The sequence below is a fragment of the Terriglobales bacterium genome, from assembly GCA_035691485.1.
GTDB lineage: Bacteria > Acidobacteriota > Terriglobia > Terriglobales > Acidobacteriaceae > JAIQGF01.
Map to the genome: position 1 here is coordinate 1 of DASSIZ010000079.1, position 48798 is coordinate 48798.

Below are 48798 nucleotides of genomic sequence, written 5' to 3' on the forward strand. Positions count from 1 at the left end.
GCGAATCCACTTGCGGCAAAGGCTTGCCAGTCTTGGCATTTGTCGTCATTCCCTGGAGCAAAGGCTGGACACAATCCACCAGCAGCCCGTTTCCGCTCTTAGCGCCACCCTGCACGTACCCAGCACTCCGGCAGGCGGTCCTGATCTGTGCGCAAGGATTTTGCGCTGCCACCGATGCCGACAACACGACGAAACAAACCGCAAGGAACATCCAGAGAGCAATGAAGCGCCGTTTGCGTGCGGTCATCTGCTGAACCTCCACTCACCTGTCATCCCCAGTGCGTGCCTGGGCTTATTTTGCGGGGAAGTCGCCATCCGCCTTGGCGGTGGCGAAGCTCTGCGGATATTCCACATCCTGGCTTCGCCGGAACGCCGGATGCTTACCTGCAGCCGTGCGCGCGGCTGGGCACGAGAAACTGCCGGCCTGTGGCACGGGGAAATTATTGTGTTGTCGGAGAACCCGGGTCGCTCACCCACGTCTTGCAGACAGGCGCGAGTCCACCTGAGCAAAGACGTGCACCCTAAGTGAGCACAAACAGCGGATGCATTCTACTTCCATGAGGGGGATTAGACAATCGGTGGCATCGCCCTTCCCGCGCAAAAGTTGGGAAACTAGCTGTCTTTCCGGTAGAGGAGATCGCGCATGGCGCGACGCCTGGCGTCGTTGGCTTCGCGCTCAGACCGGCGGTGGTCGGCGTCCATCTGCGGTTTGGGTGCCGCCTCGGCAGTTTCAGGGGTGCTGCAGTTGGGGCAGCGGTTGGCGAAACCAGGCTTGCCCGGCTTCAACTCAAACTCCTCCGAACAGATAGCGCAGACCTTGATGGGATACGGCATTCAACTATTGTAGCGATTGCCGGCGTTCTCGTGGAGCGACGATTCCTGCGAATAATTCAGTTTCTCAGGAAATTTCTTCGAACTTCTCTTTCGGGTGGTGACACACCGGGCATCGCTCGAACGCGAGCTTCTCGACCGTATAGCCGCAGTTTGCGCAGACATAGTATGCAGTCTTGCTCTTCATCTGGTCGAGATGGGTGAGTGCTTCGGTGTAAAGACGCGCGTGCTCGGTTTCTGCTTCCAGGGCATAGGAAAACGTGCGCACGGCGGCTGTGTTGTTTTGCCCTTCGGCTTCCCGAATGAAGTCGGGATACATCAGGTCGCGCTCATACTCCTCGCCGGCAATGGCGACGTTCAGGTTCTCAGCCGTGGACCTGACCACGGGCGTTTCGATGTGCGTCTGCGGCGTCCCGCCCATCTGCTTGATGACGGCCGCGTGATTCGCGGCATGGATCTGCTCGGCACGCGAGGCGGCGCGAAACAGGCTGGCAGCTCGATGAAATCCTTCCTCATCGGCCTTCTGCGCAAATGCGGCATAGCGAGCGCAGGCGTTGGATTCGCCGTTATAAGCGGCTTGCAGGTTCTTGAGAGTGATCGTCGTAGAAGGCTTGGCAGCGACTGTAGTCATGTCCGTGCTCCTCCATCTGCATTGCACAGCTGTCAAAAGAGTGAACCGGCCGGACGTCGGATGCCCAACTCACTTCACAACAAGGCCGGTTTAACCTGAGCGGCCCAGGAGCCAAAAGGCCCGCTCGTGGCCAAGCCTGTCCAAAACGTCCGGTCACATTTCATGGTAGGAGCCTGCCGGGTCATGATCGCCGGAAAAGTGTCGCGGCAGGCTAAAAAGGTTTTCCCGTACCGGGACTATGGTTGAGGTTGAATCTGTGTGGACCGCACGCCAGCGCGAACGCGCCGCCGGGCGCGTCGCCGGGATCCTTCGGCTCGGGCATTCGCCCTCGCTCAGGATGACAGGGGTTTGCGGTTCATCTTGGCAGCAACGTACTGAGGTACTGTTTTTTTCTGTCCCGGCGAGGGGCGCCGGGCCTACCCGAAAATGTCGGAGCGGCCTAGTGCCAGAAGGGATCGCCGATGCCGGTCGGCTTGAGGGCGGAGGAAGTCGCTTCCGCGGTGCTGTCAGGTTCTCCGGCCTGGGCGTCATGGCGCGGCGGCGGCGGAAAATCCTGGCCCGCGCAGCCGCAGGGATTCAAGGATGAATATTCAGAATGGCAATTTGGGCAAACCATTAGAAATCTCCTGTACGGCACACACGCCTTACCACGCCTTACATTGACAAGGGTAGGGAAACAACGCCGGCAAAGGAAATTCAAAATTTTGTTAGCGGCGATTAAGAAAAGAAATGAGCTGTAAGGGCAACGCGGACAAGAGCCGGGGACGAAATCAGGCGACGCGGGGTTCGGAATGCAAGCTGAGGAACGCTTCAACCGAGTAGCGGATTTGGGTATCGAGGTTTTCGCTGAGATCGATGAGGTCGGACATCAGGTAGCTGATGTTGGCCTCCAGCAGGTGACGTTGGATGGCGGTGAGAAGAGCGCGGCGGAGGAAACGGCTCTCCTTGAGCACCATGGGCAAGGTATAGCCCTGCCGGCGGCGCTGGTGGCCGTGCTGAGTGGCGGCGGCAAGGGCGGCGTCGCTGACAACGCCGCGATGCTCCTCCAGCATTTCAATCACCTCGGCCAGCATCACGGGAATATGGTCGGCGCGCTCCCGGTCATTCAGCGGAATGGAGTTGATCTCGGAGTCGCCATTGCACATGGTCAGCCAGTCCTCCATCACCTCCTTTTGATATTGATGGAGCAGAGTGGCTAGCCGGAGCAGCGGACGCTGGAAGCGAGGCTGTTGGCTGCGCAGCCGCTCCTGGATATTCGAAAGCAGGGCCGGAATATTGGCCGGCTTAACAATGTAATCGTCGACCTGGTTGCGGATGGCCTCAAGCGCGGTTTCAAAGGCTGGGTAGCCGGTGATGATGATAGTGACCGCGTCAGGCTGGGTGCGGCGCATGGCGCTGACCACGGTAAAACCGTCGCCGGGCTGGCCGATGTTGAGATCGGCGAGAAGCACGTCGAATTCTTCCTTCTGTATGCACTCCAGGGCCTCCGGAACGGTGGCGCAGGAGGTGACGTCAAAGCCATGCATGCGCAAGATGGAGGGCATGGTGATGCGGATACTCTCCTCATCGTCAACGAACAGGAGACGGGTTGGGCGGGAGGAGTCCAAGGTCAGAAGTAAAACTCAGATGTAAGAAGTCAAAAATTGAGAAGCTGTTGCCAGCGCAGGTGACCTGTATCGGGGTCACGAAAGTGTAGCGGCGGAATTTATCCCGCCGAATGCTGCGCCACTGTCGATCGATAGCGCCGGCGGATTGAATTCACAGCTACACTTCCCCAAAGCAGCCGTGTCAGAACCAGCGCGGCAACGCCAAGCGCCCCGCCCCTACTGGTTGACCGGGATCTTGATGATCTTTTTCTGGATGGCGTAAGTCACCAGCTGCGCTTTGTTATGAATGTCGAGCTTGCGCATGAGGTTGAACTTGTGCGCTTCCACGGTCTTGACGCTGAGGCCCAGGAGCACTGCGATTTCCTTGACCGAATTGCCTTCGGCGAGCAGCTTCAGGATTTCGCGCTCCCGCGGGGTCAGGGTGGAGATGCGCGGACGCATCTTGGCATCGCGCACGCGGGCGCGAAAGTCCTCGACCAGCTTGCCCAATACCTGGGAACTGAGATACTTGCCGCCCTTATAAACGTCGCGCACGGCGCTGACCAGTTGCTGCGCAGGCGTGTCCTTGAGAACGTAGCCGGCGGCGCCGACTTCCAGGCACTGCACGAGATAATCCTCGTCCTCATACATGGTGAGGAACAGGACCTTGGTTTCAGGGCGATTCTTGCGGACCTGGCGCGCCGCCTCGAAAGACGAGAGGCCGGGCATGCCAATATCCATCAGCACGATGTCGGGGCGAAGCTCGCGGGCCTTCTCCACGGCATCGCCGGCGTCGGGCGATTCGCCCACGATTTCAAAATCGGATTCCCCCTCCAGCAGGCGGCGTACGCCTTGGCGGAAAAGGGTGTGGTCGTCCACCAGTAAACATTTGATCTTGGCCATTGCCAGCTACACTCCCCAGTGACCTTGGATGCGCAAAACCTTAGTCCCGAAAAATTGATGCCGTAAGAAAACGGTACTTTTTGTTATGCGAACTTGAAGCTTTGCTTTCAGCGTGTTGCGCCGTGCTTAAATTGAGACTCGTTCCCGCCCCAACCTAAAGAAGGCTTAAGCGCTGGCACCTATCACACGCCGGTCAGGCTGACTCCTGGCGGCTGTCGCCGGCCACGGCGGTCAAAGCCCGGGTGTTGCGCGTCTGCAATTCTGAAGGCCCCTCCGGCTGGCGCTGGGGCGCCGGCAGGGTGACTTCAATCCTGGTTCCCACGCCTTTGGTGGAGGTCACCTTCACCGAGCCGCCAAGCATGCTGATGCGCTCGCGCATGCCGGCCAGTCCGAAGCTGCGCCCGGTGAAACCGGAGGGCTTGGACATGCCTTGGCCGTCATCCTCGATGTAAAGCCGGATCAGCGCATTTTCGCGGGTCATCTGGATGTTGGCTGCCTTGGCCTGGGCGTGCTTGGCCACGTTGTGCAGCGCCTCCTGAACAACGCGATACAAGGCGGCTTCGACTTCGGGCGCCAGCCGGCCAACGTCATCGGAGACAGCGACCCGGGCCTTCACCCCGGTAGTCTTAGCCAAATCCTTGGCTTCCTTGCGAATGGCGGCGATCAACCCCAGCTCCTGCAGGACTAGCGGCGAGAGACGGCCGATGATGCGGCGGATGCCTTCAATTGTGCGGTCCACGACGCCGAGGGTTTCGCGAATCTTGCCGCGGGCGCGCGCACCGGCGCTGGATTCCAGCATGCCGAGGTAAAGGCGGATGACCATGAGGGCTTGGCCGGTTTCGTCGTGCAGCTCACGGCTAATTCGCTTGCGCTCCTCTTCCTGCACGCGCAGCAGGTGGGCGGAGAGCTCGGCGATGCGGGCTTCGCGTTCGCGAAGCGCTTCCGTAATGCGGGCGCGCTCGATGGCCAGCGCGGAGCGGTCGGCGATGGCGCGCAGCATCTCCAGTTCGGTTGGCAGCCACTGGTAGGGCTTGCCGAAGCCGATGCTGAGCACGCCGATGACTTCGCCGCTGGTCTTCAGCGGCACGCCCCAGAGGGCCTTGGCGCGGGTGCGCAGCGCCGGGTTCAGCAAGCCGTCGGAAGTATCAAGATCGGCGAGAATTGCCGGCTCGCCGGTAAGGGCGATCATGCCGGTAAAGCCGCGGCCAAGAGGAATGCTGATGTCGTCGGCCACCAGGCCATCGAGGCCGACACTGGCCTGCAGGCGAAGCTCGTTGTTCTCGTCGCGCAACATCAGTACGCCGACATTGGCGCGAAAGGTGTCACGGGTAATGCGCAATATCTGGTCGAGCAGCGCGGGCACGCTCTGGGCGTTAAGTTCGGCATCCAGGACCGAGAGCAGCGCAGCGGATTCACCCCGCTGCGCGTCAAAATATGCACCGGAGACGGCAATGAAAGTGGCGGAGCCGAACATTTCCAGCGCGGCGGTGGTTTCCATCAGTTCGCCGGGGATGAGCTGCTGCACGTGCGGCTCGCAAAGGGACTGGTAGATCTCCAGCGACCGCGCCACCGTGCGGGTGTCCACCTTGAGCTTGCTCAGACGAGTGCCGTAGTAAGTAAGGTTTTCAAAAAAGCTGCTGAAGTCTTCCTGGCAGAAAAGGGCGAAACCGGTGCCGAGATTCAGCCGCTCCAGCGCCGCCATGGCGCGGCCGTCGAGTTGGAACTCCTCGAACATTTGAGCGCGCCAGGCCGCCGTGATCGCGGCAAAGACCGGCTTCAACACGCCCGCGAGTTCCACGATGCGAGCACGATACTTGTGCCCGAGCGGCAGCATGGGTGACACGACCAGAAACTCCTTAGTTCGAAGACGTTGGTGGGGTAAGGGGTGGCTACCTGGCGCCGATAACTACCTAGTAACCCGCAAACAACTGAATTGCTCGCATTTTATCCCGTTTTCGCGGGAATTAGTATCTAAGGTGTGGAAAAAAGTTATTAATTTGTAACTAGGTGATTTGCATAGGTTTAGATTGGCCGTACACCGAAAATCCACAGTACCTGCGTACCTCAGGATCGGAGCTCGCGAAGACCACATAAGCCATCTTTCACAGTGAGCTGGTGGCTTAAATCGTAGCTGGTTTACCGAGTTACTGAGTTCCTGAACGCAAGTATGGTTTAATCCTCTGTTTCCATGTTTCGTTTTTTCACCGCCGGAGAATCGCACGGGGAAGCGCTGGTGGCGTTGGTGTCGGGCGTACCGGCCGGAGTTGCCGTTGAGCAGCCGTTCCTGGATCGGGAGCTGTGGCGACGGCAGCAGGGTTACGGGCGCGGCGGGCGCATGAAGATCGAGCGCGACACGGCGCGCCTTGTCGCGGGCGTCCGGCATGGAAAAACGATCGGCTCGCCGATCGCAATTCTGCTCGAGAACAAGGATTGGAAGAACTGGCAGGAGTCGCTGCCGGTGGGCGAGGGAGACCCGGCGAAACATAAGAAGGTCAGCTCTCCGCGTCCGGGACACGCCGACCTGGCAGGCGCGCTGAAGTATAACTTCCCGGAGGCGCGGTACGTGCTGGAACGCTCGTCGGCGCGCGAGACGGCGGCGCGGGTGGCGGCGGGGGCCGTGGCAAAATTATTTTTGCGCGAACTCGGCATTGAAGTCTGGAGCCACGTGATAGCGGTGGGAAAGGTGGCGGTGGAGCGCGAAGTGAAGTGGGAGGAAATTGCCGCACTGAGCCGTCGCGAAGAAGTTCTGCTGAACTGCGCCGATGCCGGCGTCGAGCAAAAGATGAAAGCAGAAGTGGACAAGGCAACCGATGCGCGCGACACCGTGGGCGGAGTGTTCGAAGCGCGCGCGCACAACGTCCCGCCGGGCCTGGGCACGTATGCGAACTGGGACGAGCGCCTGGACGGGCTGCTGGCGCAGGCGGTGATGTCGTTGCAGGCGGTCAAGGCGGTGGAGATCGGCAGTGGGATCACGGCGGCCGGCGCCATGGGCTCGATGGTGCACGACGAAATCGGCTACGCGAAGCAAGGCGGCGAATTCACCAGCTTCACGCGCCAGGCGAACCGTGCCGGAGGCCTGGAAGGCGGCGTGTCCAACGGCGAGGAGATCATCGTGCGCGGGTACCTGAAGCCGATCTCGACGTTGAGGCGCCCGCTGGGGTCGGTGGATTTCCAAACCCGCGAGCCGGTCAAGGCGGCCTACGAGCGCTCCGACGTGTGCGTGGTCCCGGCGGCGGGCGTGGGGGCGGAAGCGATGATCGCGCTCACCCTGGCGCGCTGCGCGCTGGAGAAGTTCGGGGGAGATAGCATGGGGGAGACAAAGCGCAATTTTGAGGGATATGTGGAGCAGTTGAGGAGATTTTAGGAATGTCATGCTGGCGAACGAATCATCTATGCGGCTGTGAAGAAACATGGATCCTTCGCCGGACTGACCCCTCCTCAGGATGACAGCACGCAAATATGATCTATCCCATCGTGAAATATGGCGACCCGGTGCTGGAGAAGCCGGCGGCAGAGGTCACGCAGTTCGACGCGGAACTGCAGAAGCTGCTCGATGACATGTTCGAGTCGATGTACGCCGCGCACGGAGTGGGTCTGGCGGCGCCGCAGATCGGCATCGGCAAGCGCATCGCCGTGATTGACGTCACCTTCCAGGAAGATCCGGCCGCCAAGCTGGTGCTGGTGAATCCGGAGATCATTCACACCGAGGGACGCCACCGGCAGCAGGAGGGGTGTCTCAGCCTGCCGGAATTTCGCGAAGACGTAACCCGGCCGCGCGTGGCCACGGTGCGGGCGCAGGACGCGAAGGGAAACTGGTTCGAAAAAACCGGGGAAGACCTGCTGGCGCGCGCGCTCATGCACGAGACCGATCACCTCGACGGCAAGCTGTACATCAGCCACATCTCGGCGCTGAAACGAGACCTGATCAAGCGGAAGATCAGAAAGCTAATCAAGCAGCGAGAATGGTAGGGACTGCCGAATTGAGTAATCCTGTAATTGGGTAATTGAGTAAAGTGAGGGCGCTGGCTGGAGCACTTTTCCCAATTACCCGATTACGCAATTACTCGATTTCCCCATGGATCTGATTTTCTGTGGCACGCCGCAATTCGCCGTCCCCACGCTGCAGGCCTTGGTGGATGCCGGGCACCATGTGCGCCTGGTGGTGACGCAACCGGACCGTCCCAGCGGACGCGGCATGGCGGTGAGCGCTCCGCCGGTGAAGCAATTGGCGCAGATGCTGGAGCTGGAGGTCGCGCAGCCGGAAAAGATCAAGAACAACCTGGAATTCCGCGCGCTTCTGGAAAAGCTCCGGCCGGAGGCGATTGTGGTGGTCGGGTACGGGCGGATTATTCCGCAGTGGATGATCGATTTGCCGCCGCTGGGCAACATCAACCTGCACGGCTCGCTGCTGCCAAAATATCGCGGCGCCGCGCCGGTGCAGTGGGCGATCGCGATGGGGGAACCCGTCACCGGTGTGACCACGATGCGGATTGACGCGGGCCTCGACACCGGAGACATGCTGTTGCAGCGCGAAACGCCGATCGCCCCCGAAGACACAGCGCTCACGGTGGGGCCGCGGCTGGCCGCCATCGGCGCGCCCCTGATGGTCGAAACACTGGAAGGATTGAAATTAGGATCCATTGCGCCGCGGGAGCAGGACAATGCAATGGCGACGCTGGCGCCGATTCTCAAGAAAGAAGATGGCCTGATCGATTTCCGCCGCCGCGCGCGCGAGATCTGGAACCGGCTGCGCGGGTTTCAGCCGTGGCCCGGTGCGTACACCTCCTTTCGCGGCAAGAACCTGAACGTTTGGCAAGCGCGGGAGGATCAGGAGTCAGCGGGCGCGCCCGGCGAGATCAGGGTTGAAGGCGACCGTTTGCTCGTCGGGTGCGGCGGGGGCACGGCGCTTGAACTTGTGACCGTACAGCCGGAAGGGAAGAAGCGCATGTCGGCGCGGGACTTTGTGCATGGATATCATCCGAAATCCGGAGAACCCCTGGGAACTGATGTACCCAGAGACACAGAGGCACAGAGCCAGCCATAAGCAAGTTCTTCGCTGCGCTCAGCATGACATTCGTTCCGCTTTGTTCCATCTGCTTATTCACCCGTGCCTTGTTGCCCCCGTGGTAGATTTTTCCGCCGACAATGCCCTCTCCCGCGCGCGAAGCCGCGTTCGACATCCTGTTCCGCGTGGAGCAGAAGGACGCGTACGCTTCCGAGTTGCTGCACTCCGAGCGTCTCGACGCGCTCTCGCCACAGGACCGTGCGCTCTGCACTGAGCTGGTGATGGGCACGCTGCGGTGGCGCTCGCGGCTTGACCTCGGCCTTGGGGCGGTTTCGTCGCAGCCGCTGGACAAACTCGATCCCGAAGTGCTGACCGCGCTGCGGCTGGGCACGTACCAGATCGCGTTTCTGCGCTTACCGGTTCGCGCGGCGGTCAACGAAAGCGTGGAACTGGTGAAGCGCGCGCGGCGGCGCTACTCGGTGCCGTTCGCCAATGCCGTGCTGCGCAAGCTCGCTGCTAAGCCCGAGCTGATGGAGCCGATCCTCTCTCCAGGACCAAAAACAGTGCTTGACCTTGCCGGGCTCTACGCGCATCCGCTTTGGCTGGCGGAACGCTGGGCGGAGCGTTACGGCATCGAGGTCGCCGAAAAAATCTGCGCCTTCGATCAGCAGCCGCCGGAAACCTCGCTGCGCTTGCGCGATCCCGCCGCTGAACAGGAACTGCTTCAAGAGGGCATCGAATTACAGCCGGGCGCCCTGCTCACTTCCGCACGCCGCGTCAGCAAAGGGGCCATCACCCAGACGCGCGCTTTTCGCGAAGGACGCATCGCGATCCAGGACGAGGCTTCGCAACTGGTGGCGCTGCTGGTTGGCGGCGGTGAGCGGCTGCTGGACTGTTGCGCCGCTCCGGGAGGCAAGACCGCAATCATGGCGGAGCGGAATCCGGAAGCGGAGATCATCGCCGCCGACGTTCATCCGCATCGCGCTGCGTTGCTGATGGAACGCATGAGGCAATGGCCGAACGTGACGGTCATGGCGGCCAACGCCACCGAACTCGGCGTTTGCGGCCTTTTCGACGGAGTGCTCGCTGACGTTCCATGCTCCGGCACCGGCACCCTGGCACGGAACCCGGAAATCAAGTGGCGGCTGACGTCCGACGATCTGTCGGACTTGCACGGCCGCCAGGCGGCAATTTTGGGCGCGACCCTGCAGCACGTGCGTGGCGGGGGAATCATGTTGTATTCCACCTGCTCGCTGGAGCCGGAAGAAAATGTGCAGGTGGTGGAGGAAGTATTGCAGTCGCGTCCGGACTTTCGAATCGTGGACTGCCGCGGCGAACTGGAGCGGTTGAACGATTCCGGCGAACTCGCGTGGGGGGACCTTGATTCACTGCTGGACGGGCCCTACTTGAGAACGATTCCCGGAGTGCAGCCCGGCGACGGATTCTTCGGGGCAATTCTCGCGAAAGAGTAATACAGGAGCTGGGGCCAGGAGGTAGTGAGCTGGGTTAGGACTTGGGACAGCAATTATTTTTGGACTTCTAATTGCACCGCGCTGCCCGCTAAGACTTTCTGCCCCGCAGTTGGTGACTGCTTGCTGACGATGTCCGTGGCGGAAGCTATCGTAGCCGGATCCTCGGGCGCGATGTGAACGCTGCCGACGTGCAGGCCCGCCTCGGTGATGGCGCGAGTGGCGTCGGAAAGATGACGCCCGACCAGGTTCGGCATGACAAACGCCTGCGGCTCCGCTTGCGCCGCAAACAGCAAGTTGACCTTCGGCGACGCGACTCCCTTTGCCGCGGGCGGCGGAGCTTGCGCGATCACCTGGTCCTCGCCCCCGGGAATGTGAGCAATTGCCACCGTGCCCGGTTCCAAGCCGCGCCGCCGCAGGTTGATTTCAGCCGCGCGGCCGCTCTGGCCGACAACGTCGGGAATCTCTACGTGCTGCGGCCCCAGGCTTTCCGCCAGCCGCACCCGCCAACCACGGCGAACTTTTTCCCCCGCGTAGGGTTCCTGCGACAGGATGTGTCCGATAGGGATGTCGGGGCTGTAAAAGCGGCTTTCGAATTCGACCAGCAACCCGTTCTGCGCGGCGAGCCGGTCCGCCTGCGGCGGCGTCAGGCCGACAAATTTCGGCACCACCACCTCGCGCCCGTGAATGGCGATGCGCATCGCCGTCAGCCCTGACACCAGGGCGACCATGATCAACACCAGCCCGAGGAGGAGGAATCGGAAGAATCCGCGCATGATTGAGTGTCACGATTGTAACGCGGGCTGGAACGTCACAAGAGTGACTTGCGGCAGTGTACTTGAGTACTGCAGTCAGTGCGCTTCTCCGTCGCCGGGACGGAAGTCGGGGGTGTCCACCTTGGCGGCGGCATTGTGCGACCGGGCGGGAGGAGCAGGAAAGTCCTCTTTTTCGCGGCCCTTGAGTGCCACCTTCATGAAGTCGATCCAGATGGGCAGGGCGGCGAGCGCGCCGGTTTCTTTCTTGCCCAGTGATTTTTTCTCGTCGTAACCGACCCAAACGCCGCAAGTGATCGAAGGCGAGAAGCCGACGAACCACGCATCGGTGAAATCGTTGGTGGTGCCGGTCTTGCCCGCCAGCGGGTGGTTCAGCTTGCTGGCCTGGAACGCGGTGCCGTGCAGCACTACCTCCCGCAGCAAGGAGGTCATGATGCGCGCCGTGCGCGGGCTGATGACGTCCTTTACCTCGGGATAACTTTCCTCCAGGACGCGTCCGTCGTAATCGGTAACTTTGCGGGTATATCGTGGCACGACACGAACGCCGTCGTTGGGAAAGGTGGAGAAACCCGAGGTCTGCTCCATCAGGGTAAGATCGGCGGATCCGAGCGCCAACGGCAGCACCGGCGGCAGCGGCGAAACGATGCCGAACTTGCGCGCATACTCGATCACCTTGTTGATGCCGACCCGCGCCGCCGTCTTCAATGCCGGAATATTGCGCGACTGCGCGACCGCGCGCCGCAGCGTGATGTTGCCTTCGAATTTTCCGTCGTAATTGTGCGGCGAGTAGGGGCCGGAGGCGCTGGAAAACGTAACCGGGGCGTCGAGAATGATGTCGTCGGGAGTGGCGCCGCCATCGATGGCAGCGGTGTAGACATAGGGCTTGAAGGAGGACCCCACCTGGCGCATGGCCTGGGTGGCGCGGTTGAATTTTGATTCGTCATAATCGCGGCCGCCGACCATGGCCTTGATGTCGCCGGTGGCATTGTCAATCGCCAGCAGAGCGCCTTGCGCGCCGGAATCCTGTTCCAGGGAAACCTTCGCCGTGTCGGAGTCGATGACGGAGGCGATTTTCACGTAAGCAATGTCGCCGCGCGAGAGAATTTCATCGGGATTCTTGTGCCCGGTCCATGCCATGTCGGCGGGGGCGATAGTGGCCAGGTAGCGCCCGAATTTCACCGTCGCCGACCCGGTCGTGACCCGCGTCACCAATGCGTGCACGTAACTGCCGGGCGCGATGGGTTCATCCCAATCGGGGTGCTGGTATTTGTCGAGATCGAGACCGGCGGCGACCATGTTGGGCAGGTGCCCCTTCCATCCGTGACGGCGCTCGTAGGCAGCAAGACCGTCCAGCAAACCGCGATTCGCCGCCTCCTGCAACTCCTTATTCAGCGTGGTGTAAACGCGCAGGCCGCGCTGGTGGACCTCGTCGGTCCCGTATTTTTTCTCCAGGTAGCGGCGGACTTCCTCCGCGAAGTAAGGCGCCAGCGAGTTGGGATCGCTCTGCGGGTGCAACTGGATGGGCATGGACTTGGCGTGTGCGGCCTGCGCGGCGGTGATCTTGCCGTCTTCCAGCATGGCGTTGATCACCAGGTTGCGGCGGCGGGCCGAGCGCTCGGGATTATTCAGCGGAGAATAGTAGTTCGGCGCCTTGGGCAAGCCGGCGAGCAGTGCGGCTTCTTCCAGCGTCAGGTCCTTGGCATGCTTGCTGAAGTAAAACAGCGATCCGGCCTCGAAGCCGTAGGCCCCGTGGCCAAGAAAAATCTGGTTGGCGTACAGGGTAAAGATCTGCGGCTTGGTGAAGCGCCGCTCGATCTGGATGGCGAGCATGATTTCCTGGATCTTGCGATGGAACTTGCGCTCGGGCGAGAGAAACAGGTTGCGCGAGAGCTGCATGGTGAGCGTGGATCCGCCCTGCGCTTTTTGCCCGAGCACGATGTCTTTGTACGCGGCGCCGATAATGCGCCAGAAGTTCACGCCCCAGTGCTTTTCGAAGTCCTTGTCCTCGACGGAAATAATGGCGTCGCGCAGGACCTTGGGGTAATCATCGTAGCCGGCCACCACGCGGCGCTGCAGCGCGAAGGACCCGACCACGCGCCCCTGGTCGTCGTAAAGTTCGGTGATGGTGGAAGGGTGATAGCGCTGCAGCTCGCTGACCTCGGGCAGGTCGGTGGAATACACCAGCAAAAGGCCGCCGAAGGCGCCAATGAGCGCGGACGCCACCACCAGCAGGGCGAACACGACTCGTCCGACCAACTTGGTTCCCGCCACCTCAACCGGCGGCAGCTCGGCGTAGATCGATTTCATGGAAGTTCCGACAGGGGCGCGAGGCCCAGAATAGCACGGCGCCGAGGCGGTTGATGAGGCTAGGTAACCGGCATGAAAACAGGCTCCGAAAGCGTTTTCAAGAGCCTGGTAACTTGGGCGGCGGCATCGGCGCCATATGCGCCGCGAAAGATCAGCCGTTCATTGAAGAAGAGGGGACACAGGGTGAGCTCGGCCCCTTGCAACTCTGCCATCCGCTGCAAAAGCTTGAGGGGAGTCGAGCGGTAGTCCGCCCCACGAATCTTCAAGGAGCGATCTCTTCCGAGGTTGATTCGGCCTGCCGCACCGCCTCGCCGAATGAAAAGGTGACCGCCGACTCCGGCAACGAAGTGAGCTGGTGAACCACGGGTCGCGGAGGATCGGCGATGGGAGTCGGCTTAACGGCGCGCGCCAAGCCCATTCTCCACGTTGCTTCCAGGAAACCGCCGCGCTGCGGCAGGGCTTCGCAAGCGGTCGCCATCAATTGACGCAGGGTTTGTTCGTAGCGTTTCGGCGCCTCGTCGAGCATGACCGGTTGCACGGAGGGAATCGCGGACAGGTACTCGGGCTTTCCCACCAGGAAGGCCACCAGTTGATGCGGACTTTCCGTCCTGATCTCGCCGCACAGTTCCTCGGCGGCGCCGTTTTCGTGGCGCAGGTCGAACAGAACCAGGTCGTAAGTGTTCGGGTGCCACAGCATGCGCGCATCCCCGATGTGGTTGGCGCAAATCACGTCCATCCCATGTTTGCGCAGGACGTTGGCGCGCAGGTTGTTCTTGGGACTGTGGGTTACGACTAGCAGTACGCGCTTCTGGGTGGCGGAAAGACTCGAGGCTCGCACCGGGGGTGGACGCTTCATGACTGCTCCTGTTGTTCGGATAACCGAATTCGCGTGTGGACAGCGAAGCTTTCGGAGTGAAAGCCGCTTAATGGCGAAGGCGCAAGGATGGAGTCTGGTGTCTTCGACTTAAGTGCTACTGCCAGTATACCCGGAAAGCGCCGGGCAGGTGATTCGGTCCGGCAATTTAGGCAAATGACAAGCCCGGCCGGGGGCGGCCGGGCTACATAAATCAGGGACTTAAAGCCGCGTATTCTTTTGCCGCTATTTTCCCGCGGTCGCTACCTTGGCGTCGCGATTTTTCAGCACTTCGATGGCGCGCTTCAGTTGTTCGTCGTTTTGCAGAGTGCGCTGCGGTTTCTTCGGCTCTTCGCCGGCGGTGGGATTGTCTTCGTCGTCGGGCAGGACGAAGTCATCGCTGTTGTCGGCGACCATGATGTTGGGAGTCACCGCCGAATCCTGGATGGCCTTGCCGGTCGGTGAATAGTATTTGGCCACGCTCAGGATGAGGGCCGAGCCATCCGGTATCTCGATCAGTTTCTGAACCGAGCCCACCCCGAAGGTCTTGTCGCCGAGCACGTCGCCACGAGCGTTTTCCAGGATGGCAGCGGCCGTAACCTCGGCCGGACCAGCGGTGCCGCGATTGACCAGGACCACCAGCGGCAGCCCGGTGACGACCTTATTCAAATCGGCGTTGAAGACCTCTTTCGGATAGCGCTGTCCCTGGAGGTAGGTGATGATCCCGTGATTCAGGAACAGGTTCGCGGTCGCGATGCCTTCCTGCATGTCGCCTTCGGAGCAATCGCGGAGGTCAAGAATGACTTTCTTGGCGCCCTTTTTCTGGTCTTCCTTCAGCTTGGCGGCGATGTCCTGCGCCTTGCCCTTGTTGAAGGCATCCACCTTGATGTAGATGATGCCGTCTTCGAAACTCTTCTCGCTGACGTCGGGAATCTTCACCGTGTTGCGCGTGATGGTGACCTTCTGCGGTTCGGCGCGGCGCGCGCGCACCACCGCGACATTCACGTTCGAACCGGGATCGCCGGCGAGCAGCGACTGGATTTCCGCCAGCGACATCTCGCGCGTCGTACGGCTTTCGATGGCCTCAAAGATGTCGCCATTCTCGATCCCCGCCTTGTCGGCAGGACCGCCCGGGATCACGGAAATCACCGCGGCGTAACCGAAGCGCTTGGAGATGGTGGCCCCGATCTGCCCCTTGGCGTCGCTCTTGCGCGTGCGGTACTGCTTGTACTCGGCCGCGGTCAGGTAGCTGGAGTTGGGATCGAGCGATTCCAGCAGGCCATGCAGGGCCCCGTCGGTCACCTGCGGGATGTTCGGTTCCTCGACGTACTCGCTGCGAATCCGGGACAACACTTCGCTATAAACGCCAAGCTGACGGTAGGCTCCGTCATTGGAGGCGGCGCGGACACCGAGTCCCCCCGCAATGGTGAACAGAACGACGGCAATGGAGACGCCGAGGATTACCGCTTTGAGTTTCTTGGACATGAAGATCCGACACCTGCTGGCTGAAGTTCCATCAATATTGAGGGGAGACGGTTGCCAATGCCCCTCATTATACCCGTGTTTTGATGCGGCAACCCTGGGGCGCGAACCCTACTATTAATCTCCGGTACACGACCCGGCGGAGGAAGCATACCGACACCGCGCAAGGCGCTGCGTTCCAGGCCTCACGTTGGGATGCAGGGCGTTTTCCCGGGATGAGTCCTTGCGCCTTTTCGGCGCGGCCCATAGAATCGTAAGCGGCCCACCGCGCCGGCCCCGGCGCGGTTTCCTATGTGGCGGTGTAGCTCAGGTGGCTAGAGCGAGGGTCTCATAATCCCTAGGTCGTTGGTTCGAGTCCAACCGCCGCCACCAATTCCAAGGACTGCGGCAATCTGCGAACTGCTCAACAAACAACGGAGCAGAACTCCCAATCACCGGTGACTGTAAAACTCGCGGCGTAGCGGAGGGGTTGGTCCTGCACGCATTGGTGTCCGGCGCGAGCCTCCGGGCGGAGACCCGCGACGGATCCAAGATCTACAAGATCTACAAAGATCTAGAAGATGTGTTCGGCGCGATCGCCTCTGAACACTATGCGCGAAAGCACTCGCGTGTTGTTGGCACTGGTCTTGTACTCAACTTCGGTCCGGCTTGCCGCGGCTTTCAGCGGCGTGAGCGAGCACTTTACCGTCGCTGCCACGGACTTGTTGCCAACCTTGGTGAATACCATCAGGTGATCGTTGCCCTTCATCTGGTGCACGACCGTGTAATCGCCTGCCGGCACCAGGGTCTGGCCGATCATGACCGGGTCGTAAAACGTGACCTCGCGCTTATCGGAGATGCCAAATTGATTCGCCGCCATCGCCGCGGCGCTGATGATGAGAATTACCGCAACCACTAAGAATGCCGTTTTGCGCATGAATGAATGCCTGCCTTCTGGTCTCGAGAGCTTAACCTGCATACGGACCGAATTCAGACTAGCCCAGCGCCTGAGGGGGCGCAGTGATGCGGGTCACAACCGTCATTGCGAGCGGAAAAGATGCGGCGGCAACGCCAGCCGGTCACTGGCTCTACCGCCGCAACGGAGAGAGGTGACTTATGCGCTTCCAGGCAGTGCTCTTACGTTCGGCGCTGCTCTGGCTTGGGACCAAAACGGCAGGTTCGATAAAACTGCTCTTCTCGCATTTTGCTGCACCTGCCACGTAATGAGATGGTAATTAGCCCTGCCGGCAAAACGCCAACATGCGCCAGGGTCAATGCCGGCGTCAGGGAGGGTAATTCAGCGGTTCATTCACGCCAAATAAATGAGTCCTCGCCAGATGCGGGGAATCTAGATATACTGTAGCGGCTGGTGGATTTGAATTGATCTAAGTACGTTGCTGCCGAAGCTCTGCTGAAGCACTTCCTGTCTTAGTCCCGATTTTACTTCACCGCACAATTCAACACAGAAGAGAGCAACACGAAAATGGAACAAGGAACAGTAAAGTGGTTCAACGACGCCAAAGGTTTCGGTTTTATCAGCCGCCAGAACGGTGAGGACGTATTCGTCCACCACACCGCCATTCAGGCACAGGGATTCCGCAGCCTCCAAGAAGGGCAAGCGGTTCAATTCGATGTCAAGAAAGGCCCCAAGGGCTGGCAGGCTGAGAACGTTCAGGTTCTGTAGTACGGCGGTCGCAGAACCATTTTCGGGGTGGCTATGGCCACCCCGATTTTGTTTGCGCGCTAACAAAGAATCCCAGCGCGACCCAAGATGGAGTCTGGAATCGCTTGTGCCTGCGGCGGAGTCCTCCCGCTCCATCAGCACGACGGGAAAACAATTCAGGACGGCCATGATGACGAACGCCAGAGCGCCGCGCCGTCGCTGGCTGGCCCTGCCCAGTGGTGCTAAAATGTGTTCATGGCGAACACAAAAAGCGCAACCCTCAGTATCCGTCTGAAGCCGGAAATGAAGGAACGGCTGGCGAAGCTTGCCAAAGCTTCCGGCCGAAGCTCGAATTTTCTGATTTCTGACGCCGTGGAATCCTATGTCACTGACCAGGAGCGGCTGCTGGCGGAGGTGCGCCAGGGCGACCGGCAGGTCAACTCCGGACATTACATCCGGCATGAGGACATGAAGGCATGGCTGCTCTCCTGGGGAACGGACCATGAACTGCCACCGCCGAAATGCGTCTGCGGAAAGGCGCATGACGACGAGGCGCTGTGCCGGTAGAGATCGTCTGGTCGCCACTGGCGCGGACACGGCTGCGGGAAATTCAAACATTCATCGCCAGGGACAAGCCTGAAGCTGCCGCGAGATTGGCAACGAGAATTGTGGCGGTCGTCGAAACGCTCCGACAGCATCCGCATTTAGGGCGGACGGGCACCGAACCTTCAAGCCGGGAATTGTTAATCGGGGGAACTCCCTACCTTGTGCTCTACCGAGTGGTGGGCACTCGGGTGACCATTACTACAATCTGGCACGGCGCGCAGCGCGGCAAGCCGTGATTCGTTCGAACTGGGCGGCGCATCGTACAATGAGACGGTTCTATGGCAACCACGCTGGTTCAGATCGAGGTCGGGCCGCGACGGCCTCAGCCCAAGCCGGAGTGGCTTAAAGCGCGCGCGCCCATGGGCGAGAACTACCACTCGCTGAAGAAGCTGGCGCGTGGCTTGAGTCTGCACACGGTATGCGAGTCGGCGCAGTGCCCCAACATTGGCGAGTGCTGGAACCACCACACCGCCACCTTCATGCTGCTGGGCGATATCTGCACCCGGCGCTGCGGCTTTTGCGCTGTTCCCAAGGGACATCCCGCGCCGATCGATTTCGACGAACCCCGCCGCGTGGCCGAAGCCGTGGAGACCCTGGGTCTGAAGTACGCAGTCGTGACCAGCGTCAATCGCGACGACGACAACCTGGGCGGCGCCCGCGTTTTCGCCATGACCATCCAGGAAATCCGCAGGGTTTCGTCCGATTGCAAGATCGAGGTCCTCATTCCCGATTTCCAGGGTCATGACGACTGCCTTGAGACCGTACTTGCAGCGCGGCCCGACATCCTGAACCACAACACCGAGACGGTCCCGCGGCTTTATCGCGTCGCACGGTCGGGAGCGCGTTACGAGCGCACGCTGCGGCTGCTGAAGCGCTGCAAGCAAATCTCTCCTTCCACGGTGAGCAAGTCAGGCCTGATGGTCGGTTTGGGCGAGACCACGGAGGAATTGCTGCAGGTGTTCCGCGACCTCGCCGAAAGCCAGGTCGATATCCTCACGGTCGGGCAATACCTGCGGCCTTCACGCGATCACCTGCCGATCGCGCGCATCGCTCGTCCGGAGGAATTCCGCTTCCTCAAAGATGAAGCCCTGAAGATGGGCTTCCGTCATGTGGAGAGCGGGCCGCTGGTCCGGTCTTCCTATCATGCGCACGAGCAGGCGGAGTCGACGGGTATTTCCTAGCGCGGCTCGCCACAACGCATCCAGCGAACAAACCCAGCCGCCGCAACTCCTAACCAGGCCGCCGTTCGCAGGACCGGCTACTCCCTCGGCGAATCACCTCATGTTCACGGGCTGAGTTTCTGATATACGATACCTTTTCCCAGCCAGTCCCCAGTCAGAGGGCCGATGAAGGACTTTTACATCCGCGATGCAGCGCAACACGAGAACCAGGTCGTTACCACCAGTTTCGTGGTCGCCGTTAAGCAAGTGAAGCCGAAGAAAACCGGCGATCCATACCTGGCGCTGACCCTGGCCGATCGCACCGGCCACATCGATGCCAAGGTGTGGGACAACGTGGCCGAGATCATGGGCGCGTTCGAGCAGGACGACTTCGTCAAGGTGCGCGGCCTGATCAACAAGTACAACGGGCGTTTTCAACTCACGGTGCACAAGCTCAAGAAGCTGGAGGAATCGGCTATTGATTATTCCGACTACCTGCCGAAGACCAGCAAGGACGTGGAGGAGTTGTGGCGCACGCTGTGCGATTTTGTCGCCGGCTTCACCAACCCGCACCTGAAGGCGCTGGTGGAAAATTTCATGAGCGACCCGGAAATCGCCGCCGCCTATCGCAACGCGCCGGCGGCGAAGACGCTGCATCACGCCTACATCGGCGGGCTGCTCGATCACGTGGTATCGCTATTCAAGTTGTGCGACCTGGCATCGCGCAACTACCCGCAAATCGATCGCGACCTGCTGCTGACGGGCGTGTTCCTGCACGATATCGGCAAAGTGCACGAGTTGTCGTACGCGCGCTCCTTCGCCTACACCACCCGCGGCCAGTTGCTCGGGCACATGATCATCGAACTGGAGATGCTGCAGGAGAAGCTGCCCCCGGGCTTTCCTCGCGAGACCAAGACCCTGCTCGAACACATGATCATCAGCCATCACGGACAGTACGAGTTCGGCTCGCCCAAGCTGCCCATGTTTCCCGAGGCGCTGATGCTGCATTACCTGGACGACCTGGATTCGAAGATGGAGAGCATGCGGGCGCATTTCGAAAGGGAGGCCGCGGTGGAGAGTCCGTGGACGAGCTACAACCCGTCGCTGGGCCGTCCGCTGCTCGATCCCGGCAAGTTTCTGCGTCCCAAGGCGACGCAGGCGAAGGAAGCAGACCAGGAAGAGAACGCCGAGCCCGAGGTTGCGGTCGCGGCGGCAGCGGCGACCGAAAGTACGCCGCCGGGCGCGCCATTGGAGCAGCAAATCTCGGCGCTGCAAAACAAGTTCAAGCCCGCCGGCAACAATAAGAGAGAAGACAAGTGAGGGCAGGCGTACCGGCGTCCCTGGAGATTGACTGTCTGAAGGTGTTGTGGACGCGGCCGGAGGCGAGTGTTGCCGAAGTGCGCGCCGGAATGCCTCGCCCGCTGGCTTACACGACGGTGATGACAGTGCTGGACCGCATGTGCGCCAAAGGCCTGGTGAAGCGCCGCAAGCGCGGCCGGGCATGGTCGTACACCGCCGGGCTCGATCTGGAAACCGCGCGGGCGCAGGCGGTCAGCAGACTGGTTGCGAACCTGTTCGATGCCGACAGCCGCGCCCTGGTGCGGTACCTGCTCGGCGAGAGCGGCGGACGTCGCCGCGTCCCGGCGAGCATTTCCTCCCGGATTGACGACGAGCTGTTGTGAAATTTGTTGAACAATTCACATACCTGACGATCGGCGGGTGGCCCACATTCGCGTTTCTTGCAAATGTGGGGAAGTTCCTCGGCCCATTCGCGCACGCGGGCGTGCGCGCTCCAACACTGACTGCACTCTCAAATTCTGCCCTCGCTCCACTCTAAAGTCACAGCATGGATTGTTGTTCGAACTATCCCACATTAGCTCGCCGGGCCTCGCAACGCGACCTGCGGCGGGGGCCCACATTCGCGTTTCTTGCAAATGTGGAGAAGTTCCTCAGCCCATCCGCGCACGAGGGCGTGCGCGCTCCAACTACTGGCTGCACAGGCCACGGCGGAGAGCTTGCCGTATCTTCAATGTCCCGTGTGCGACCGAGCGCCGCCGGTGCGCGCCGTACCTTCGCCGGGACAAGCAGCGCCTTTCGCCGCCCACTGTTTCACGTTCGCTAAGAATTCGGTCTGCGGAATCGGAACCGGAGTCCGGTCGCCCCCCGGGTTCCATCCCCAGAGCACCAGCGGTGTGCTCATGTGCTCCACGATCCCATCAACATCGCGGCCGCCGTTTTGCGTGCGGTCCTTGAACAATTCACATAGCTGACGGTCGGTGAGTCCTTCCCAGATCATCGCCATTCCCGGAGGCGGCAGGTGCCAATCGGGCGCTCCCGGCGGCGTATGCCGTCCTTCGACGTTCTGGTCCTGGTGGCAGGTGCTGCACTTCACCGCGGCGATGCCGTCCCCGTCCGGACCACGGCGCACGTTCATGGTGTGCCGATGACTGTCATCTCCCTGTCGCGGAAAATCTCCGCGAGAATGGCAGTTCATGCATCGGGGGTGATGGAGGACCGGCAGGATAGCCTGGAAAGCCGCTGCAGCCGCACCATCGTCGCGCGGCGCAGTTGCGTACACTCGCTGACCTTGGGCGCGTTCCTGGTCCGCTGCGACCGTGCGGATCGCGAACAACATTGCCAGCGAGACCACACTGGCTGCGGCCAAAGCGACACTGCAAGCACGTCGGCTCACGCTGCGACTCCTCGACCGGCGCTGGACAGCGCCGCCCGGACGCGTTCAGGCGTAAATGGTACTTCCCGCAGGCGGACGCCGGTCGCGTCGAAGATTGCGTTCCCGATCGCGGCGGAAACGACGGTGATGGCATTTTCTCCCGCTCCGGTAGCCGGCACACCTGTGCGGTTCAGCAGGACGATCTCGATCGAAGGGACCTCCATGCCGAGATACAAACTGGGGTAGCTCTCCCAATCCGTCGAGGTAACCCGCACGTCGTCCCACTTGACCTCTTCTACGAGCGCGCGGCTCATGCCCTGGAGAATGCCCCCCTCGCTTTGGTTGCGGACTCCATCCGGGTTGGAAATCGGGCCGCAATCCATCGCCGCGACAAATCGGCGCGGCTGAACTTCTCCGCTTGCCAGGTCAACTGCTACATCCGCGATCAGCGCGACGTAGCCGTTGTTGCCTTCATAGACGACGCACGCGACTCCCCGTCCGCTGGCGATGCCGTTTTTCGCCGCATTCGGCGAAGGACGCTTCTCCCATTGGGCCGCCTCGGCGGCGGACTTGAGGACCGCGATAAGGCGTTCGTCTCGGAGATGCTGCACCCGGAATGCCACCGGGTCAGCATGGGCGCGCGCGCTGAGTTCGTCCATGAAACACTCGTGCGCAAACGTGTTCTGGATGCGGGACGGAGAGCGCAACGGGCCGGTGAAGAATGGCGATGCGACGGTATGCGAGAGAACGCGCTCGCTACGAATGGTGCCGGCCCCGCCACAGGCGCCGCCGATGCAGCCCGCCACATAGGACGGCGCGGCGTTACTGCGGTTGCGCAGTTGACCGGTTGGTTCCGAAGCGGTACGCGGAGTGACGGCCTCCGCGGGGTAGCCGAGGAGTTCTCCCGTAATCACATTTCCCGGGCGGTCATATCCGGGTCGGCCGCCTTTCGAGGTCATCCAGTTCTCGCACTCCCAGGCAACAATGGTTCCGCCGTCGAGGGCGGCACGCTGCTCCACGACCGCCGCAGAACCGAAGTTTTCCCACGCCATTTCATCTTCACGCGAGAGTTGGACGCGGACCGGCTTGCCGACGGCCTGTGACAAAATTGCCGCATCGAATGAGGCGACATCGGCGCCGTTCAGTCCATAGCACCCGGACCCGCGCACGTAGATGACCCGCACACTGTCCAGCGGTAAGCCAATAAGCTCGGCGACAATGCTCCGCGTCGGATACACCGACTGGGTTGCCGACCATACTGTCGCAGCGCCGGGCTTAACCTCGGCCACAGCGCAGGAAGGACCCAGCGAGCCGTGCATCTGGTAGGGATAGACATACCTGGCCCGCACCACGGTGCCCGCCGCTGCCAGTCGCTGCTCGACATCCTTGGAGTCAACCACCAGAACGTCGCGAGAGGGCTGGTTGCGCAAACTGTCGCAAAACGTTTTCTGCGGCGGCAGCCCGGCGCCGGGCTTCCAAGTCACCTTCAAATGGCGCGCTGCTGCGATTGCTTGCGCCTGCTTTTCCGCAACAACTCCCACGAAGTTATTGCGCACGACGATCTTTACTACCCCGGGAAGCCGGCCTACTGAACCCTCATCCAGGCCGGCTACCGTGGCGCCCACCGAGGGCGGACGCACCACCCGGCCGTGCAGCATTCCGGGCACGCGCACGTTGTGCACAAACTCGAATTGCCCGGTCATGAGCGCGGCCCTGTCCAGCGCTGGGACCGGCTTACCCAATACCTTCCATTCCGCCGGTGGTCGTCGCTTCGCCGCCTTGCTCAACGTCATGTTAAATCGGTGGCTTCCGATGAGTTCCTGATACGTCACGCGCCGTCCTGACTTGCTGCTGACCACGCCATCCGCAACCGTGAGTTGATCGGCTTTCTCCTCGAAGCGCTGTGCCGCCATGCTGACGAGTGCTTCTCGCGCTGTGGCCGCCGCCTGGGCCAGGTTGGAGTCGTTGAAATTCGTCGGCGTGGACTGGCTCCCCGACGTTGTTCCCTCATCCGGGCAGACGGAGGTGTCGCACTGGACCAGCCGCACGCGGCTTAGCGGCACACACAATTCTTCGGCGACGAGTTGCGTCTGCGCCGTGAACATTCCCTGGCCCATATCGCACTTGCCCGTATATGCCGTTACCGTTCCGTCGCCGCCGACCGCCAGCCAGGAGTCCAGCCTTGCAGGATCAATGTGGGAGGGATGAGCGCCGAACGGGCCTTGTGCAAGGGCAAACGGCGGCGCCACCGACACCGCACCGAAGGTCACCACCAGCGCGCCCGACGCTTTCAGGAAGTCACGCCGCGAGACGCTCATGCTCTCCTCGTGTCGGCATACTTGCGAATCGCCCGCATCATGCGGAAGTGAGCGAAGCAGCGGCACATCACGCCGCCGAGCGCGGCGCGCATTTCTTCGTCACTGGCATTGGGTTTCTCGTCCAGGACAGCTTTTGCGGTGAGAATCACGCCGCTCAGGCAAAAGCCGCACTGCGCCGCTCCTTCATCGATGAATGCTTGTTGGATGGGGTGAGGTTTCTCCGGCGTGCCCAGGCCTTCCAGGGTCGTCACCTCGTCGTGGCCCACCGCGCTCACCGGCATCACGCAAGAACGCACCACCTGGCGGCGCACGATGACGCTGCACGAGCCGCATTGCGCCATGCCGCACCCGAACTTGGGCCCGCGCAACCCAAGCTCGTCGGCCAAAACGAACAACAATGGTGTGGAGGGATCTACGTCTACCTCGTGGACGCTGCCATTCACTTTGAGAGTGATCTTGCTCATCGCAACCGCGCGCCTTGGAAGCGCTCCAATTTCGCCGCTCTCTTGGATGCGCGTCGCACGAAACAGGACAAGCCGAGATGGCTGCTTTAACGAATCACTGCAACGGCGGGGCTAGCGTGATCGCGGCAACCGCGACCCTAATCGCGAAGTTTGTCTGATCGAGCGAAATCGGATGGAAGCGCTACGGTTTCGCCTTACCCGGAGGAGATTTTGGAGGCGCGGGTCGGAATCGAACCGACGCATAAAGGTTTTGCAGACCTCTCCCTTACCACTTGGGTACCGCGCCTCAACTTGGATACCGCGCCGCTGATTGCAAGCATAGACGGTCTCGGTCCGGCAGTCGAGGCTCGCGGCCAAACCGCGGTAATCTACTCGCCGCGAACCGGTAACTTGCGGAAAGGTACTGGAGGCGCGGGCCGGAATCGAACCGGCGATAGAGGTTTTGCAGACCTCGGCCTTACCACTTGGCTACCGCGCCCCAATTACGCTCGAACAAGATCCTTCGCCTGCGGCTCAGGATTTCGCTTGCGGGCTCCCGCTCCGCTCACGCCCGCAAAGCGGCTCAACTTGGCTACCGCGCCTCTTCCTGAAGTGCTGGAATCCTACCGGCGCCCAGAGAACGGCGCCATCGCGCGAAACCCTCGCCAGCAGCGAGGGTCGGATGCAAATACTGGAGCGGGAGACGGGATTTGAACCCGCGACTTCGACCTTGGCAAGGTCGCACTCTACCGCTGAGTTACTCCCGCTCGCGTTTCGATTATAGCGAACGCCGGAAAACCGGGTCAAACAAGCGCAATCGAGACAAGTCACCTACGCAACCAATGCACCGCGCAAAAGAACGGCCCCGGTATCTCAGTACTCCGCACGTTAGTACGTAGTACCTCCGATCTACACTGCAGCGAAATTTCAGACGTACTGAGCGACTGAAATGCTGACATACTGAGCGCACCGGATCTCACCGCAAATGACTTTCACTTTTCTCGACTGGGCCGCCATCCTCGCCTACCTCGGCATCACCCTTGTCCTTGGCCTCTACTTTCGCAGCCGCTCCGGCAAGAGCGTCGACGACTACTTCGTCTCCGGCCGCAACGTGAACTGGTGGCTTGCCGGCACCTCGATGGTCGCCACAACCTTTGCCGCCGACACGCCCCTGGTGGTTACCGGGTTGGTGTACCGGCAGGGCATCAGCGGCAACTGGCTGTGGTGGAGCTTTCTTTTCTCCGGGATGATGACCGTCTTCCTCTTCGCCCGCCTGTGGCGCCGCTCCGGCCTGCTCACCGACGTGCAATTCGCCGAGATGCGGTACAGCGGCAAGCCCGCCGCCTTCCTGCGCGGCTTTCGCGCCCTCTACCTTGGCCTGCTGATGAACTGCATCATTCTCGGCTGGGTCACCAAGGCCATGACCTCCATTGTCAGCGTCACCCTCGGCGGCACGCCCATGCTCAACTCGGTCAGCCGCGCGCTCTCCCCGCTCGGGTCGTTGTGGTCGGGACCCGATGGCGCCGCGCTCGCCGTCTGCGTGCTCTTCTTAATTCCTTTCACCGGCCTCTATGTAGCGCTGGGCGGCCTCTGGGGTGTGCTCTGGACTGACCTGTTTCAATTCGTATTAAAGATGACCATCGTCATCGCCGTCGCCGTCTATGCCGTGCGCGCCATCGGCGGCATGGACGTCATGCTCGCCCGACTGCAGGCGATGCAGTCCTCCACGCCGAACTCCGGCAGCCCCATCGCTCTCTTTCCTGATTTCTCCCGCGGACTGACCGCGGAAGTTCTGTGGATGTACCCGGTCATCACCTTCCTGGTGAACATTGCGCTGCAGTGGTGGGCGTTCTGGTACCCGGGCGCGGAGCCCGGCGGCGGCGGCTACATCGCGCAGCGCATCTTCAGCGCCAAGGACGAGCGTCACGGCCTGTTGTCCGTTCTCTGGTTCAACGTCGCGCATTATGCCGTGCGCCCGTGGCCCTGGATCATCACCGGGCTCGCAGTCATCGTTTTGTATCCCGGCCTCGCCGAGCCGGAAAAGGGATACATGATGGTGCTCAACCAGCACCTGCCACACGCCTTCCGTGGCATTGCCATCGCCGGATTTCTGGCCGCCTTCATGTCCACTGTCGCCACCCAGCTGAATTGGGGCGCGTCCTACCTGGTCGCGGATTTCTACCGGCGCTTCCTCCGCAAGAGCGCATCCGAGCGCCACTATGTCATCGCGTCGCGCCTTGCCACCGTGTTGCTGGTCATTGCCTCGGCGTGGATTTCGGTACAGCTGACATCCATCGGAGGCGGCTGGCAGGTTGTGCTTGAGATCGGCGCCGGCACCGGCCTGGTCTACCTGCTGCGCTGGTACTGGTGGCGTATTAATGCTTGGAGCGAGATTTCCGCCATGGCGACCTCGCTGCTCGTCAGCCTGCTTTTGAACTGGAAAGGACTGTGGCGGTCACTCACCGGCAGCGACACCCTGTTTGCCGGCAGCGGCCCGGTCGTATTCGCCAAGACCGCCCTCACCACCACCATCATCACTACCGTGGCATGGATTACGGTCACGCTGCTGACCAGTCCGGAACCCGAGCCCGTGCTGGTTTCCTTCTATCGCAAGACCCGGCCCGATGTTCGCGGCTGGCAACCGATCGCGCGCCTCACCCCCGAGGTCCACCCGAATCGCGACCTGGGTCGTAACCTGATCGCCTGGCTACTGGGCTGCGCCATGGTTTACCTGGCACTGTTTGGCTTGGGAAAACTGATCCTCAATCAGCCGGGGCTCGGCGTCGTGCTGCTCATCGGTTCCGTAATCTGCGCTGTTCTTCTGTATCTCGAGCAATCCCGCCGCGGATGGGGAGCGGAGCAGGAAGCCGGGTCGGCAAAGTCGCAACCGGCAGCAAAGGTCTACCAAAATTAGGGTTCGCCAAGTGGTTATGCGCGGTGCTTTTTTTCTTCTCATTCTGGCGCTCTCGCCTGGCGCGTCCGCCCAGAGCATCGAATTCAAGCCGGTTCCACGCGAGGTGATCGAGGCCAGGCTGCAACAATATGGCGGCAAAGACGAACAACGCGAAGACTCGATCAAACACCTGTTTGCTGATGCCGGGTGCGAGGGACGCATCTCCGAGCAAGCGGTGAAAGGCTCGAAGCTGCCGAATGTGATCTGCATCCTCCCGGGCAATGGCGACAAGACCATCATCGTGGGCGCGCATTTCGACCACGTGTCTGCCGGCGACGGGGTGGTGGACAATTGGAGCGGTGCGTCCCTGCTGCCGTCGCTCTATGAAGCCGTAAAGCTCCGGCCCCGGAAACACACTTACATTTTCATCGCGTTTACGGATGAGGAAAAAGGCGAAGTGGGTTCTCACTTCTACGCGCACCACATGACCAGGCAAGAGGTTGCCGGCACCGATGCCATGGTGAATATGGACACGCTTGGCCTCGGTCCAACCGCCATCTGGGCGAGTCATTCGGACCGGAAGTTGTATGGCGCGATCGTCTTCCTTGCCGGCCGGATGAATCTGCCCGTCATGGGGGTGAATGTCGAAGCGGTGGGCAGCACCGACTCCGAGCAGTTTGCCGCGCGCAAGATTCCGCGCATTACCATCCATTCCCTGACCCAGGAAACGTGGAATGCGCGCATACTGCACACGTCAAAAGACAAGCTTTCTGCTATTCACTTGGACGATTACTACCAGACGTACCGCCTGATCTGCGCTTATCTCGCCTTTCTCGATGACGTCCTTGGTGTGCCTGCTGCCCAAACACAGTAGGCATCCAACTGCAGTCCGGAAAACGCACTGAGACGACGGTCGATTGCGTTGCAAACACTTCAGGGTTTCAAAGCTCACCTGCTGGTGACCTCTGAAACCCTGAATGGCAAGGAAAAGCCTGCCGCGCGTGAAACTACTGAATTCCGGCCGGCATGAGTGGCTTGGGAGAGGCCGCCGACTTCGGCTTGGCCAGCAGGCCGCGAACTTTCGCCACCACCACGCCCGACACTGCGCCAACCAGCCCCATGCTGCGGCCTCGCGTCACCGGAGCTGCGTCAATCATCTGCTCGATGTGTTGCACTAGTTCGGCGGTTGGTCCGCCCTTGGTGACAAATACGTCAATGCAATCTTTCGGCGCCTCTGGCGGCAGCCACGGCAGGGCCGACAGGATCAGCACCGGAACTCCGGCGCGCAAGCTTTTCATCTTTTGCGCCACCTGCCCGCCGTTCATCTCCGGCATTTCGTAATCGAGCACGACCGCATCCACCTGGTGAGTGCGGAAATACAACAAGCCCGCCTTGGCGCTGGTGGCTGTAGTCACGCGGAAACCACGCGTCTGCAGTAGTAGCTTGCGCACCAGCAGGCTTTGCTCGTCATCATCGATACAAAGGATCTCTCGTTGCCGCATCGTTCTCCTTTGGCAGGGCCCGTCTTTGCGGTAGACGTGCCAGTTGGGGACACTGCCCGGCTTCCCGAGACAGTGGGGCGAACACAGGCCTTAGAAGCACCTTCCCTGCCACGACAGCGGTGCATTAGGTTCAATTACTTAGGTCTAGCCCTGTGCAGATTCTTCGCGGAAGTTTTTACGCAGTATGGCGAAATATGGCAGGGATTCGCTAAGTGTGAAAAGAATTGCAGTTCCCGTCAATACAAGGACTTGTGTGGCACGGGTCTTTGACCCGTGTATTTCCGACTTTTGTTCACCACGCTCCCGCCCACCTGTGCCCCCGGACGTCTGCCCCGGCCTTGATCACCTTGTTCTCAGAGTCGTACACGATCATGGTCGGCGAACTCGAGTTCTGCCAGTCGCCTTGCAGAATTAGCTTGTGGCCCAGCGCGCGCAACTCTTCCATGGTGGACTGCGGGAACCGGCTCTCCACTTGTAACCCCAGCGGATTGTCGCCGTGATCGTCGAATGAACTGTACATCGCCACCGAGTTGAAGCGCGGCGCTTCCACTGCGTCCTGCGGCTGCATTCCGAATTCAACGATGTTGAGGAAAACCTGCAGCAGTGTCTGGTCCTGGCTGTCGCCCCCGGGCGTGGAGAACGCCAGCCACGGCGCGCCCTTTTTCAGCGCGATGGTCGGCGTCAGCGTGATCCGCGGCCGCTTGCCCGGCCCGATCTGGTTGGGATGTCCCGGCGTCAGCACGAACGCCTGCGCGCGCTGCGTCAGCGGAATGCCGGTATCGGCGGCCATCATGGCGGGAATCCAGGCCCCACTCGGCGTTGCCGAAAACATGTTTCCGGCTTCATCGATCACGTTGACGCACGTCGTGTCCTGGTGTTCGGCGTTGCGGTCGCGCAGCCGCGCCTTGGCGAACTCCACCGGCGCCTCAGCTTTTAACCGCAGCGGATCGCCCACGCGGTGCTCCGGCGACGCCCGCCTGCTGTCGATCAACCCGCGCCGCACGTTCGCATATTGCTTCGAGATCAGTTGCTCGGGAATGCTCGACTGTTGCGGGTCGCCGTAGTACGCGTCGCGATCGGCGTATCCCAGCTTCATCGCTTCCACCACGGTGTGCACGTAGCGCGCGGAGTTGTGTCCCAGGCTGCGCAGGTCGAACGCCTCCAGCAGATTCAGGTTCTGCAGAAAAACCGGCCCCTGGCTCCAGTAGCCGACCTTGTAAACGTCCACGCCACGATAGCTGGTGGTCAGCGGCTTCTCCACCTGCGCGTGGAACATCTTGAGGTCCCGTTCTCGCAGCAGGCAGCCGTTTTCTTCGCAGTATTTGCCGATTTTTTTTGCGATTGGACCGCGGTAGAAAAAGTCGCGCACCGCATCGATCGCTCCGGCGCGCTTCTTCCGCTTCGCTCTCCTCTCCGCGTCGGCCATGGACTTGAGCGTCTTCGCCAGCTCCGGCTGCGGCCACACCGCTCCCTCCGCCACCGCCTTGTCCTTGGGCTTGTACACGCGCTCCGACGTTGGCCACTTCACGTAGGTCGGTTCGTGCTGTTTCAGTGTGCCGGCCAGCCGCTGGTCGGCCGGGAATCCTTTCGCCAGCTCGATCGCCGGCTCAATCACCTCGCTGAAGCTCATCGTCCCGAATTCCTTCAGCGCCACCAGCAGCCCGTCAATCATTCCCGGGACGATCGCGCTCAGCGGCCCGTATGCCGGGATAATCCCGTTCTTCCCAGCGATCATCACCGGAAACGGTCCGCGCCGCGCATCGTTCGGATTCAAATTCAGAAAAAAGGTCGCGGTTGCCAGTTGCGGCGCGACGCCACAGCCGTTGATCGCTGCCACCGGCTTGCCTTTCACCTTGACCAGGATCGGAACTTCGCCGCCCAGCCCGCAGCTCGCCTGCTCCACCACCGCCGCTGCGAACACCGTGGCAACACCCGCGTCCACCGCGTTGCCACCTTTCTGCAGCATTCGCATTCCCGCCTCGACCACCAGCGGATGCCCCGCCGCCACCACGCCCCTGCGCCCCATTACCTGCGGCTTCAGCGTGGAAGGCGCAAAGCTGTGCGGAGTGTACTTTTCGGTCTCAGCCATCTCGTCTCCCTCAATAGAAAATTGGCCACGGAGAGCACAGAGGAAAGATTTAGGAAAAGCAAAGTTTACCGCACGAATTGCTTCCGAGGGATTTTGCGGATTGTGTGGCTAATTCTAGAAGGCGATCCTAGTTAGGACCGCCAACAGCACGAACCCGGAAATCAATCCCAGGCTTGGCGATTTCGAATCCGACTGCGCGTGGCTCTCCGGAATCAGCTGGTCCGACGCCACGAAGATCATCGCCCCCGCCGCCAGCGCCATGCCGAACGGCATCATGCCGTCCAACGTTCCCGCGAACCAGACGCCTACCGCGGCTGCCAGCGGTTCCGTCAATCCCGAGAGCGACGCCCACGCGATCGCTTTGGGCCTCGAGAAACCCGCCGCGCGCAGCGGCATGGCAACCGCCAATCCTTCAGGAATGTTTTGGAGAGCGATGGCGATGGCCACGATCAGGCCCATGCCCCTGGTCCCGCCACCGAAGGCGACTCCGATCGCCAATCCCTCCGGGACGTGATGCAGCGTGAGCGCCGCCGCCATCAGCAGTCCCAGGCTCTTGCTTTTCCCGGTAAGTTGCGGCGCGAAGTGCGGCTCCAGGTGAGGCACTGCCAGTTCCAGCAAGTACACGAGCAGCGCGCCGCACAATAATCCCAGCGTCGCCGGCACGATGCCTTTTTGCGACAGCGCCGGCCACAGCAGCGTGATCGAGCCCGCTGCCAGCATTACGCCGGCTGAGAAGCCCAGCAGTGTGTCGTACAGACGGCGCGAAATCCGCGGCAGCAGTGCGATCATCACGCCGCCCAGCCCGGTCGCCAGTCCCGCCAGCAAACTTGCTATCAGCGCCGCTTTCATGAAGCGAAATCCATTTCTAATTTCCGACAAATACGCCCGGCATCTCGAAGCCGGGCGCGCTAACTCCTGGCTACTAACTACTAGCCCCTAGTACGCAAACCCGTCCGGCTGGCTCACGGCGCCGATCCTGACCTGGTGATCGACGTACATGCGCCCGGCCTGCAGGGCCTCGTCGTTCTGCTTCAGCAGTTCCGGTTTCTTCACCGCCGTCTCGATCACTGCCATCGCGGTGTCCGCTGACATGCACTCTGTTTCTTCCAGCAGCGCCCCCAGCATTACCACGTTGGCCACCTTCGCCGATCCCAGCCGGTCGGCGATTTCCGACGCCGGAACGCATATCACTCGCGCGTGCGCGATCACAAAATCTTCCGGGAGACTGTCGCGGTTATAGAGGATTAGTCCCCCGGGCGCCACGGTGGGCGCGAACTTGCGCAGCGATTGTTCATTCATCGCCACCAGCACTTGCGGATGCGCGATCAGGGGCGACCCGATCCGCTCCTTTGACAGGCACACATGGCAATGCGCGCTGCCCGAGCGCATCTCCGGCCCATACGATGGCAGCCAGCTCACCTCCATGTGCTCGCGCATTCCCATCTCCGCCAGCACCACGCCCAGCAGCAGCACGCCCTGCCCGCCAAAGCCCGCAATCTTGATCGAGCATGGCTTCCCGTGGCGCTTGCCGTTGGCGGCTGCCTTGTCCTCGCATAGCTCCAGCACCTCGGCCACGCTTTTCTGCGGGACATCGATCTTCGGGATCTCCCCCTTGCGATCGCGGAACACGCCCAGCGGAAATACCGGGATCATTTTTTCCGCCACCCACTTGCGCGCTTCCACCGGATCTTTCTTCCAGATGGTCGGGCATGGCGACAAAATCTCAACCAGCGAGAACCCCGCTCCATCGCGCTGCAACTCCAGCCCCTTCCGGATCGCCTTCCGCGCCTTCATGATGTTCTTATTGTCCGACAGCGCCACGCGCTCGATATAAACCGGCGCTTCCAGCGTCGCCAGCATTTCCGAGACGTGCAGAGGGAAGCCTTCGTTGGACGGCCGCCGTCCCCACGGGCTGGTTGTCGACGTCTGCCCTACCATGGTGGTCGGCGCCATCTGCCCGCCGGTCATTCCGTAAATCGCATTGTTGACAAAGAACACGGTGATCTTTTCACCGCGATTGGCCGCGTGCACGATCTCCGCTGTCCCAATGGCCGCCAGGTCGCCATCGCCCTGGTAGCTGATCACGATCTTGTCCGGGCAGGCGCGTTTGATTCCTGTTGCCGCCGCCGGCGCCCGGCCGTGCGCCACCTGCACGTTGCCGGTGTTGAAGTAGTAGTAGGCGAAGACCGAGCAGCCGACCGGGCTGACGAAAATGGTCTTGCCCTGCAGCCCCAGATCTTCGATCGCTTCCGCAATCAGCTTGTGCGCCACGCCGTGGCCGCAGCCCGGGCAATAATGCGTCTGGTGCTGCAACTCGCCCTTGCGCTCGTAGCGGTCATAGAAGACCGGCGACTTCTCGTGCAAAATTTCGTATTCGGCCACCGCTCGCCTCCGTCTTGCGTAGCGACGGAATTGTTTCCGTCGTGATCGGCAGAATGAACTCCGCGCTACCTATGCTTCAATCCCTACGTACTCCAGCATCTGCGCGTGCACTTCCTCCACCGACGGCACGTTGCCGCCGATCCTGGAATACAGCTCCACCGGCACGCGCCCGTTGATGGCCAGCTTCACGTCTTCCACCATCTGCCCGGTGCTCATCTCCACCGTGAGCACGGTCTTGCAGCGCGTCGCCGCCTCCGCCAGCGCCTTCGACGGGAACGGCCACAGCGTGATGGGGCGGAACAAGCCCGCCCGCACGCCCTGCGCCCGAGCTTCATCCACCGCCGAGCGCAGCACTCGCGAGACAATTCCGTACCCGACCAGCAGGATCTCGGCATCGTCGGCGCGATAGGTCTCGTGCCGCGGCTCCATCTGCTGTGCCAGCTTGTATTTCTGCTCCAGCTTGCGCTCGTGTTTTTCCAGGTCGTCCGGCTCCAGGTAGATGGAGGTGATCAGGTTCTGCTGCGTCTCCGGCGTACCTTTGACCGCCCACGGTTTTTCCGGCAGCTCGACCGGTTGCTCTTCCAACTCGATCGGCTCCATCATTTGCCCGACAAAGCCGTCGGTCATCACGATCACCGGGTTGCGATAGCGGTCGGCAAGATCGAATGCCAGCCTCGTCAGGTCCGCCATCTCCTGCACCGAAGCCGGCGCCAGCACCAGGTTGTGATAGTTGCCGTGTCCGCCGCCCTTGACCATGGCGAAATAGTCGCTCTGCTCCGGCGCAATGTTCCCCAACCCCGGGCCGCCGCGCACCACGTCCACGATCACGCACGGCAGTTCCGAGCCGCACAGGTAGGAAATCCCTTCCTGCATCAGGCTCAAGCCCGGCCCCGACGAAGCCGTCATCACGCGCACGCCCGTCGACGCCGCGCCATACACCATGTTGATGGAAGCGACCTCGCTCTCGGCCTGCACGAAGGTCCCGCCCACCTGCGGGATGTACAGGGCGGCGTATTCCGCGATCTCGCTCGCCGGGGTGATCGGATATCCGTAGTAGGCGCGGCATCCTGCCAGCACCGCTCCCTTCACCACCGCCACGTTGCCTTTACATAGCTGCCGCATGACTGGCCTCCGCTGCGCGCGGCGCCGCCGGCATCCGGTAGACCGTGATTGCTCCCGGTTCCGGGCAGCAGTAGAAACAGATTCCGCACCCGCTGCACCCTTCGCCGGCGTATCGGGCCGGATGTGCTCCGTAGGCGTTCAACTCCGGCGTCAGGGACAGGCAAGCCGTCGGGCACGAATCCACGCAAAGGCCGCAGCCCTTGCACTCTTCGGTGTTGATTCTCACATCGCCGCGCGATATCACCGCCATGGTTCACCTCTCTATTAACGGACATAGCGGGCTTTCGGCTCCCGGTTCTGGGCTTTCGGGCCAAACACCCGATCACCCATGGCCGATAGCTGATAGCCCGAAACGGATAACCCTTCCTAGCCCACTCCGACCGGCGCCACGTGGTTCTTCTGCAGCCACTTCGTCCGCTCGCAATACTCGAACAACTGGTCGCGGAACTTGGGGTGCGCAATCGAGATCAGGGCCTGCGCCCGCTCCCGGATTGTCTTCCCGTGCAGGTACGCGACCCCGTACTCGGTCACCACGTAACGAATCAGCCCGCGCGAAGTCACCACGCCCGCGCCCGGATCCAGCATCGGCGCGATCCGCGACACGGTGTCGTTTTTCGCCGTCGAGGGCAACGCGATGATCGGCTTGCCGCCCTTCGCCCGCGACGCTCCCCGCAGAAAATCCACCTGCCCGCCGATCCCGCTGTAGAAGTAGGTCCCGATCGAATCGGCGCATACCTGGCCGGTCAGGTCCACCTGCAGCGCCGAATTGATGGCGATCATTTTCTCGTTGCGCGCGATCTGCAGCGGGTCGTTGGTAAAGGCATTGGGGCGGAACTCGAAGGCGGGGTTCTCGTTCACGTAATCGAACAGCCGCTTGCTGCCAAGCACGAACGAGACTACGACCTTGCGTGGCAGCAGCGTCTTGCGCCGCCCGGTCACTACGCCGGCTTCCATCAGCGCGATGATGCCGTCGCCCACCAGTTCGCTGTGCACGCCAAGGTCCTGACGGTCGGTCAAGAACGGCATCACGGCGTCGGGAATCCCGCCAATGCCGGTTTGCAGCGTCGAGCCGTCTTCGATCAGCGTGGCGACGTGCTTCGCGATGGCGCGGTGCGTGGCGGTGATTTCTACCTTCGGCGTCTCGCAGAGCGGCCGCGAAGTCTCCACGAAGGCGTCGATCTGGTCAACGTGCAGGAAGCTGTCGCCGTAAGTGCGCGGCATCTGGTCGTTAACTTGCGCCACCGTGAATTTCGCGCAACGCGCCGCCGTCATCGTCGTGTCCACGCCCACGCCCAGCGAGCAGAAGCCGTGCGCGTCCGGCATCGATACCTGGATCAGCGCCACGTCGGGACGCAATTGCCCGTTTTCCATGAGCGCTTCGATCTCGCTCAGGAAAACCGGCGTGTAATCGGCGCGGCCGTCATTCACCGCCTCGCGGCAGTTTCCGCCGATGAACATGGCGTTGTGCCGAAAGTGGCCTGCCATCTCCGGCTTGACGTATGGCGCCGTGCCCATGGTCATCAGGTGAATGATTTCCACGTCGCGCACGAAGGGCGCCCGCTCCATCAGCGCTTCCACCAGTACCTCCGGCTCGGCGCATCCCGGATGGATGTAGACCCGCATTCCCGATTCCACGCAGCGCACCGCATCGCCCGCGGTCATCAGCTTGCGCTTGTAATTAACGTGCCATGACATGGGTCACCTCGGGCTGCAGTTTTCCGGTCGCCTTTTCATATCCCTGCGCCGCGTAGTACATGGCGCGGTCGAAAAACTGCTCCAGCAGCTCCATGATCTCCAGTTCGCCGAACACTTCCTTCGGCTTCTCGACCCTCGCCTCCTGCTTCACAAAATCCCACAGGTGCTCGCGCGTCATGATGATGGCGTACATCAACTCGCTCAGCAGCACGCCCTGCCGCTCGCGCGCCATGCCGATCTCGATGTATCGTCGCGCCACGTCTTCTTCCCGCTTGCCCTGCACCCACTCGCCCAGGTGGTCGTATATTTCGTAGACGCGCTGCCGGAATTCCTCCCGGGGCACGCGCTTGAAGCCTTCGCACTTCTCGCAGGCTTGCAGCTTCATCAGCATGGTCTCGGCCAGGCGGTCGGAATTGTTCTCGATCAGTTGCACCAACGCCTCGGCTACTGACATCGCATTTCTCCTTCCGGCCCTGGTTGCTGGCGCCCACATCGGCCTGCTTCAGCCAATGTGGAGCCCGCGTTCACCGCGCCAGGACGTGATCCTTCTCCGCCTCTTTGGCGGACTCTTCATAACCTACGGCCGCGTAGTACATGGCCTTGTCGAAGAACTGCTCCAGCAGTTCCATCATTTCCAGTTCGCCGAATATTTCCACCGGCTTGTCCAGGTTGGCTTCGTGCTTCAGGTAGTTCCACAGGTGTTCACGGGTCAGCACGATGGCTTCCATCAACTGGCTCAGCGGCACACCCTGCTTTTGCCGTCGGCTTCCGATCTCGAAGTAGCGCCGGGCGACGTCTTCTTCCTTCTTGCCCAGCAGCCATTCGCCGAGGTGGTCGTAAATTTCGTAGACACGCTGCTCGAATTCCTGGGCTGGAACCCGCGTGAAGTCCGGGCACTTGCCGGATTCGCGGAGTTTGGCCAGCAGGCTCTTTGCCAGCCGGTCGGCGTGCGTTTCAATCAGCCTTACTAAGCGATACGCCAGCAACATAACCGCCTCCTTCGATCAAGGCTTGGCGGCGCCGAGCGTGCCCGCATGCCGCGGGCGCCGTCTCTCCAGGTCCGCTCTTCCTGGAGCGAGGCGTGTCTTGAGCACGCGTCCGGTTCACCAAGACGGTTTCCATAATGGGTGCCAGGCGTTTCTGCTTCCGGGCCCACATCTCTTAACTGCAAAGTGTGGGCTGGCACCGCGTTTTTAGCCGTGATAGTCGTCACAATCTCCCGTGATATAGCTCACGATCTGCCTGTGCAGCACTTGTGCCTTGCCTGCGTTCCCGACTCTGCTAGCTGAGGAAGAACTCCCGCGCCAGTTCCGTCCAGTTCTGGTCCGGCATCTGCGCCGTCAGGTTATCCATCGCCACGCCGCCGTCCTGCGCCAGCGCGCCCAGCGCTGCCGGGACCCGCTTCTGCAACCGGTTCGCCGCTTCTTCCGTCCACCACCGCGCCAGCCCGCCGCTCATCAGGTTGCGGAAGTTCGTCTTCGCATCCGGCGACTGCACCGTGACCAGCCAGCCTTCCCCGTAGGGATCCTTGCGTGCCAGTTCCGGGTTCTGCACCAGGGCATCGTTGATGTCCGCCACGCTTCCCTCGATCGGCGACAGCATGTCCACCTTGGCGCCGTCGCGGTACATGCTGATCAGCTTCTGGCCCTGCCGGATCCATTGCCCGCGCTGCGGCAGCGAGACCCGTTCCACCTTGCCCATTAGCTTGCTGGCGAAATCATCCACGCCCACGCGTACCAGGCTCGGGCTCTCACTCAGCGCCCAGGTGTGACCGGGGTGAAACCGCAGGTGCTCCGGCACCTGGAACCCGCCCACCAGGCTCGGCTGCAACTGCGTCGCTGTCTCGCGCGCCACTGCCACCGCCGGCTGTACCGCGATCTGCACCTGCTTCTTGCTGAAGAAATGATCGATAAGCAGGAAGATGATGAATGTCGAGAGAACCAGGATGACTGTCATATGCGTGCCTCGGCTGGCCTTCGATTTCCGGGCTCCCCGTCGCGGGCGCCTGTGCTTGTTTCGGGCCGTTCGCCACTCTCTTCTAAGGCAATCGCCATGCCATGAGGCGCCGTGCCGGTTGGAATCTCAGCAACATGTCCGTATGTATCGCGAAACGATGGATTTGCAGTGATAGTCAGGCGATGGTTAGAAATCTGCTGATGTTTTTTGCAGCGGAGCTTTGAGGACCTTTTCAGCAGTGATTTCAGCGGGCGAATCGATCGTAGCGCGCGGCATGCCCATGGCTCGTGCGGAATCAATGGCTTACAAGATTGTCGTGGCCGCTGGTTTCTTTTACATCACCTGTTGCATATTGCCGCATCCGCAGAGCTCGACCTTGAAAGTTAGCCGTTAGCCCTCTCTTAATTTTAGGAGGTGTCCTTATTGTTCTGCCTGTCCTCTGACCACCAGCGCAATCGGCACCGGCTTGCCGTCCTGCGTTTTGACCGCGCCAGCGAAAACCTGGAAGCCGTCAGGACTCTGATACGTGCGCGGGACATCGCCAGTGTCCGTCGCAAGCAGCACAAACGCCGCAGGATGGTTTGTCCCCGCAACCTGAGCGCTCAACTTCACCAGCTGTGCGAAGTCATACGCGGTCGTGGGATCGACATCGGTGCTTGCCGGGAGCAGCAGCACGAAGTCTCGTGTCGGCGCCACGCCCATGTGGTTGCCGTCCTCCGGTAGTTGTTCATAGCGCATGGTGTAAAAGCCGGGCCGGATCGTCTGGCCGCGAAAGTCGCTTCCGCTGCCGGGGAATTGGATCACGCCGACCAGCGTCGATTCCGCCATCTCGGGATACGCCGCGCCTCTGACGGCCGCAACCTTGCCAACGGGCAGCGACTTGCGCAGCCAGATCTGGCACAGCACGCTGCCGTCGGGCCGCACCAGCTTCGCGCCCGTTGGATCGAGCGCCGATCGGATTGCAGCCGGAACCGCAGCATCGCCGCCGGGCGCCGGCGCCTTCTCCAGCTTGGCTTGCGGGAACGCGGGCAGCGAGGAAACGCAGAGGGCGAGAGCACATAAAGAAGAGAATCTGCGGCTGTGCATGACGGGTTCAGTCTAGCGCGTCGAGCGGATTGTCAACGTGACGCTGATCACTGCTCACAAATTGCGGAATCGGTAACTGCGGAACTGCGGAATTGAAAAATGAGTCTGCCCCGGTATTTTCAATGACCCGATTCCGCGGTTCGGCAATCACGCAATCGGCTTAGTCGCCGGACGCGTGATGCGGTGCCACCGGTACGCCGCCAACCGCGAACGTGCCCACAAAGGCGCTGCGGCGGTCGTGCGCGGACCAGGTCTCGCCCAGCGCCGGACCTCGGTATTCATCGGTCAGGGCCACTGCCGGCATGGAGTGAGCGGTTGCGGTCAACGGCGGATAGAACGTCACCTCGTTGCCGCAAAAGTGATCGTTCTCGTTAATGGGACGCGTCTGCACGACCGCGAACTGTCCGGCGCGCAGCAGGGCACGGCCGTGGTGTTCCGCGGACATGGCCAGCTCCACCGGCGCGGCGATCACGTTGTCCACGTTTTCGAGCAGCTGTCCGCCCATGTGACGGGCAAAGCTGACCAGCGCCTGGCGCTGCGCGGGCGTGGCCTGTTCGTCCACGATGAGCACCGATTTCGCCGGATACGGATTCTCGTAAGGATCGCCGAGAGTGGCCTTGGCGCGCACGGCGGCGGCGATGGCGAGACCGTCGAGTGCGACGCCATTCCACGAGCCGTGGCGAACGCGCCAGCCGAGGATGGCCTCATTGCCGGTAAGGCCAACTTCGCCGTTGGCGAAGCACTGCCCGGTATAAATGTCGGCGGAACGGGTCTCGATGTAATCGCCGGCAATTTGCTGCGCCACAGCGGGCGCGGTCATGAATGCAGCCATCATCAAAAGCGCGACGGAGAACAAAGCGAGCTTTCTCACGGCAGAACTCCTCACCCAAGAGGGATGTTCTAATTTTACCCGCGGGCAGAGCTGCTCGCTATCGCGCCGGGCCCAACGCGAGGGACGAATAGCAGTCGCGCGTCGAGCGCAATCCTGCTACTTTCTTGCGCCATGAAGCTGAAGACCATTTACCTGGCATTGTGTTGCTTCGGGGCGGTGTTGCCGTATTGGCAATTTGTGCCGTGGGTGGCGGCGCATGGCCTGGACGCCAGGCTGCTGATCGAGGAGCTGTTCGCGAACCGGATCAGCGCATTTTTCGGTGCGGATGTGATCGTTTCGGCGGTCGTGCTCCTGGTGTTCATCCAAGGGGAGGGCGGTCGAGCCGAAATCCGTCACCGCTGGCTGGCGGCGCTGGCGACGCTGGCAGTCGGGGTGTCGCTGGGACTGCCGCTGTTCCTGTACCTGCGTGAGCGGCAGCAGCAGAAAATCACCTTTGAGTCTTAGACGTTATCCACCCCTCGGTCTCGTGCTCCGTCAAGGTTGAACAGGCCAGGTAAACTGCGACAAGCCTCTTGTAAATTGTCATAGTAGCTTCTTAAGTGCAGCGACTGACCTACCGCGTTGCGAGGAATAAGGTCCCCTTAGTTCCTCCTGCAGCCGTTCCGCCAAATAACAGCTGCCGTGTCGTGTTGTTGGAGAGCAGGTAAGTGATGCCGATCCCAGTGGCGGTCTGCCCGGGCAGCAGGCACGCGCTGGTGTTAGCAAATGTCAGTGTAAGCGTAAAAAAATTCTTAGCGCCGTCAGCTACAAGCGTTCCCGAAAACGTGCAGCCGAGATTGGAGCCGCTGAGCGTGCCGTTGGAAGCTATCGTGACCGTTGCGCTACTTCCATCCAACAAGTTCCCCGACCACGTACCGGTGATCGCAGATAAACTTGCCGGCATATTGAAGTTGAATTGAGAGGTGGGAATCGAATTGCCCGTGAATGTCGCTGTTACTCCACTCTCCACAAGTGAACCATTCAGGCTCGTACCCGGAACATAGGTAGCTGTCAGGCTTCCAGTGCTCGTTAGCCCTGTGTAATAAAAATCTGTCACACTGGCCGTATAAGCTCCGTTCTTAGAGGTGCCTTGGCCGGTTATCATTCCGGAAATCAAAAAGAGGTTTCCGGTAGTCGTACCATAGATTGCAAAGTAACTGTCGTTAGGCAGCACGATGCTTTCAAAGGACGAGCCTGTCGGCGACGTGGATGACCCCGAATAGACTCCCTGCGCTTGCCCAGTCGTGCTTTGTGTGGTTGAACTGGAACTGCTGCTACTAGAGCTGCTGTTACTGGAACTCCCACCACAGCTTGCCAAGAGGCACACGACTCCTAGTAATCCTATTAGTCGTCTCATTGAAAAAACTCTCCAAGCAGAGTCTTGTTTATCTCGCTCCGGCGAAACAAAATATTCACGTCGCCATGCAAGCGGTTGCTTGCATCACACCACGCCTGTCAGTGACCGTCAATTGTTATCAGGCGGTTCAACTTTGGATTCAGTTCCAAATTGGGAATCAGCTGGTTTGTGAAGCCGCACTGCCACGTTGCACAAAGACGGCAAGGCTGGGAAAAAACTTTGTTTGGGTCTTACGATATGCGCTGTTCACGCTCTTTGACTATCGTGGCTTGGCATCACGTTCGTAACTCGCCTTTTGATGGTGGTGTTCGCGCGCGCGAACGCGGGGTCCTTCGGCTTGGGCGTTCGCCCTCGCTCAGGATGACAATCAACGGATCTGCACATATTTGCCATCACCCGGGGTGAGTTGCGATTGTTCATGACTGAATTTCGGACATAAACGCCTTGCGATTCGCGTTTTGCCCAGCGTTGCTCGGCGGCGGTTGTCAGTGTGCGATGAAGAATTCGTTCCAGCCGTGGGCGCCGGAACCGGCGCCAGGGACGGAAGAGATGCCGAGGGCGTCCATAGTAAAGCGCAGCGTGTTTTCGTGCTGCCCGAAGGTGGAAGAGCGGTAGCCCGGCTTCGACCATGCCGGGCTGACGAAGACGATGGGGACTTTGCCGCCGCCGTTGCTGTTGTCGGAATCGGATTCGTCGAACCAGACGATGAGCACGCCATCGGCGCGGAAGGCGGGATCGGCGAGCAGCGCCCCAATGTTGGCTTGCAGCCACTGGTCGGCGACGGCTTCACAGGCGTCGATACCGTTCGGACACTCGTGCGCGTCGTGGTCAATGTTGGGCACAACGAAGCTGTACTGCGGAAGTTTTCCGGCGCCGAGGTCGGAGCCGAACTGGGCAAAGGGCACGATGTCGGCCTTGGCCATCGCCGCGTCATTCTGCACATCGGAGAAAAAAGTGAACGGGTTGTGACGCCGGACGTAGAGCCCGGTGTCGCCGCCCAGGTATCCGGCCGAGGGCAGGTCCTCGGCATAGGAGCGCCAGGATTTGCCGGCGGAGTTGAGGCGGCGGACGACGTTGTCGGCGGTGACCACGCCGCTGAAGCCGTCGTCGTTGGTGATGATCTGGCCGGTGGTCAGCATGAAGTAATTGCCGATCGACGGATGCGTGTTGGCGTAGTAGTTGGTGCCCAGGCCGTAGCTGGAGATGAGCGAATTCAGGTACGGCATGGCCGAAGTGTTGCCGACCACGGTGGAGTAGTTCTTGTTTTCCAGGGCAACAATCACAACGTGTCCGAAGGCGAAGCCGGGGGCCGGTGGCGGCGGAGGAGGAGGCGCACTGGTAACGGTCACGGCGATGGACGAGGTGGCGCTGCCGCCGGCGCCGGTGGCGGTCGCGGTATAGGTAGTGCTGGAGGAGGGCGTAACCGTAATTGATCCTGAGGCCGCCAGGCTCAAACCGCCGGGCTGAATGGTGACCGAGGTGGCGTTGGTGGTGGTCCAGGAAAGGACGGAGCTTTGGCCGGCGGTGATGCTGGCGGGGCTGGCGCTGAGGTGCACGGCTGGCGCAGGCGTGGAGGGCGGCGCAGAGCCGGGAGGCGTGGTGGAAGCGGGCGGAGCGGTGGTTTGGGTGGAGGCGCTGCCGCCGCAGGCGGTCATCGCCGACGTCATTGCGATGACTAGAAGAAAGACCAACTGGTGCCCGTGTTCGGCCCTCATGACCATTCCTGAGATGCTGATAGAACACGCCGGGAGCGCTGGGGAAAGTAAGAAGGAAGCAGGCAGAAGCTAAGAAGAAGTGAGAAAGGAAAAAAAGCGGGCGAGCCGGGGGAAGCTCGCCCGCGCCAGGGGAGGGTGCGAGCCGGGTTGCAGGCAATCGACCCGCGACCCGGGGGGAGGGTTAAGCGGCCTTGCCCTTGACGATGCGGTGAGTCGTCGAGGTGTCCACGTTGAAGGTCTGGACCTTCGGCGGTGTTTCCATCAGCGACGAAAGAATGTCGGTGACATTGTGAAACTGCTCGCGGTTATAGCGCTCGGCATCCTGCTCGGATTGCCAGAAGCTGAGGGCGAGGACGCGGTCGGGCTCGGTGAGGGAGACCAGGGTGATCTCATCAACGAAGCCCGGTTGCTTGCTCAGGATCGGCAGGACCTTGTCGTTGATGTTGTTGGTGAGGTCGCGCGACTTGCCCGTCTTGGTGCGAATTTCGACCACTCTTGTGAACATGCGATCCTCCTTCCGGAAGACTAGTCGCCGCGGTGGAAAACGATCAGCCACAGCGGGCGCCGCGGAACAAGTCGGAAGGAAGATGAAGTTAGAACGGAAGACTGCGCTCTTGGAGAGCCAATGCGCGATCCCATCCTACAACTCAGCTTTTCGTCCTTACGTCTTGTAGACCCCGGTGCCGATGCATGGAAAACGCGTGGTCGACCATCGCCGTCGGCGGCGGCAGGTTTGGGCCGATGTCGAAAACGCTACGCCCGGAAAACGGCGAGGTCAATGCCGGGGATTGGTGCAAAGGACCCCCGGGGCTACACAATCTGGCGCCGCTGCGCGGCTGCACTAACCTCTAACTCCTAACTTCAGCCCTCATTCGCACTGGCCGGTCCCATGGCAGGCGCGAATGGGCGAGGCGCACAGCGAAGGCTCGGCGTTCATGCCATCAGGACCGACGCAGGTTTGTGTGTACATGCACCAGAAGTTGTGGTCGGTGCCGGCCTGCGCGGAGGGATCAGGTTCGGAGAGCACGAATTGGCCCTTCCAGCGCAGGGCGGGACAGAGGTTGGGGTGAAGTGTGAGGTTGCAGTTGGTCATGAAATTCGCTCGCTGACTCGGCGTTTCACTCGCACAAGCATATTGCCGAACTGCGGAATCGGGTAATAGCATTCTTCGTGGCACGGCTAACGCCGTGCCCTTCCCAAGTTCCTAATAGCATCATGGCACGCTAAAGCCGTGCCCTTCCCAAGCTCCTAACCCCTAGCTCCTAGCCACTGTTTTTTGCCGCCCGCAAAATTGCGCGCTTTATGGCTACTTCCGTCAAGCGGATCTTGTAGCCGTTCTTGCCGAGGTTTTTGGCGGGCCTGACGGCGGCGCTCGCCGCCGCCGCAGCCGTCTGCTCATTCAGTGGTTGGCCGACGAGGGCCTGGCGCGCCTCATTCGAAATCCACGGCACCGGCGCAACGTGGCCGAGCACGATCATGGCATTCCTTACTTTGTTGCCGTCCATGGCGAGCGCAACCGAAGCGGTCGCGAGCGGCCAATCGAACTCCGCCTTTTGGCGGACTTCGTACTGCGCAGTGCGCGCACCCGACGGAGGAGGCACGGTGATCTCGACAATCATTTCGTTGGGGCGAAGGTCGTGCTCGCGCTCGCTCTCCGACTTCGGAATGACGAAGAAGCGGTCCAGCGGCACTTCGCGATCGCCGTTCGGTCCATGAATTTTGACGCGCGCGCCGCCGGCAATGAGCGCGGGCGCGATGCTCGAGGGCGAAACGAAATACGCGGGGCCATCATTGCCGAGGATGGCGTGATAGCGGTTGTCACCGGCGGTGACCAGCGACTTGCCGTTCTGCCGGCCGAGCAGTCCGAAGCCATTGCGGAAATACCAGCAGCGCGGGCGCTGGCAGAGATTGCCGGCCATGGTCGCCAGGTTGCGGATCTGGGGGCTGGCGGCGTCGTCGGTTACGCGGGCCAGGGTCGGGTAGTACTTGCGGACGTCGGCATGGTCGGCGAAGTCGGCAATGCGCACCAGGGCGCCGATCCGTAGCCCGGCGCGCGCGTTGTAGCTGATGGAGTCCAGGCCGGTGATTTGCTTCACGTTGACCAGCCGGCGCGGGGAGATAATGTCGTCCTTCATGAGCGCCAGCAGGTCGGTGCCGCCGGCAAGCAGTTCGGCGTCGCTCCAGTTGTTTCCGAGAAGGCCGACGGCCTGCTGCGCAGACTTAGGAGTGGCGTATTCGAAAGCTTTCATGCGGCGCCTCCTTTGTTTTCCAGCGCGGCAAGCACGCGGTCGGGAGTGAGGGGCAGGAAAGGCACGCGCACGCCGATGGCATTGTCCACGGCGTTGGAGATCGCCGCGCCGGGCGAGATCACGGGTGGCTCGCCAAGCCCGATGACGCCGCGCTCGTCATACCCGGGGCCGGTCATCATGTGGACGACGAGCTCGGGAATGTCACCGTAGCCTGCCAGGCGGTAGAACTCCAGATTCGGGTTCAGCATGCGGCCGGTAGTGGGGTCCATGATCTTTTCTTCGAAGAGGGCGTAAGTGATCCCCATGATGAGCGCGCCGTAGCACTGCGATTCGGCGGTCTTGAGATTGATGATCAGGCCACAGTCCTGCACGGCCACGATCTTGTTCACCTTGACGATGCCGGTTTCGACGTCGACAGAGACGTCGGCCATTTGCACGCCACCGACACCGCTGCTGGTGAGGTCCGGTGGCTTCGACGCGTCCGGATTCTTGCCATTGGCGGTGACGCCGGTGGCGCCGAGCATGGAGCAGGCTTTTTTCCAGGTCACGCTCTTGCCGTTGCTGCCCTTGACGCGGATGGTGCCGTACAGGGCTTCGAGTTGGTCGGGCTGCGCGCCAAGCGCAGGAGCAACCTTGGCGAGTAGCTGGTTGAGCGCGTCCACGGCGGCGCGCCGCGATTCGGAGGCGACAGCGCCGATGGTGGTGGAACCGCCGGAGCCGCCGTCGTGCGGAAAATTCGTGTCGCCGATCTTGAGCGTGATCGCGTCCAGGGGCAGGCCAAGCGTCTCGCCGATAACCATCGCGATGGCGGTGCGGGTGCCGGTGCCCAGGTCCTGCGTGCCGCTGCGGTATTCGACCGTGCCGTCGGGATGTATGGTCAGGTCGCCGGCGCCGTTGTGTCCGCGGCCGCCCCAGGTGTGAATGGAGAGGCCGAGGCCTTGCTTCAGCGGGCCGGAAGCCTTGTCGCCGCGCGGATGCCAGCGCTTCTTCCAGCCCATGAGCTCGTCCGCCTTCTTAAGCTCGGCTTCGTAAACGTTGGCGCGCGGCGTGTACGACAGGTTTTTCATGAAGACGTCGTAGGGATCCATGCCGAGGCGGGCGGCGAGATCGTCGATGGCGCACATGGTGAGGACCGCGGCCTGCGGGTGGTTGGGCGCGCGCCACGCGCGCGCCGGGCCGATATTGGTGGCGACAGAGATGTGCTGCTTCCGCTGGTTGGGAATCTCGGTGAAGATGTACGGAATCGGCGGCATGTTTCCGCCAAGCGGGCCGCCGGTACCCCAGGATTGCGAGTCCCACCCGATGATCGTGCCGTCTTTCTTGGCCGCCAGCTTGACGCGCGCGTAGGCGGAGGGACGGGCGCCGGCGACTTCGAGTTCGGCGCGGCGGTCGAGGAATATTTTTACCGGAGCGCCACCGGCTTTCTTCGATAACTGCGCCGCGGCGAGACTCCAGCGGTCGGCGGAGAACTTGCTGCCGAAGCCGCCGCCAACATGCTGCTGCTGGTTGCGGATGTTGGACGCCGAGATGCCCACGCCTGCGCCGCTCAGGGCTTGCGCGAGCTGGTCGGGAATGCCGGAGACGTTTTGCGTGGAGACCTGGGTTTCCAGGTGTTCAGCGTCGGGCCAGTGCACCACCACACCATGCGCTTCCAGGCAGCAATGGGTGATCACCGGCACGCCATAGATTCCTTGGCTGATGACCTCGGCGGACTGGAATGCCTGCTCGGGATTGCCCTTATCTTCGGATGAAGTTTTCTTGTAGGGCGAGACAGCGTTTTCCGCGGGCTTAACCGGCGCTGCCTGTAAGGTCTTGATCAAGTCCTCGCCGACGCCGTTATCGCGCAACCGCTTCACAAATTCAGGCGTGACCCGGAAGGAAATACCGCGCGTACGCACCAGCTCCGCAATCTGCGATTCATTCACCCGGTATGCGCCGCCGACCGGGGTGGTCAGCCTGGTGATCAGTTCGTCCATGCCGAGCGGCCCGGCTGTTTCCCCGGCGCCCTTGGGTTCGGTCTCATCGTCGACGAAGTGCGGCAGCACGTCGTACTGGACCTTGATGGCGCGGAGAGCGTCTTCGGCAGTGCGCTCGTCTACGGCGGCGACGGCGACGATCTCGTCACCCGCCCACTTGATCTCCTTGCCTGGGCCTTGCAACACCTGCACCGCCTTTACGCCAGACATGGCTTCGGCGCCACTCGTGTCAACCGCGGTGACCTTGGCATGAGGATGCGGCGAGCGCAGGATGGCGCCGGCGAGCATGCCCTTGGGATTCTGGTCGTAGGTGTACTTGGCGCGCCCGGAGACTTTGACGGGGCCGTCAAGGCGCGCCTGGCGCGTTCCGATCAAGGTGCGATGTTGCGCATCGGGCCACTGGTAATCCGCCATGGATGCTCCTCGTAGTCTCAGTCGGTCAGTCTGTCAGTCGTCGTGTCTGTCGCTTGATCGGAGAGTTGTGCGGTGGAACGGTTTCCTGTCATCTGCGCGATGGCGCCGCGTATCCCGAAGTAGGTACCGCAGCGGCAGAGGTTTCCGCTCAACCCTTTGACCACCTGCTCGCGATTCGGATTGGGGCTCTTCTTCAGCAGCGCGTAGCTGGCCATGACGAAGCCCGGGGTGCAAAAGCCGCACTGCTGCGCGTCGTTGGCGACGAAGGCGTGCTGCACCGGGTTCAACGCCTCGCCGGCAGTAATGCCCTCGACCGTGGTGATGTTCCTGCCTTGGGCGTCGATAGCGAGCACGGAGCAGGCATATACCGGTCGATCGTCGAGCAGCACGGTGCAGGACCCGCACTCGCCTCGGTCGCAGACGCGTTTGGCGCCAGTTAAGTCGAAATTGTCGCGCAGGGCCTCCAGCAACGTGACCCGCGGTTCCAGATCGGCGGTGTATTTCTTGCCGTTGATGGTGAGCGCGATGGGCGTCTTGCCCGGGCCGTAAACCGGGACCTCTTCGCCGTTGACCTTAAGCACGGTGGGCCCCACGACCGCGGGGACACTCACCGTGATGGCGGAAATCTTCAGGAACTCGCGGCGCGAGACGCCGGATTTAGGGTCATCGTCGGACATCGTTACCTCCGGTTGGAGTCGATGGTCGTTAGCTGATGGTCGATAGCAGCGTTGCGAGACAACTTCAGAAACGGAAAGTATAATCGGCGGGCAAACAAAAGCGAAAGTCGCGGCGGGACGAATGGCGCCGGCGC

46 protein-coding genes and 4 tRNA genes are annotated in these 48798 nt (G+C 61.5%); 13 read left to right on the forward strand and 37 right to left on the reverse strand.

The window, feature by feature from the left end:
- The 7 genes from VFI82_10855 to VFI82_10885 all read right to left on the reverse strand — a co-directional run.
- Positions 1-247: hypothetical protein (locus VFI82_10855; GenBank protein HET7185177.1), on the reverse strand; the 247-nt coding region annotated here is incomplete at its 3' end.
- A gap of 365 nt (positions 248-612) precedes the next feature.
- Positions 613-834 (reverse strand): hypothetical protein, encoded by a 222-nt coding sequence (locus tag VFI82_10860; protein HET7185178.1) that lies wholly within the window; start codon positions 832-834, stop codon positions 613-615.
- 64 nt (positions 835-898) lie between these two features.
- Positions 899-1462: a rubrerythrin family protein gene (locus VFI82_10865; GenBank protein HET7185179.1), complete on the reverse strand. Its 564-nt coding sequence runs from the start codon at positions 1460-1462 to the stop codon at positions 899-901.
- 439 nt (positions 1463-1901) lie between these two features.
- Positions 1902-2042, reverse strand: a complete 141-nt coding sequence (locus tag VFI82_10870; protein HET7185180.1) for a hypothetical protein — start codon at positions 2040-2042, stop codon at positions 1902-1904.
- 190 nt (positions 2043-2232) lie between these two features.
- On the reverse strand, positions 2233-3069 hold the full coding sequence (locus VFI82_10875; GenBank protein ID HET7185181.1) for a response regulator: 837 nt from the start codon (positions 3067-3069) through the stop codon (positions 2233-2235).
- A 216-nt stretch (positions 3070-3285) separates the two neighbouring features.
- Entirely contained in the window at positions 3286-3951 is a 666-nt protein-coding gene (locus VFI82_10880) for a response regulator transcription factor (protein HET7185182.1), read from the reverse strand.
- A 193-nt stretch (positions 3952-4144) separates the two neighbouring features.
- Positions 4145-5785 (reverse strand): GAF domain-containing sensor histidine kinase, encoded by a 1641-nt coding sequence (locus tag VFI82_10885; GenBank protein HET7185183.1) that lies wholly within the window; start codon positions 5783-5785, stop codon positions 4145-4147.
- A gap of 354 nt (positions 5786-6139) precedes the next feature.
- Between VFI82_10885 and aroC the strand changes: the two genes are divergently transcribed.
- The 4 genes from aroC to rsmB all read left to right on the forward strand — a co-directional run bounded on the left by aroC (position 6140) and on the right by rsmB (position 10428).
- Positions 6140-7315 (forward strand): chorismate synthase, encoded by a 1176-nt coding sequence (gene aroC, locus VFI82_10890; protein HET7185184.1) that lies wholly within the window; start codon positions 6140-6142, stop codon positions 7313-7315.
- A gap of 95 nt (positions 7316-7410) precedes the next feature.
- A complete protein-coding gene (def, locus tag VFI82_10895) occupies positions 7411-7920 on the forward strand; it encodes a peptide deformylase (protein ID HET7185185.1) in 510 nt (169 codons plus the stop codon).
- 106 nt (positions 7921-8026) lie between these two features.
- Positions 8027-8995, forward strand: coding sequence for a methionyl-tRNA formyltransferase (gene fmt / locus VFI82_10900; protein HET7185186.1), 969 nt, complete (start codon positions 8027-8029; stop codon positions 8993-8995).
- 101 nt (positions 8996-9096) lie between these two features.
- Positions 9097-10428, forward strand: a complete 1332-nt coding sequence (gene rsmB, locus VFI82_10905; protein ID HET7185187.1) for a 16S rRNA (cytosine(967)-C(5))-methyltransferase RsmB — start codon at positions 9097-9099, stop codon at positions 10426-10428.
- 53 nt (positions 10429-10481) lie between these two features.
- On the opposite strand, the gene VFI82_10910 is transcribed toward rsmB, so the two are convergent.
- The 5 genes from VFI82_10910 to VFI82_10930 all read right to left on the reverse strand — a co-directional run bounded on the left by VFI82_10910 (position 10482) and on the right by VFI82_10930 (position 15843).
- Positions 10482-11201, reverse strand: coding sequence for a PASTA domain-containing protein (locus VFI82_10910; protein ID HET7185188.1), 720 nt, complete (start codon positions 11199-11201; stop codon positions 10482-10484).
- Positions 11202-11276: 75 nt separating this feature from the next.
- Positions 11277-13505 (reverse strand): PBP1A family penicillin-binding protein, encoded by a 2229-nt coding sequence (locus tag VFI82_10915; GenBank protein ID HET7185189.1) that lies wholly within the window; start codon positions 13503-13505, stop codon positions 11277-11279.
- Between the two features lie 59 nt (positions 13506-13564).
- Entirely contained in the window at positions 13565-13771 is a 207-nt protein-coding gene (locus tag VFI82_10920) for a hypothetical protein (GenBank protein ID HET7185190.1), read from the reverse strand.
- Positions 13768-14361, reverse strand: coding sequence for a response regulator (locus VFI82_10925; protein HET7185191.1), 594 nt, complete (start codon positions 14359-14361; stop codon positions 13768-13770). The genes VFI82_10920 and VFI82_10925 overlap by 4 nt, the downstream gene beginning before the upstream one ends.
- A 243-nt stretch (positions 14362-14604) precedes the next feature.
- Entirely contained in the window at positions 14605-15843 is a 1239-nt protein-coding gene (locus tag VFI82_10930; GenBank protein HET7185192.1) for a S41 family peptidase, read from the reverse strand.
- A gap of 292 nt (positions 15844-16135) precedes the next feature.
- Between VFI82_10930 and VFI82_10935 the strand changes: the two genes are divergently transcribed.
- Positions 16136-16212, forward strand: a tRNA-Met gene (locus VFI82_10935).
- A gap of 181 nt (positions 16213-16393) precedes the next feature.
- Here the strand turns inward: VFI82_10935 and VFI82_10940 are convergent.
- Positions 16394-16756 (reverse strand): hypothetical protein, encoded by a 363-nt coding sequence (locus VFI82_10940; protein HET7185193.1) that lies wholly within the window; start codon positions 16754-16756, stop codon positions 16394-16396.
- A 546-nt stretch (positions 16757-17302) separates the two neighbouring features.
- Between VFI82_10940 and VFI82_10945 the strand changes: the two genes are divergently transcribed.
- The 5 genes from VFI82_10945 (at position 17303) to VFI82_10965 (ending at position 20930) form a co-directional block, all read left to right on the forward strand.
- Positions 17303-17503 carry a cold shock domain-containing protein gene (locus VFI82_10945; GenBank protein HET7185194.1) on the forward strand — a complete coding sequence of 67 codons (201 nt, stop codon included), beginning with the start codon at positions 17303-17305 and terminating at the stop codon, positions 17501-17503.
- 234 nt (positions 17504-17737) lie between these two features.
- Positions 17738-18049, forward strand: coding sequence for a CopG family ribbon-helix-helix protein (locus VFI82_10950; protein HET7185195.1), 312 nt, complete (start codon positions 17738-17740; stop codon positions 18047-18049).
- A 317-nt stretch (positions 18050-18366) separates the two neighbouring features.
- Entirely contained in the window at positions 18367-19269 is a 903-nt protein-coding gene (lipA, locus tag VFI82_10955) for a lipoyl synthase (protein HET7185196.1), read from the forward strand.
- A 165-nt stretch (positions 19270-19434) separates the two neighbouring features.
- Positions 19435-20568: an OB-fold nucleic acid binding domain-containing protein gene (locus VFI82_10960; GenBank protein HET7185197.1), complete on the forward strand. Its 1134-nt coding sequence runs from the start codon at positions 19435-19437 to the stop codon at positions 20566-20568.
- Positions 20565-20930: a BlaI/MecI/CopY family transcriptional regulator gene (locus VFI82_10965; GenBank protein ID HET7185198.1), complete on the forward strand. Its 366-nt coding sequence runs from the start codon at positions 20565-20567 to the stop codon at positions 20928-20930. The genes VFI82_10960 and VFI82_10965 overlap by 4 nt, the downstream gene beginning before the upstream one ends.
- A gap of 344 nt (positions 20931-21274) precedes the next feature.
- Here the strand turns inward: VFI82_10965 and VFI82_10970 are convergent, their stop codons facing one another.
- The 6 genes from VFI82_10970 to VFI82_10995 form a co-directional block, all read right to left on the reverse strand.
- Entirely contained in the window at positions 21275-21940 is a 666-nt protein-coding gene (locus VFI82_10970) for a hypothetical protein (protein ID HET7185199.1), read from the reverse strand.
- On the reverse strand, positions 21937-24237 hold the full coding sequence (locus tag VFI82_10975; protein ID HET7185200.1) for a molybdopterin cofactor-binding domain-containing protein: 2301 nt from the start codon (positions 24235-24237) through the stop codon (positions 21937-21939). Before VFI82_10975 ends, VFI82_10970 begins: the two co-directional genes overlap by 4 nt.
- The gene (locus VFI82_10980; GenBank protein ID HET7185201.1) at positions 24234-24701 is read right to left on the reverse strand and encodes a (2Fe-2S)-binding protein; all 468 of its coding nucleotides are present in this window, start codon (positions 24699-24701) and stop codon (positions 24234-24236) included. The genes VFI82_10975 and VFI82_10980 overlap by 4 nt, the downstream gene beginning before the upstream one ends.
- 211 nt (positions 24702-24912) lie before the next feature.
- Positions 24913-24987 (reverse strand) — tRNA-Cys (locus tag VFI82_10985).
- Between the two features lie 118 nt (positions 24988-25105).
- Positions 25106-25179, reverse strand: a tRNA-Cys gene (locus VFI82_10990).
- A 193-nt stretch (positions 25180-25372) separates the two neighbouring features.
- Positions 25373-25447, reverse strand: a tRNA-Gly gene (locus VFI82_10995).
- 218 nt (positions 25448-25665) lie between these two features.
- Between VFI82_10995 and VFI82_11000 the strand changes: the two genes are divergently transcribed.
- Both VFI82_11000 and VFI82_11005 read left to right on the forward strand, forming a co-directional pair.
- On the forward strand, positions 25666-27594 hold the full coding sequence (locus tag VFI82_11000; protein ID HET7185202.1) for a sodium:solute symporter family protein: 1929 nt from the start codon (positions 25666-25668) through the stop codon (positions 27592-27594).
- A 16-nt stretch (positions 27595-27610) separates the two neighbouring features.
- Positions 27611-28447 (forward strand): M28 family peptidase, encoded by an 837-nt coding sequence (locus VFI82_11005; GenBank protein ID HET7185203.1) that lies wholly within the window; start codon positions 27611-27613, stop codon positions 28445-28447.
- Between the two features lie 133 nt (positions 28448-28580).
- On the opposite strand, the gene VFI82_11010 is transcribed toward VFI82_11005, so the two are convergent.
- From VFI82_11010 to VFI82_11060, 11 genes are all read right to left on the reverse strand, one after another.
- Positions 28581-29075 (reverse strand): response regulator, encoded by a 495-nt coding sequence (locus VFI82_11010; GenBank protein HET7185204.1) that lies wholly within the window; start codon positions 29073-29075, stop codon positions 28581-28583.
- Between the two features lie 292 nt (positions 29076-29367).
- On the reverse strand, positions 29368-31164 hold the full coding sequence (locus tag VFI82_11015; GenBank protein ID HET7185205.1) for a gamma-glutamyltransferase family protein: 1797 nt from the start codon (positions 31162-31164) through the stop codon (positions 29368-29370).
- 114 nt (positions 31165-31278) lie between these two features.
- Positions 31279-32013 (reverse strand): ZIP family metal transporter, encoded by a 735-nt coding sequence (locus VFI82_11020; protein ID HET7185206.1) that lies wholly within the window; start codon positions 32011-32013, stop codon positions 31279-31281.
- An 87-nt stretch (positions 32014-32100) separates the two neighbouring features.
- The gene (locus tag VFI82_11025; GenBank protein ID HET7185207.1) at positions 32101-33546 is read right to left on the reverse strand and encodes a 2-oxoacid:acceptor oxidoreductase family protein; all 1446 of its coding nucleotides are present in this window, start codon (positions 33544-33546) and stop codon (positions 32101-32103) included.
- Positions 33547-33615: 69 nt separating this feature from the next.
- Entirely contained in the window at positions 33616-34668 is a 1053-nt protein-coding gene (locus tag VFI82_11030; protein HET7185208.1) for a 3-methyl-2-oxobutanoate dehydrogenase subunit VorB, read from the reverse strand.
- 366 nt (positions 34669-35034) lie between these two features.
- Positions 35035-36363, reverse strand: coding sequence for an acetyl-CoA hydrolase/transferase C-terminal domain-containing protein (locus VFI82_11035; GenBank protein ID HET7185209.1), 1329 nt, complete (start codon positions 36361-36363; stop codon positions 35035-35037).
- Positions 36347-36817: a hypothetical protein gene (locus tag VFI82_11040; GenBank protein HET7185210.1), complete on the reverse strand. Its 471-nt coding sequence runs from the start codon at positions 36815-36817 to the stop codon at positions 36347-36349. Before VFI82_11040 ends, VFI82_11035 begins: the two co-directional genes overlap by 17 nt.
- 70 nt (positions 36818-36887) lie before the next feature.
- The gene (locus tag VFI82_11045) at positions 36888-37352 is read right to left on the reverse strand and encodes a hypothetical protein (GenBank protein ID HET7185211.1); all 465 of its coding nucleotides are present in this window, start codon (positions 37350-37352) and stop codon (positions 36888-36890) included.
- A 292-nt stretch (positions 37353-37644) separates the two neighbouring features.
- Positions 37645-38319 carry a glycine cleavage system protein H gene (locus VFI82_11050; GenBank protein HET7185212.1) on the reverse strand — a complete coding sequence of 225 codons (675 nt, stop codon included), beginning with the start codon at positions 38317-38319 and terminating at the stop codon, positions 37645-37647.
- A gap of 420 nt (positions 38320-38739) precedes the next feature.
- A complete protein-coding gene (locus tag VFI82_11055) occupies positions 38740-39405 on the reverse strand; it encodes a hypothetical protein (protein HET7185213.1) in 666 nt (221 codons plus the stop codon).
- Positions 39406-39565: 160 nt separating this feature from the next.
- On the reverse strand, positions 39566-40276 hold the full coding sequence (locus VFI82_11060) for a DUF1326 domain-containing protein (protein HET7185214.1): 711 nt from the start codon (positions 40274-40276) through the stop codon (positions 39566-39568).
- A gap of 132 nt (positions 40277-40408) precedes the next feature.
- On the opposite strand from VFI82_11060, the gene VFI82_11065 reads away from it, so the two are divergent.
- Positions 40409-40741 (forward strand): DUF2834 domain-containing protein, encoded by a 333-nt coding sequence (locus VFI82_11065; protein HET7185215.1) that lies wholly within the window; start codon positions 40409-40411, stop codon positions 40739-40741.
- A 109-nt stretch (positions 40742-40850) separates the two neighbouring features.
- Here the strand turns inward: VFI82_11065 and VFI82_11070 are convergent, their stop codons facing one another.
- The 7 genes from VFI82_11070 to VFI82_11100 all read right to left on the reverse strand — a co-directional run bounded on the left by VFI82_11070 (position 40851) and on the right by VFI82_11100 (position 48664).
- A complete protein-coding gene (locus tag VFI82_11070; protein ID HET7185216.1) occupies positions 40851-41450 on the reverse strand; it encodes a hypothetical protein in 600 nt (199 codons plus the stop codon).
- Positions 41451-42118: 668 nt separating this feature from the next.
- Entirely contained in the window at positions 42119-43348 is a 1230-nt protein-coding gene (locus tag VFI82_11075; protein ID HET7185217.1) for an alkaline phosphatase family protein, read from the reverse strand.
- Between the two features lie 181 nt (positions 43349-43529).
- Entirely contained in the window at positions 43530-43853 is a 324-nt protein-coding gene (locus tag VFI82_11080; GenBank protein ID HET7185218.1) for an antibiotic biosynthesis monooxygenase, read from the reverse strand.
- Between the two features lie 363 nt (positions 43854-44216).
- Positions 44217-44441, reverse strand: a complete 225-nt coding sequence (locus VFI82_11085; GenBank protein ID HET7185219.1) for a hypothetical protein — start codon at positions 44439-44441, stop codon at positions 44217-44219.
- Positions 44442-44610: 169 nt separating this feature from the next.
- Positions 44611-45597: an FAD binding domain-containing protein gene (locus VFI82_11090; GenBank protein HET7185220.1), complete on the reverse strand. Its 987-nt coding sequence runs from the start codon at positions 45595-45597 to the stop codon at positions 44611-44613.
- On the reverse strand, positions 45594-47987 hold the full coding sequence (locus VFI82_11095) for a xanthine dehydrogenase family protein molybdopterin-binding subunit (protein HET7185221.1): 2394 nt from the start codon (positions 47985-47987) through the stop codon (positions 45594-45596). Before VFI82_11095 ends, VFI82_11090 begins: the two co-directional genes overlap by 4 nt.
- A 17-nt stretch (positions 47988-48004) precedes the next feature.
- Positions 48005-48664 (reverse strand): (2Fe-2S)-binding protein, encoded by a 660-nt coding sequence (locus tag VFI82_11100; protein HET7185222.1) that lies wholly within the window; start codon positions 48662-48664, stop codon positions 48005-48007.
- Positions 48665-48798: the final 134 nt, after the last annotated feature.

Excerpts from the sequence above, each read along its gene's own strand:
- VFI82_10860 (HET7185178.1), bottom strand. The coding sequence starts at position 834 with ATGCCGTATCCCATCAAGGTCTGCGCTATCTGTTCGGAGGAGTTTGAG.
- VFI82_10865 (HET7185179.1), bottom strand. The coding sequence starts at position 1,462 with ATGACTACAGTCGCTGCCAAGCCTTCTACGACGATCACTCTCAAGAAC.
- VFI82_10880 (HET7185182.1), bottom strand. The coding sequence starts at position 3,951 with ATGGCCAAGATCAAATGTTTACTGGTGGACGACCACACCCTTTTCCGC.
- VFI82_10885 (HET7185183.1), bottom strand. The coding sequence starts at position 5,785 with ATGCTGCCGCTCGGGCACAAGTATCGTGCTCGCATCGTGGAACTCGCG.
- aroC (HET7185184.1), top strand. The coding sequence starts at position 6,140 with ATGTTTCGTTTTTTCACCGCCGGAGAATCGCACGGGGAAGCGCTGGTG.
- def (HET7185185.1), top strand. The coding sequence starts at position 7,411 with ATGATCTATCCCATCGTGAAATATGGCGACCCGGTGCTGGAGAAGCCG.
- fmt (HET7185186.1), top strand. The coding sequence starts at position 8,027 with ATGGATCTGATTTTCTGTGGCACGCCGCAATTCGCCGTCCCCACGCTG.
- rsmB (HET7185187.1), top strand. The coding sequence starts at position 9,097 with ATGCCCTCTCCCGCGCGCGAAGCCGCGTTCGACATCCTGTTCCGCGTG.
- VFI82_10910 (HET7185188.1), bottom strand. The coding sequence starts at position 11,201 with ATGCGCGGATTCTTCCGATTCCTCCTCCTCGGGCTGGTGTTGATCATG.
- VFI82_10915 (HET7185189.1), bottom strand. The coding sequence starts at position 13,505 with ATGAAATCGATCTACGCCGAGCTGCCGCCGGTTGAGGTGGCGGGAACC.
- VFI82_10925 (HET7185191.1), bottom strand. The coding sequence starts at position 14,361 with ATGAAGCGTCCACCCCCGGTGCGAGCCTCGAGTCTTTCCGCCACCCAG.
- VFI82_10930 (HET7185192.1), bottom strand. The coding sequence starts at position 15,843 with ATGTCCAAGAAACTCAAAGCGGTAATCCTCGGCGTCTCCATTGCCGTC.
- VFI82_10940 (HET7185193.1), bottom strand. The coding sequence starts at position 16,756 with ATGCGCAAAACGGCATTCTTAGTGGTTGCGGTAATTCTCATCATCAGC.
- VFI82_10945 (HET7185194.1), top strand. The coding sequence starts at position 17,303 with ATGGAACAAGGAACAGTAAAGTGGTTCAACGACGCCAAAGGTTTCGGT.
- VFI82_10950 (HET7185195.1), top strand. The coding sequence starts at position 17,738 with ATGGCGAACACAAAAAGCGCAACCCTCAGTATCCGTCTGAAGCCGGAA.
- lipA (HET7185196.1), top strand. The coding sequence starts at position 18,367 with ATGGCAACCACGCTGGTTCAGATCGAGGTCGGGCCGCGACGGCCTCAG.
- VFI82_10960 (HET7185197.1), top strand. The coding sequence starts at position 19,435 with ATGAAGGACTTTTACATCCGCGATGCAGCGCAACACGAGAACCAGGTC.
- VFI82_10975 (HET7185200.1), bottom strand. The coding sequence starts at position 24,237 with ATGAGCGTCTCGCGGCGTGACTTCCTGAAAGCGTCGGGCGCGCTGGTG.
- VFI82_10980 (HET7185201.1), bottom strand. The coding sequence starts at position 24,701 with ATGAGCAAGATCACTCTCAAAGTGAATGGCAGCGTCCACGAGGTAGAC.
- VFI82_11000 (HET7185202.1), top strand. The coding sequence starts at position 25,666 with ATGACTTTCACTTTTCTCGACTGGGCCGCCATCCTCGCCTACCTCGGC.
- VFI82_11005 (HET7185203.1), top strand. The coding sequence starts at position 27,611 with ATGCGCGGTGCTTTTTTTCTTCTCATTCTGGCGCTCTCGCCTGGCGCG.
- VFI82_11010 (HET7185204.1), bottom strand. The coding sequence starts at position 29,075 with ATGCGGCAACGAGAGATCCTTTGTATCGATGATGACGAGCAAAGCCTG.
- VFI82_11015 (HET7185205.1), bottom strand. The coding sequence starts at position 31,164 with ATGGCTGAGACCGAAAAGTACACTCCGCACAGCTTTGCGCCTTCCACG.
- VFI82_11020 (HET7185206.1), bottom strand. The coding sequence starts at position 32,013 with ATGAAAGCGGCGCTGATAGCAAGTTTGCTGGCGGGACTGGCGACCGGG.
- VFI82_11030 (HET7185208.1), bottom strand. The coding sequence starts at position 34,668 with ATGCGGCAGCTATGTAAAGGCAACGTGGCGGTGGTGAAGGGAGCGGTG.
- VFI82_11035 (HET7185209.1), bottom strand. The coding sequence starts at position 36,363 with ATGTCATGGCACGTTAATTACAAGCGCAAGCTGATGACCGCGGGCGAT.
- VFI82_11040 (HET7185210.1), bottom strand. The coding sequence starts at position 36,817 with ATGTCAGTAGCCGAGGCGTTGGTGCAACTGATCGAGAACAATTCCGAC.
- VFI82_11045 (HET7185211.1), bottom strand. The coding sequence starts at position 37,352 with ATGTTGCTGGCGTATCGCTTAGTAAGGCTGATTGAAACGCACGCCGAC.
- VFI82_11050 (HET7185212.1), bottom strand. The coding sequence starts at position 38,319 with ATGACAGTCATCCTGGTTCTCTCGACATTCATCATCTTCCTGCTTATC.
- VFI82_11055 (HET7185213.1), bottom strand. The coding sequence starts at position 39,405 with ATGCACAGCCGCAGATTCTCTTCTTTATGTGCTCTCGCCCTCTGCGTT.
- VFI82_11065 (HET7185215.1), top strand. The coding sequence starts at position 40,409 with ATGAAGCTGAAGACCATTTACCTGGCATTGTGTTGCTTCGGGGCGGTG.
- VFI82_11075 (HET7185217.1), bottom strand. The coding sequence starts at position 43,348 with ATGAGGGCCGAACACGGGCACCAGTTGGTCTTTCTTCTAGTCATCGCA.
- VFI82_11080 (HET7185218.1), bottom strand. The coding sequence starts at position 43,853 with ATGTTCACAAGAGTGGTCGAAATTCGCACCAAGACGGGCAAGTCGCGC.
- VFI82_11085 (HET7185219.1), bottom strand. The coding sequence starts at position 44,441 with ATGACCAACTGCAACCTCACACTTCACCCCAACCTCTGTCCCGCCCTG.
- VFI82_11090 (HET7185220.1), bottom strand. The coding sequence starts at position 45,597 with ATGAAAGCTTTCGAATACGCCACTCCTAAGTCTGCGCAGCAGGCCGTC.
- VFI82_11095 (HET7185221.1), bottom strand. The coding sequence starts at position 47,987 with ATGGCGGATTACCAGTGGCCCGATGCGCAACATCGCACCTTGATCGGA.
- VFI82_11100 (HET7185222.1), bottom strand. The coding sequence starts at position 48,664 with ATGTCCGACGATGACCCTAAATCCGGCGTCTCGCGCCGCGAGTTCCTG.